This window comes from Halomonas sp. CSM-2, assembly GCF_002119345.1.
In the GTDB taxonomy this organism is placed as follows: Bacteria; Pseudomonadota; Gammaproteobacteria; order Pseudomonadales; family Halomonadaceae; genus Vreelandella; species Vreelandella janggokensis.
Window position 1 is genome coordinate 1 of sequence record NZ_NBYR01000012.1, and the last position, 57,671, is coordinate 57,671.

47 protein-coding genes, 1 rRNA gene and 1 other RNA gene (1 of these 49 running past the window's edge) are annotated in these 57,671 nt (G+C 56.0%); 25 read left to right on the forward strand and 24 right to left on the reverse strand.

The genetic code is table 11. From position 1 onward, the window contains the following. A 16S ribosomal RNA gene (locus B7L15_RS11550) occupies positions 1-1,485 on the reverse strand; the annotation flags it as partial. Between the two features lie 499 nt (positions 1,486-1,984). On the opposite strand from B7L15_RS11550, the gene B7L15_RS11555 reads away from it, so the two are divergent. Beyond that, a complete protein-coding gene (locus tag B7L15_RS11555; protein WP_085919126.1) occupies positions 1,985-3,061 on the forward strand; it encodes an aspartate carbamoyltransferase in 1,077 nt (358 codons plus the stop codon). A 7-nt stretch (positions 3,062-3,068) separates the two neighbouring features. Here B7L15_RS11555 and ruvX read toward each other — a convergent pair whose 3' ends face one another. From ruvX to B7L15_RS11590, 7 genes are all read right to left on the reverse strand, one after another. Further along, a complete protein-coding gene (gene ruvX / locus B7L15_RS11560) occupies positions 3,069-3,524 on the reverse strand; it encodes a Holliday junction resolvase RuvX (protein WP_085919127.1) in 456 nt (151 codons plus the stop codon). A gap of 12 nt (positions 3,525-3,536) precedes the next feature. Beyond that, entirely contained in the window at positions 3,537-4,094 is a 558-nt protein-coding gene (locus B7L15_RS11565; protein WP_085919128.1) for a YqgE/AlgH family protein, read from the reverse strand. A gap of 80 nt (positions 4,095-4,174) precedes the next feature. After that, complete coding sequence (gene gshB, locus B7L15_RS11570; RefSeq protein ID WP_085919129.1) at positions 4,175-5,134, reverse strand: glutathione synthase; 960 nt, start codon at positions 5,132-5,134, stop codon at positions 4,175-4,177. A gap of 76 nt (positions 5,135-5,210) precedes the next feature. Next, positions 5,211-5,903 carry a CvfB family protein gene (locus tag B7L15_RS11575; RefSeq protein WP_085919130.1) on the reverse strand — a complete coding sequence of 231 codons (693 nt, stop codon included), beginning with the start codon at positions 5,901-5,903 and terminating at the stop codon, positions 5,211-5,213. Between the two features lie 76 nt (positions 5,904-5,979). Further along, positions 5,980-6,735: a 16S rRNA (uracil(1498)-N(3))-methyltransferase gene (locus B7L15_RS11580; protein ID WP_085919229.1), complete on the reverse strand. Its 756-nt coding sequence runs from the start codon at positions 6,733-6,735 to the stop codon at positions 5,980-5,982. Between the two features lie 3 nt (positions 6,736-6,738). Beyond that, a complete protein-coding gene (secB, locus tag B7L15_RS11585; RefSeq protein ID WP_085919131.1) occupies positions 6,739-7,248 on the reverse strand; it encodes a protein-export chaperone SecB in 510 nt (169 codons plus the stop codon). Positions 7,249-7,320: 72 nt separating this feature from the next. Continuing rightward, entirely contained in the window at positions 7,321-7,743 is a 423-nt protein-coding gene (locus B7L15_RS11590) for a rhodanese-like domain-containing protein (protein ID WP_085919132.1), read from the reverse strand. Between the two features lie 254 nt (positions 7,744-7,997). On the opposite strand from B7L15_RS11590, the gene gpmI reads away from it, so the two are divergent. The 3 genes from gpmI (at position 7,998) to B7L15_RS11605 (ending at position 12,118) form a co-directional block, all read left to right on the forward strand. After that, positions 7,998-9,575 (forward strand): 2,3-bisphosphoglycerate-independent phosphoglycerate mutase, encoded by a 1,578-nt coding sequence (gene gpmI, locus B7L15_RS11595; protein WP_085919133.1) that lies wholly within the window; start codon positions 7,998-8,000, stop codon positions 9,573-9,575. Positions 9,576-9,583: 8 nt separating this feature from the next. Further along, complete coding sequence (locus B7L15_RS11600; protein WP_085919134.1) at positions 9,584-10,720, forward strand: murein hydrolase activator EnvC family protein; 1,137 nt, start codon at positions 9,584-9,586, stop codon at positions 10,718-10,720. Between the two features lie 78 nt (positions 10,721-10,798). Beyond that, positions 10,799-12,118 carry a S41 family peptidase gene (locus B7L15_RS11605; RefSeq protein ID WP_085919135.1) on the forward strand — a complete coding sequence of 440 codons (1,320 nt, stop codon included), beginning with the start codon at positions 10,799-10,801 and terminating at the stop codon, positions 12,116-12,118. Here B7L15_RS11605 and B7L15_RS11610 read toward each other — a convergent pair. From B7L15_RS11610 to B7L15_RS11625, 4 genes are all read right to left on the reverse strand, one after another. Continuing rightward, positions 12,115-13,365: a UbiH/UbiF/VisC/COQ6 family ubiquinone biosynthesis hydroxylase gene (locus B7L15_RS11610; RefSeq protein ID WP_085919136.1), complete on the reverse strand. Its 1,251-nt coding sequence runs from the start codon at positions 13,363-13,365 to the stop codon at positions 12,115-12,117. The genes B7L15_RS11605 and B7L15_RS11610 overlap by 4 nt on opposite strands. A gap of 32 nt (positions 13,366-13,397) precedes the next feature. After that, positions 13,398-14,615, reverse strand: coding sequence for a 2-octaprenyl-6-methoxyphenyl hydroxylase (ubiH, locus tag B7L15_RS11615; protein ID WP_085919137.1), 1,218 nt, complete (start codon positions 14,613-14,615; stop codon positions 13,398-13,400). Between the two features lie 72 nt (positions 14,616-14,687). Then, the gene (gene pepP, locus B7L15_RS11620; protein WP_085919138.1) at positions 14,688-16,028 is read right to left on the reverse strand and encodes a Xaa-Pro aminopeptidase; all 1,341 of its coding nucleotides are present in this window, start codon (positions 16,026-16,028) and stop codon (positions 14,688-14,690) included. Positions 16,029-16,046: 18 nt separating this feature from the next. Further along, a complete protein-coding gene (locus B7L15_RS11625) occupies positions 16,047-16,625 on the reverse strand; it encodes a UPF0149 family protein (RefSeq protein WP_085919139.1) in 579 nt (192 codons plus the stop codon). A gap of 146 nt (positions 16,626-16,771) precedes the next feature. On the opposite strand from B7L15_RS11625, the gene B7L15_RS11630 reads away from it, so the two are divergent. The 3 genes from B7L15_RS11630 to B7L15_RS11640 all read left to right on the forward strand — a co-directional run bounded on the left by B7L15_RS11630 (position 16,772) and on the right by B7L15_RS11640 (position 17,927). Beyond that, on the forward strand, positions 16,772-17,071 hold the full coding sequence (locus tag B7L15_RS11630) for a cell division protein ZapA (RefSeq protein WP_085919140.1): 300 nt from the start codon (positions 16,772-16,774) through the stop codon (positions 17,069-17,071). A 53-nt stretch (positions 17,072-17,124) separates the two neighbouring features. Further along, positions 17,125-17,307, forward strand: a non-coding RNA gene (gene ssrS, locus B7L15_RS11635) — 6S RNA. Between the two features lie 5 nt (positions 17,308-17,312). Then, on the forward strand, positions 17,313-17,927 hold the full coding sequence (locus B7L15_RS11640) for a 5-formyltetrahydrofolate cyclo-ligase (protein WP_085919230.1): 615 nt from the start codon (positions 17,313-17,315) through the stop codon (positions 17,925-17,927). A 431-nt stretch (positions 17,928-18,358) separates the two neighbouring features. Here the strand turns inward: B7L15_RS11640 and ilvA are convergent, their stop codons facing one another. After that, positions 18,359-19,873 carry a threonine ammonia-lyase, biosynthetic gene (gene ilvA / locus B7L15_RS11645; RefSeq protein ID WP_085919231.1) on the reverse strand — a complete coding sequence of 505 codons (1,515 nt, stop codon included), beginning with the start codon at positions 19,871-19,873 and terminating at the stop codon, positions 18,359-18,361. 162 nt (positions 19,874-20,035) lie between these two features. Here ilvA and rpiA point away from each other — a divergent pair, with 162 nt between their 5' ends. The 9 genes from rpiA (at position 20,036) to pelG (ending at position 34,482) form a co-directional block, all read left to right on the forward strand. Next, positions 20,036-20,710 (forward strand): ribose-5-phosphate isomerase RpiA, encoded by a 675-nt coding sequence (rpiA, locus tag B7L15_RS11650; RefSeq protein WP_085919141.1) that lies wholly within the window; start codon positions 20,036-20,038, stop codon positions 20,708-20,710. A gap of 298 nt (positions 20,711-21,008) precedes the next feature. After that, the gene (locus tag B7L15_RS11655; protein WP_085919142.1) at positions 21,009-21,986 is read left to right on the forward strand and encodes an NAD-dependent epimerase/dehydratase family protein; all 978 of its coding nucleotides are present in this window, start codon (positions 21,009-21,011) and stop codon (positions 21,984-21,986) included. A gap of 45 nt (positions 21,987-22,031) precedes the next feature. Continuing rightward, a complete protein-coding gene (locus B7L15_RS11660) occupies positions 22,032-24,842 on the forward strand; it encodes a bifunctional glycoside hydrolase 114/ polysaccharide deacetylase family protein (RefSeq protein WP_254902925.1) in 2,811 nt (936 codons plus the stop codon). Further along, positions 24,829-28,500: a tetratricopeptide repeat protein gene (locus B7L15_RS11665; protein WP_176243679.1), complete on the forward strand. Its 3,672-nt coding sequence runs from the start codon at positions 24,829-24,831 to the stop codon at positions 28,498-28,500. The genes B7L15_RS11660 and B7L15_RS11665 overlap by 14 nt, the downstream gene beginning before the upstream one ends. Before the next feature lie 81 nt (positions 28,501-28,581). Next, complete coding sequence (locus B7L15_RS11670) at positions 28,582-29,121, forward strand: hypothetical protein (RefSeq protein WP_085919145.1); 540 nt, start codon at positions 28,582-28,584, stop codon at positions 29,119-29,121. A gap of 7 nt (positions 29,122-29,128) precedes the next feature. Beyond that, positions 29,129-30,490 carry a PelD GGDEF domain-containing protein gene (locus tag B7L15_RS11675; protein ID WP_085919146.1) on the forward strand — a complete coding sequence of 454 codons (1,362 nt, stop codon included), beginning with the start codon at positions 29,129-29,131 and terminating at the stop codon, positions 30,488-30,490. After that, positions 30,477-31,490, forward strand: a complete 1,014-nt coding sequence (locus tag B7L15_RS11680; protein ID WP_139839370.1) for a HEAT repeat domain-containing protein — start codon at positions 30,477-30,479, stop codon at positions 31,488-31,490. The genes B7L15_RS11675 and B7L15_RS11680 overlap by 14 nt, the downstream gene beginning before the upstream one ends. After that, a complete protein-coding gene (gene pelF / locus B7L15_RS11685) occupies positions 31,487-33,070 on the forward strand; it encodes a GT4 family glycosyltransferase PelF (protein ID WP_085919148.1) in 1,584 nt (527 codons plus the stop codon). The genes B7L15_RS11680 and pelF overlap by 4 nt, the downstream gene beginning before the upstream one ends. A 26-nt stretch (positions 33,071-33,096) precedes the next feature. After that, positions 33,097-34,482: an exopolysaccharide Pel transporter PelG gene (gene pelG / locus B7L15_RS11690; protein ID WP_085919149.1), complete on the forward strand. Its 1,386-nt coding sequence runs from the start codon at positions 33,097-33,099 to the stop codon at positions 34,480-34,482. Here the strand turns inward: pelG and waaA are convergent. From waaA to B7L15_RS11705, 3 genes are read right to left on the reverse strand one after another with little or no spacing between them, the layout of a single operon-like run. Continuing rightward, on the reverse strand, positions 34,479-35,792 hold the full coding sequence (gene waaA / locus B7L15_RS11695) for a lipid IV(A) 3-deoxy-D-manno-octulosonic acid transferase (RefSeq protein WP_085919150.1): 1,314 nt from the start codon (positions 35,790-35,792) through the stop codon (positions 34,479-34,481). The genes pelG and waaA overlap by 4 nt on opposite strands. After that, positions 35,792-37,222 (reverse strand): bifunctional D-glycero-beta-D-manno-heptose-7-phosphate kinase/D-glycero-beta-D-manno-heptose 1-phosphate adenylyltransferase HldE, encoded by a 1,431-nt coding sequence (gene hldE, locus B7L15_RS11700; protein WP_085919151.1) that lies wholly within the window; start codon positions 37,220-37,222, stop codon positions 35,792-35,794. Before hldE ends, waaA begins: the two co-directional genes overlap by 1 nt. Continuing rightward, positions 37,212-38,309, reverse strand: a complete 1,098-nt coding sequence (locus B7L15_RS11705; RefSeq protein ID WP_085919152.1) for a glycosyltransferase family 9 protein — start codon at positions 38,307-38,309, stop codon at positions 37,212-37,214. The genes hldE and B7L15_RS11705 overlap by 11 nt, the downstream gene beginning before the upstream one ends. On the opposite strand from B7L15_RS11705, the gene B7L15_RS11710 reads away from it, so the two are divergent. Further along, positions 38,308-39,021, forward strand: coding sequence for a 3-deoxy-D-manno-octulosonic acid kinase (locus B7L15_RS11710; protein ID WP_085919153.1), 714 nt, complete (start codon positions 38,308-38,310; stop codon positions 39,019-39,021). The genes B7L15_RS11705 and B7L15_RS11710 overlap by 2 nt on opposite strands. Here the strand turns inward: B7L15_RS11710 and B7L15_RS19980 are convergent, their stop codons facing one another. Together B7L15_RS19980 and B7L15_RS19985 are read right to left on the reverse strand one after the other, a co-directional pair. Continuing rightward, positions 39,022-39,603 carry a cupin domain-containing protein gene (locus B7L15_RS19980; RefSeq protein WP_441316954.1) on the reverse strand — a complete coding sequence of 194 codons (582 nt, stop codon included), beginning with the start codon at positions 39,601-39,603 and terminating at the stop codon, positions 39,022-39,024. A gap of 12 nt (positions 39,604-39,615) precedes the next feature. Next, a complete protein-coding gene (locus B7L15_RS19985) occupies positions 39,616-40,428 on the reverse strand; it encodes a mannose-1-phosphate guanylyltransferase/mannose-6-phosphate isomerase (protein ID WP_369596862.1) in 813 nt (270 codons plus the stop codon). Between the two features lie 455 nt (positions 40,429-40,883). Here B7L15_RS19985 and B7L15_RS11720 point away from each other — a divergent pair, with 455 nt between their 5' ends. From B7L15_RS11720 to B7L15_RS11740, 5 genes are all read left to right on the forward strand, one after another. Next, positions 40,884-42,038 carry a glycosyltransferase gene (locus B7L15_RS11720; protein WP_176243680.1) on the forward strand — a complete coding sequence of 385 codons (1,155 nt, stop codon included), beginning with the start codon at positions 40,884-40,886 and terminating at the stop codon, positions 42,036-42,038. Further along, positions 41,972-42,817, forward strand: coding sequence for a glycosyltransferase family 2 protein (locus tag B7L15_RS11725; RefSeq protein WP_233337317.1), 846 nt, complete (start codon positions 41,972-41,974; stop codon positions 42,815-42,817). Before B7L15_RS11720 ends, B7L15_RS11725 begins: the two co-directional genes overlap by 67 nt. Positions 42,818-42,820: 3 nt before the next feature. Beyond that, the gene (locus B7L15_RS11730) at positions 42,821-43,858 is read left to right on the forward strand and encodes a glycosyltransferase family 4 protein (protein ID WP_085919156.1); all 1,038 of its coding nucleotides are present in this window, start codon (positions 42,821-42,823) and stop codon (positions 43,856-43,858) included. Positions 43,859-43,862: 4 nt separating this feature from the next. Continuing rightward, positions 43,863-44,837 (forward strand): glycosyl transferase family 90, encoded by a 975-nt coding sequence (locus B7L15_RS11735; RefSeq protein WP_085919157.1) that lies wholly within the window; start codon positions 43,863-43,865, stop codon positions 44,835-44,837. A gap of 162 nt (positions 44,838-44,999) precedes the next feature. Further along, complete coding sequence (locus B7L15_RS11740; RefSeq protein WP_254902926.1) at positions 45,000-46,571, forward strand: sulfatase-like hydrolase/transferase; 1,572 nt, start codon at positions 45,000-45,002, stop codon at positions 46,569-46,571. On the opposite strand, the gene waaF is transcribed toward B7L15_RS11740, so the two are convergent. Next, positions 46,561-47,604, reverse strand: coding sequence for a lipopolysaccharide heptosyltransferase II (gene waaF / locus B7L15_RS11745; protein WP_085919159.1), 1,044 nt, complete (start codon positions 47,602-47,604; stop codon positions 46,561-46,563). The two genes, B7L15_RS11740 and waaF, sit on opposite strands and share 11 nt — an antisense overlap. Next, on the reverse strand, positions 47,597-48,553 hold the full coding sequence (gene rfaD, locus B7L15_RS11750; RefSeq protein WP_085919160.1) for an ADP-glyceromanno-heptose 6-epimerase: 957 nt from the start codon (positions 48,551-48,553) through the stop codon (positions 47,597-47,599). The genes waaF and rfaD overlap by 8 nt, the downstream gene beginning before the upstream one ends. A gap of 110 nt (positions 48,554-48,663) precedes the next feature. Between rfaD and glyQ the strand changes: the two genes are divergently transcribed. The 3 genes from glyQ (at position 48,664) to gmhB (ending at position 52,428) form a co-directional block, all read left to right on the forward strand. Further along, the gene (glyQ, locus tag B7L15_RS11755) at positions 48,664-49,623 is read left to right on the forward strand and encodes a glycine--tRNA ligase subunit alpha (RefSeq protein WP_085919161.1); all 960 of its coding nucleotides are present in this window, start codon (positions 48,664-48,666) and stop codon (positions 49,621-49,623) included. Continuing rightward, a complete protein-coding gene (glyS, locus tag B7L15_RS11760) occupies positions 49,623-51,689 on the forward strand; it encodes a glycine--tRNA ligase subunit beta (RefSeq protein ID WP_085919162.1) in 2,067 nt (688 codons plus the stop codon). The genes glyQ and glyS overlap by 1 nt, the downstream gene beginning before the upstream one ends. Before the next feature lie 166 nt (positions 51,690-51,855). Beyond that, positions 51,856-52,428 (forward strand): D-glycero-beta-D-manno-heptose 1,7-bisphosphate 7-phosphatase, encoded by a 573-nt coding sequence (gene gmhB / locus B7L15_RS11765; RefSeq protein ID WP_085919163.1) that lies wholly within the window; start codon positions 51,856-51,858, stop codon positions 52,426-52,428. 72 nt (positions 52,429-52,500) lie between these two features. On the opposite strand, the gene gyrB is transcribed toward gmhB, so the two are convergent. The 4 genes from gyrB to dnaA form a co-directional block, all read right to left on the reverse strand. Further along, positions 52,501-54,921: a DNA topoisomerase (ATP-hydrolyzing) subunit B gene (gyrB, locus tag B7L15_RS11770; protein ID WP_085919164.1), complete on the reverse strand. Its 2,421-nt coding sequence runs from the start codon at positions 54,919-54,921 to the stop codon at positions 52,501-52,503. Between the two features lie 39 nt (positions 54,922-54,960). Continuing rightward, on the reverse strand, positions 54,961-56,064 hold the full coding sequence (gene recF / locus B7L15_RS11775) for a DNA replication/repair protein RecF (RefSeq protein WP_085919165.1): 1,104 nt from the start codon (positions 56,062-56,064) through the stop codon (positions 54,961-54,963). Positions 56,065-56,152: 88 nt separating this feature from the next. Then, positions 56,153-57,256 carry a DNA polymerase III subunit beta gene (dnaN, locus tag B7L15_RS11780; RefSeq protein WP_066315588.1) on the reverse strand — a complete coding sequence of 368 codons (1,104 nt, stop codon included), beginning with the start codon at positions 57,254-57,256 and terminating at the stop codon, positions 56,153-56,155. A gap of 55 nt (positions 57,257-57,311) precedes the next feature. Then, positions 57,312-57,671, reverse strand: partial view of a chromosomal replication initiator protein DnaA gene (dnaA, locus tag B7L15_RS11785; RefSeq protein WP_085919166.1) — the end only. The gene runs 1,113 nt beyond the window's last position; only the last 360 of its 1,473 coding nucleotides appear in the window; its start codon lies off the right edge, out of view; its stop codon occupies positions 57,312-57,314.

Here is a 57,671-nt window from a genome sequence, read left to right on the forward strand (position 1 = left end):
ACTTCACCCCAGTCATGAACCACACCGTGGTGATCGCCCTCCAACGTTAGGCTAACCACTTCTGGTGCAGTCCACTCCCATGGTGTGACGGGCGGTGTGTACAAGGCCCGGGAACGTATTCACCGTGCCATTCTGATGCACGATTACTAGCGATTCCGACTTCACGGAGTCGAGTTGCAGACTCCGATCCGGACTGAGACCGGCTTTAAGGGATTCGCTGACTCTCGCGAGCTCGCAGCCCTTTGTACCGGCCATTGTAGCACGTGTGTAGCCCTACCCGTAAGGGCCATGATGACTTGACGTCGTCCCCACCTTCCTCCGGTTTGTCACCGGCAGTCTCCCTAGAGTTCCCGACCGAATCGCTGGCAAATAGGGACAAGGGTTGCGCTCGTTACGGGACTTAACCCAACATTTCACAACACGAGCTGACGACAGCCATGCAGCACCTGTCTCTGCGCTCCCGAAGGCACCAAGTGATCTCTCACAAGTTCGCAGGATGTCAAGGGTAGGTAAGGTTCTTCGCGTTGCATCGAATTAAACCACATGCTCCACCGCTTGTGCGGGCCCCCGTCAATTCATTTGAGTTTTAACCTTGCGGCCGTACTCCCCAGGCGGTCGACTTATCGCGTTAACTTCGCCACAAAGTGCGCTAGGCACCCAACGGCTGGTCGACATCGTTTACGGCGTGGACTACCAGGGTATCTAATCCTGTTTGCTACCCACGCTTTCGCACCTCAGTGTCAGTGTCAGTCCAGAAGGCCGCCTTCGCCACTGGTATTCCTCCCGATCTCTACGCATTTCACCGCTACACCGGGAATTCTACCTTCCTCTCCTGCACTCTAGCCTAATAGTTCCGGATGCCGTTCCCAGGTTGAGCCCGGGGCTTTCACAACCGGCTTATCAAGCCACCTACGCGCGCTTTACGCCCAGTAATTCCGATTAACGCTTGCACCCTCCGTATTACCGCGGCTGCTGGCACGGAGTTAGCCGGTGCTTCTTCTGCGAGTGATGTCTTTCCTGCCGGGTATTAACCGACAGGCGTTCTTCCTCGCTGAAAGTGCTTTACAACCCGAGGGCCTTCTTCACACACGCGGCATGGCTGGATCAGGGTTGCCCCCATTGTCCAATATTCCCCACTGCTGCCTCCCGTAGGAGTTCGGGCCGTGTCTCAGTCCCGATGTGGCTGATCATCCTCTCAGACCAGCTACGGATCGTCGCCTTGGTGAGCCATTACCTCACCAACCAGCTAATCCGGCATAGGCTCATCCAATAGCGGGAGCCKAAGCCCCCTTTCTCCCGTAGGACGTATGCGGTATTAGCCTGGGTTTCCCCAGGTTATCCCCCACTACCGGGTAGATTCCTATGCGTTACTCACCCGTCCGCCGCTCGTCAGCRTCCAGCAAGCTGGACCTGTTACCGCTCGACTTGCATGTGTTAGGCCTGCCGCCAGCGTTCAATCTGAGCCATGATCAAACTCTTCAGTTTACAATCATTGTGATCCTTACTTGTCACTCGAAAGTAACAAAAGCGGATCAAACTTGGCTCAAGGTTTTCAAACGTTCTCTCAAGRTCCGAAGACCTTGGACGAGTCGCTTGCCTTGATARTTGGTGATTTATCACCCTCATCGGCAAGCGCCCACATGAATTACCTGATCACATTATTAAAGAGCGTTTCGCTTGCGGGCCTCAAAACCTGACGTGGCCGCTGCTAAGCGAGGAAGGCGTATTCTACGCACTTTCCAATGTTTGTCAACGGCTGTTTGGCAGAAGCGAAGGAAATGTTTAACTCAACTTTCCTTCCTGCTATTTGCCTAACCTACTGACAAACCGAGGTTTTTACACCTCATTCACCGCTGGCAACGCTGGGCGTCCCCGGCAGCGGATGCGTACTTTACGGCTTTGCTGACGAGGACGCAAGGGATTATACGAAAAAGTTTTATGGCTAGACACTATCCGCCGTGAAAGCGCTTCGGCGACAGGCCAATTGGCGGTTACACTAGCGGCATTTACTTTATTGCCGAGGTCCGTGATGAGCCAGCGTCAGCACCTGTTAACTGTCGATTCATTAAATCGCGAACGCGTTGACCATTTACTGCGCATTGCCGCACGTATGGAGCCGATTGCACAGCGCCGCCAGGTTACCCGTGTTTTAGAGGGGGCAGTTCTTGGCAACCTGTTTTTTGAGGCCAGTACGCGTACCCGCGTGAGCTTCAATGCCGCCTTTTGCCGGCTGGGCGGCAGCGTGTGCGACACCACCGGCTTTACCTTTTCGTCGATGGCCAAGGGAGAGTCGCTGTACGATACCAGCCGCGTGATGAGTGGGTATTGCGACGCCATTGTCATGCGCCACCCGGACCAGGGGTCTGTGGCAGAATTTGCTGCGGCGACAAATGTCCCTGTGATCAACGGCGGCGATGGTCCCGGTGAACACCCCAGCCAAGCGCTACTGGATATCTACACCATCGATAAAGAGTTTCAGCGCTTGGGTAAATCACTGAGCGGTGCCCACATTCTGCTCACCGGCGATTTAAAGTACGGCCGTACCGTGCACTCTCTGATCAAGCTCTTGTCACTCTACGGACCGCTACGCATTACCCTGGTATCGCCGCCGGGCCTTGAAATGCCTGCACAACTGGTAGACCTCGTCACATCTCGTGGCCACCGTATTGAACAGCGCAACTCGCTGGCCAGCGACTTCTCGGATTTGGATGTGGTGTACGCTACCCGGATTCAGAAGGAGCGCTTTACCGACGAGATGAACGAGAGTTTTCAGGGCCTTTCGAATGACTTTATGGTTAACCGCGATTTCCTGGACCAGCGCTGTAGCGACAACACCATCGTCATGCATCCGCTGCCCCGCGATAGCCGCCCTGGAGCAAATGACTTGAACGTGGATCTAAACGGCGATCCTCGGCTAGCCATCTTCCGCCAAACCGATAACGGCATTCCCATGCGCATGGCCATCTTCGCAACGCTACTTGAGGTTGACGAGCTGGTTGAAAAGGAAATGCGCCCCGTACGTTGGTTTGTCCCCGCCCAGACGGGCACGCTCGACCGTTAGCCTACCTTCAGCGGGATATGCGCCCACCGGGAAGTCCTTCCTGGTGGGCAAACCAGCCTTCCAGAATCAACACCGCGGCGATACCGTCGACACTCTCTTCACGGTAGTTGCCACGGTGTCCCGCCGCGCGGGCGATGTGCTTCGCTTCCTGGGTAGAGCCACGCTCGTCGACCATTTCACAAGGTTTACCGAAGCGCCCGTGAAGTCGATTACCGAACTTGCGCGCGCGAAGGCTCATGGCCGACTCGGTGCCATCCATATTGAGCGGCAAGCCGACAACAAACAGATCGGGTTGCCACTCCTTGACAAGGCGCGTCACCAGCTCCCAATCGGGAATACCGTCGCGTGCGGTGAGAGGAGCAAGCTCACGAGCACTGTTCAGCATCTCATTGCCGACAGCCACGCCAATGCGCCGTGTACCAAAATCAAACGCCAGCACAAGGCGCTGACCGCTTTCAGTCATTATTCTCAACCATCAGGCGTGGCCTGCATCACGGGTCATCAGGTTAAGATCCACCCCGAGAATGCCTGCCGCCGCGGCGAGGCGTTCGGCAGGTGGCGTATCAAATAGTACGGATGCCTGACCCTCCACCGTCAACCAGGCGTTTTCTTTTAACTCTTCTTCAAGCTGCCCCACTTCCCAGCCGGCACAACCCAGGCAGACCAGAAACTGTTCAGGGCCTTCACCGTTCGCCAATGCCTGCAAGATATCCATCGACGTCGTGAGCGAAATGTTGTCTTCAACCTGAAGGCTGGAATCCCATGCCTGACTATCCCCGGTATGGAGAATAAAGCCGCGATCTTTATGCATCGGCCCACCGTAATACACCGGCGAGTTGCGGTAGGGGCTATTATCTCCCCCTAATTCCAGTTGCTCGAAGAGCGCATCGAGGGTGATCTCCAAGGGGCGGTTGGCAATCACACCCATGCAACCATTGTGATCATGGTCGCACAGGTAGATCAGGCTCCCCGCAAAATTGGGATCGTCCTGGTGCGGCATCGCCATCAAGAAATGATGCTTTAAACTTTGCATGCGTCTCCTGCGGCCAACTGACAACATCAGCCAGCCTAAAAAATCAGTAAATAAGTCGCGACAGAGCAATAAAGAGCCGCTTATGCAGCAAGGCGACGTTCTATGGCGTCCAGCAGCAACCCTGCGATATCCGTGCCACGCTGATCGTCGATTTCGCGCACGCAGGTGGGGCTTGTCACGTTAATCTCGGTAATATAATCGCCGATCACATCCAGACCGACGAACATCAATCCTTTTTCGCGGATCATGGGCTGCACTTGCTCAACAAGCCACTGGTCTCGCCTGGTCAGCTCGCGACTCACGCCGCGCCCACCGGCAGCCAGGTTACCGCGTGTTTCCCCCGCTGAAGGAATGCGGGCCAGACCATAGGGTACCGGTTCGCCATCGACTAGCAGAATCCGTGTGTCGCCTTCCTTGATGGCGGGCAGATAACGCTGCGCCATGATCTGGCGCTGGCCGCGCAGGGTAAGCTGCTCGATCACGGCACCGATATTGCGCCCCTCGGGACCAATGTGAAAGATACCGGTACCGCCCATGCCATCCAATGGCTTGAAGATCACATCGCCATGCTCGGCGTGAAAGGCGCGCAACACGTCGGCCCGGCTGGCCACAAGCGTCGGCGCGCAGCACTGCGGAAACTGCTGGGCAAATAGCTTTTCATTACACTGCAACAGGGCATCTGTCGGATTGACAATCAACACGCCCTCTCGTTCAGCAAAGCCGAGCAGATGAACCGCGTTGGTAAAATCCGCATCCACCGGCGGGTCTTTGCGCATCAATACCGCGTCAAGCTCATTGATCGGCCGGGCTGAGGGTTCACCCAGTTCATACCAATGCGCGGGATCTCGATAAACCGTCAGCGGTCGCATGCGCGCGTATGCCTGCCCTGCATTCAAGAAAAGATCTTCCTGCTCCATGTAATGCAACGTATAGCCGCGGTCCTGGGCCGCCCATAGCATCGCCATGGTGGTATCTTTCTTGTAAGCGATGTCGCTGATGGGATCCATCACGACACCAAGGTGCAATGTTGACTGACTCATCGGGGCACAATCCATACATGAACATATAGGTGGGCAGTATGCCGCACTGCTTCTCAGGCTCCAACCGCGAGACGTATTACTCGCTGAGCGCACCGGGCACTAGGCGTATGGCGTTAGGCTCAAGCGTAATCAGCTGTTGCTTGTAAAGTCGCCCAATCGCCTGCTTGTAGGCGCTCTTGCTCACACCCAGCCGCGCCTTGATATCGTGAGCGGTACTTTTATCCCCCAATGCCAGGTAACCGCCGCTCTCGCGCAGCGCCTTGAGCACTTGGTCACCTACCACGTCCAAGCGGGCAGCGCCGGGCGGCAGCAGCGAAATATCCACCCGTCCGTCTTCACGACGCTGCTTGACATACCCTGTTAACGACTGGCCGCGACGCAGCGGCTGGCTGATATCGTCCTGGTAGATCAACCCCCAATAGCGGTGATTGACGACGACTTTCATGCCCAGATCGGTGCGGTCGGCGACCACTACGGCCACTTGGTCACCCGTATCCAGTGCCCAGGCATCATCGGTTAAAAACCGATCCAGGCGCATGGTGGCCACGGGCCGCCCCTGATCGTCGCTATACAGCATAACCAACACGCGTTTGCCGGGGTCGGGGCGAAAACGCTGCTCGCTGTAGGGCAGCAGCACATCCTTGGAGGGCCCCCAGCGCAAAAAGGCGCCAGTGTTGTTCACCGCGGTAACGGTTAAGTAGGCCACTTCACCCAGTTGAGCAGATGCATCGCTGGCGGGTCGGGAGGAAGAGTGAGGCTCACGGACCATGGGTGCCGTCCTTACAATAAATAGGCTTTCATTATGGGGGCTTGGTAACGCAAGGCAAAGTAGTAGAGAGGAAGGCTTACAAATCGCCTAGGTAATGCTGAAGAAGGGTTAACGCCACCACCGGCGCCGTCTCCGTACGCAAAACCCGTGGGCCGAGTGTTAGCGGTTTAAAGGCAGCATTTTGGGCGGCATCAATATCACTCTCGCTCAAACCGCCTTCCGGGCCGATAAGCAATGCAGCCGACGTGGGACGGTCTTGGCGATCGAAGGCATGGCCAGTCGCCAGATGCAGCATTAAACGCAGCGGCTCCTGGCGCGCCTCAAGCCATGCCTTGAGGGTGATGGGCGGGTTGACCGGCGGCACGAACGCACGCCCGCTCTGCTCACAGGCGCTGGCAGCCACCGCCTGCCAATGGGCCAGCTTTTTGGCTTCCCTGTCGCCTTTAAGGCGCACATCACCCCGCTCGGTATACAGCGGAGTGATGGCAGACACGCCAAGCTCGACGGCCTTCTGAATGGCATAATCCATCCGGTCGCCTTTGGAAATTGCCTGGCCTAGATGCACGGCCAGCGGCGATTCACCGTTACCCGGCCAAACAGCCTCAATACCCACCGTTGTCTGCTTGCGGCCTACGTCGACAAGGCGCACACCCGCCTCATGGCCATTGCCATCGAACAGCACCAGGGGCGAGCCTTCACCCAACCGCAACACCCGTGTCACATGTCGCGCAGGGCCTTCCGGGAGCACCACCTCATCGCCTGGGCGAAACACCCCGGGGACATAAAGGCGCGGCATTTTCCCGTGCCGGGCGTACCAGTCGGTCGCCAACATCATTTAGTGCGTATTCGCTTCAGCCTGGTCAGCTTGTTGTTTCTCGCGTTGCTTACGCTGCGCGTACATCGCTTCAAAATTCACCGGCGCCAGCATCAGCGGCGGGAAGCCACCACGGTTGACCAGATTATCCACGCATTCGCGGGCGTAGGGGAACAGCAGGTTCGGGCAGAAGGCACCCAAGGTTTGATCCAACTGGGCACCTTCGATACCGGAGATACGGAACAGGCCTGCCTGCTCAACTTCCGCCAAAAAGGAAGTCGTACCGGTTTCTTTGTCGTTAACCTGCGCCGTCACTTTAACGACCACTTCATACTGGTCATCGGCAATTTTTTTGCTACTGGTATTAAGGTCGAGGTTGACCTTGGGCTTGAACGCGTCCTGGAACACCGACGGCGAATTGGGCGCTTCAAACGAAATATCTTTTACGTAAATACGTTGCAGCGAAAATTTGAGCTGCGGTTTGTCGTCGGCTTGCGCGCCAGCCTGCGGGGTGTTGTTATCTTCCGCCATGTGAGAACTCCTCGTTGTTGATGCAATAGTCAGTGCAATCGTTCATGCAATAAGTAACGTGCGTATCGACGCTTACTTTTTAACCACCGGAAGGCCGTCAGCCTGCCACTGCGCCATGCCACCTTTTAATTTAAAGGCGCGTTCAAAGCCTGCTTTCGCAAGCTTCGCCTGGGCAGCACCTGAACTTTGTCCATGTTTACACGCCACAATGATCGGCTTGTCTTTCACTTTATTCAGCTCATTCATGCGGCTATCAAGGCTGCTCTGGGGAATATTCCGCGCACCGGCAATATGCCCCGTTTTAAAGTCTTTACTTTCACGGATATCCAGTACAACGGCGTCTTCACGGTTAATGAGCTGCGTGGCCTCAGTGGCCGTTAGCGCATGGGTTGAGGCGCTGCGTGTTTCGTACACAATCCACGCAATCAGCGCCAGCACAAACGCCCCTACCAATAGGGGGTGATTCATTACGAATTCGAACAGCTGATCGATCATCGCGACACAATCTCTTGGTCAATACAGAAAAAAGCGGCATTGCCACCATTAGAACGCGACAAGTATACACGTCTGACGCCAGCGCGCGCAGGCCGCGAATAAAAACGAGCACCAGCGCGGCCATGCGTGAAACGTCAACAGGCCCTATTCATGACGCTCAGCCACTGGCTGCGTTATGATGCCCCAAGCATGCATTAGTCGCGACCCCGATTGGCTTTATGCCGTCCGGTTCGCCACTCATCAGGAGAAATTTTATGGACACTGCAAGCACTCCCCGCCCCGTCGCGTTAATTATTTTAGACGGCTACGGCCACAACCCCGACAACGCGCACAATGCAGTAGCTGCCGCCAACACACCGGTAATGGATAAACTCTGGGCTGACCGACCACATGCCTTTGTCCACACGGATGGGCGCCACGTCGGGCTACCTGACGGGCAAATGGGGAACTCCGAAGTGGGCCACATGAACCTGGGTGCCGGCCGCATTGTTTACCAGGACTTTACCCGCATCACCAAGGCAATTGAAGACGGCGACCTGGACACCATTGACGTGCTGACCCGGCCCATCGACGAGGCAGTGACCAACGGACGTCCCGTTCACCTGCTGGGGCTGCTTTCGCCCGGTGGCGTTCACAGTCACGAGGACCACTTTATCGCCATGGCGGAGCTGGCGGCCCGCCGCGGCGCCCAGCGTATCTATGTTCACGCCTTCCTGGACGGCCGGGATATGCCGCCACAAAGCGCGTTGCGCTCCATAGAGCGTGCCAACGCCCGTCTGGCTGAGCTGGTAGGGGCTGACAACGGCTTTGTTGCCTCGATCATCGGTCGCTTTTACGCCATGGATCGCGACAACCGTTGGGAGCGTGTTGAGCAAGCCTACCGCCTGCTCACTGACGGCCACGCCGACTACTATGCCACCAGCGCTGAAACGGCGTTGCGCGATGCCTACGACCGTGGTGAAACCGATGAATTTGTGGCCGCCAGTAGCATTCCGCTGAGTGACGGCTCCCAAGACAAGGCCATCACATTACAGGATGGCGACGCGGCAATATTCCTTAACTTCCGCTCGGACCGCGCTCGCGAACTGACCCGCGCCTTCGTCGAGCCTGACTTCAATGGTTTCGAGCGGCGCGTCTGTCCCAAGCTCGCGGGCGATGGGCTGGTCATGATGACCCAGTACGCCGCCGATATTCCCGCACCAGCCGCCTTCCCGCCCTCGGACCTGAACGACACTCTGGGGGAAGTCGTGGCCAAACGCGGCTTGAAACAGCTGCGCATCGCCGAAACTGAAAAATACCCCCATGTCACCTTCTTCTTTTCGGGCGGCAATGAAGCCGAATATGAAGGCGAAGAGCGTATTCTCGTCCCCTCACCGCGCGACGTGAAAACTTACGACGAAAAGCCCGAAATGAGCGCCGTCGAGATTACCGACAAGTTGGTTGAGGCCATCGATAGCGGCCGCTTTGACCTGATGGTATGCAACTACGCCAACGGCGATATGGTGGGCCACACCGGTGACTTTGACGCCGCAGTAAAAGCCATAGAAACCGTCGATACCTGCGCGGGACGCGTGGTCGAAGCCATTGAGCGCGCGGGCGGGGCCTGCCTGATTACCGCCGATCATGGCAACGCCGAGCAGATGGTCCACCCCGAGACCGGCGCACCGCAAACCGCCCACACCACCTTTATGGTGCCACTGGTTTACATTGGAGAACGTCCAGGGGCGCTGGAGGATGGACGGCTATGTGATCTTGCCCCGACGCTTTTGCGCATGATGAATCAAGAGGTTCCTCAAGCGATGACCGGCCACCCATTGATCACCTTCGGTTAATCCGCTTGATGCGACGACTTGTCAGCATAGCGGCTGGGATAGCGCTGTTATACGCTACGCACAGCGCTGCCCAGCCCAGCGAAACCCAGGCACGCCAGCAACTGGATAACCTCGGCCAGGCGATCGAGGCGCTTTCCGAGCGCTTGAGCGAAACCGATGAAGCTCGCGAAGGGGCCAAACGCGAGCTGCGCGAGGTTGAAACCGAGCTCGCCGAGACCCATCAACGGCTCGATCAGCTACAAAGCGAGCGCCGCAAGCTCAATGAGGAAACCAATCAGCTTCGCAAGCATCGCGACCGCCTTGAGGCAGACCGCGAAGTTCAATCAGATGCCCTCGGCCAACAGCTGGCAGCGCTTTACCGGTTGGGACCGACTCCCCAACTCAAACTGCTGTTAAATCAGGGCGACCCCGCCGAACTTGACCGCATGCAGGCTTACTTGAATCGGCTTACCGAGGCGCGTCAGCAGCGCATGGCCGAGATAGCCCGGTTGGATAGTGCGCTGGCCGACACCCAACAAGCACTTGCCGAGCGCGAGGACCGACTGGACGCTCTGTCCGAAGAACTGGAAGCCGAAAGTGCACGGCTCGCCGAACGCACCCAGGAACGTCGCGGCGTCGTAAACAGCCTAGATGACCGCTATGGCAGTGAAGCCGAGCGTCTGGCCGCCCTGAATGATGACCGAGAGCAGGCCGAACAGCGACTGCGCGAGATTCAGGCCGAGCTGGCACGCCTTGACGAGCCTGCGCCGACGACCCATATTGCCCGTACTCAGGGGGATCTGCCCTGGCCGGTCCAGGGCGATATCACGGCGGCTTTTCAGCGCCGTGATGGTGTCCATTACAACGGCATCGTCATTCAGGCCACGGCAGGCACCTCGGTTAGCGCCGTGCACCCTGGTCGTGTGGTGTTTGCCGACTGGATGCGTGGATTTGGCAATTTATTGATTATCGACCATGGTGATCAAATCATGACGCTCTACGCCCACCTGCAGCAGTTCACCGCGCGCCCCGGTCAGCAGATCGAGCGCGGCGACGAGATTGGTCGGGTTGGCGATAGCGGTGGTCAGCCACGTAGTGCGCTTTACTTTGAAGTCCGCAGGCGTGGTGAACCAATTAACCCACAACGTTGGATTGCACGCCGCTGACGGGATAAGCTGGGTAATTCTTGTTGTCATTGGGGTAGCGGCGCGCGCTGCCCACCAATATCGTTTCGCGGAGTCTGCATGACGCTATCTGTTACCGAGGGATCGGCCCTTGCCAAACGCCTCTTGGCAACCCTGCTCCCTATCGCTTTACTTTCGGTCCCGTTACCGCTTCTGGCTCAGCCCAGTAGTGACAGCGACGGGACAGTTGATAACGTCAGCGACGACCTGCCGCTTGAAGAAATCCAGACGTTTGCCGAGGTATTTGAGCGCATCAAGCGCGCCTATGTCGAAGACGTCGAAGACCGCACTCTACTCCGCAACGCCATGCGCGGCATGCTGAGCGAGCTGGACCCTCACTCCGCCTATCTGGATAAAGAAGAATATCAAAGCCTGCGCGAATCCACCGAGGGCGAGTTCGGCGGAATCGGCATCGAAGTGGGTATGGAAAACGGCCAGCTTATGATCATAACGCCGATCGACGATACCCCGGCCTCAGAGGCGGGGCTGATGTCCCGGGATATCATCATCAGTATCGATGGCACCCCCACCGAGGGCATGTCCCTGCAAGAGGCCGTGACCTTGATGCGTGGCGACCCCGATACAACGCTGGACATTTCCGTGCTACGGGCAGGCGAAGAGTCCCCTCGCGAGTTCACCCTTACCCGCGAGATTATCCGTAGCGAAAGCGTCAAACACGAGTTGCTGGAAACCGGCTATGGCTATTTACGCATCAGCCAGTTCCAGTCACGCACGCCTGAGCAGGCCAGGGAAGCCCTGCAGCGCATGGCCCGTGAACAGCCGCTGGATGGCCTGGTGCTCGATTTACGTAATAACCCCGGCGGGGTTTTACAGGCCGCCGTTGGCGTGGCGGACCTGTTCCTGGATGAAGGGCTGATTGTCTACACCGAGGGTCGCATTCCCGACAACGAGCTATCATTCTCCGCCTCGGCTGATACGCCAGCAGAGGATGTGCCGCTTGTCGTGCTGATCAATGGCGGTAGCGCCTCCGCCGCGGAGATTGTCGCCGGTGCCCTTCAGGATCAGCGCCGCGGCGTGATCATGGGCACCGACAGTTTCGGTAAGGGATCGGTACAGCAGATCATGCCGCTGGGCAATGGTGAGGGGTTGAAGCTTACCACGGCGCTTTACTATACGCCGCAAGGCCGTTCCATTCAGGCCCAGGGCATCGAACCCGACGTTGATGTGGTTCGCGGGCGCCTGGAAGTCGCCGAAGGCAGGCGCGAAATCCGCGAATCCGACCTGGAAGGCCATTTACAGTCCCAACAGGCCCCGCGTGACCAGGAAGAGGTGTCACAGCGCCTGCGCGAAGACTACCAGTTGAGCGAAGCACTTAATCTGCTCAAAGCGCTGAACGTGGTCGACCGCCGCCGTCATTAACGGCACGAAGCCGGCAAGCGGCCGCGTTCGCCGGTGGCTTGCCGCATTACCATGCGCTTCAGCGGAGTAAGCCGGTGCAAGCCGCTCATGCCCAGGTTACGCACCAGCGTCAGTGCCGGATCATGGCTGCCGAACAGGGTTTTAAAGCCTTTCATTAGTGCCAGCATGGCGCGGTTGTCACCGCGCCGACGGCGGGCATAGCGGCTCAAGGTGCTTAGCTCACCCCACGGTGCCCCCCGCCGCCAGGCCGAGGTGACCTCGTCGGCTAAAACGGCGGCATCCATCAACCCCAGGTTAGCCCCCTGCCCCGCCAGGGGATGAAGGCTATGGGCCGCATCACCCACCAGTGCAAAATGCGGCTGCACGTAATGCACTGCATGGCGTTGGACCAACGCAAAACGGTGCGCTTTATCGCAGACGCTCACCGCGCCCATTCGCTCCCCCAGGGCGTGGCCCAGGGCTTCCCCCAACGCCTCTCGGGAAAGCTGGCACAGCGCTTCGGCATGCGCGGGGGTGGTCGACCACACAATCGAGCAGTAATGAGGGTCCCCCTCCACCGTTAGCGGCAAAAATGCCAACGGACACCCGTCGATAAACGCTTGCCGCGCGGTATCGCCATGGGGATAGCCGCAGCGCACCGTGGTGACCAGCGCCTCCTGGCCCATCGCCTCGCTGACCACGTCGATGCCCGCCATGTCGCGCAAGACCGAACGCGCACCGTCCGCCGCAACGACCAACGGCGCATGCAGCGATTGGCCATTCGCCAAGCGCAACTGACGCCCCGACGTTGAAGCCTCCAGGGCATCTACCGGCGTGCCGAAAAATATGCTGACCCGGCCCTGGTCTTGAAGCGTTGTGTGCAACGCCGATAACGTCACGTCATTCTCGACGATATGCCCCAACACGGACACGCCCGCTTCGTCGGCGGAAAAGCTTATCTCGCCGCTACCCTCGGCGTCCCATACCTGCATATAGCGATAAGGGGTCACCCGGGCATTAACCATTAATGGCCAGGCCCCGATATGGGTTAACAGTTGCTGCGAGACCGGTGTCAGAGCACTCACCCGGGGCGACGGCAAACCGCTCACCTCGTGCAAGGGGGGCTGTGCTTGCGCTTCTACCAGCGCCACCTGCATGCCGGCGTCGGCCAATAGCCAGCTCAACGTCGAGCCCACCATGCCGGCGCCGACAACGATGGCGTCGAAGCCGTTCTCCGCCGGTGCACCTGACTCATTGGATGTCTGCATAACACTCCTTCTGCTGGCAGCCCCGGGGGCACTCAACGCTCCAGTCCCATCGCCCGGCGCGCCAGACCTTTACGTAATGGCCCGATGATATTGAGCCCCACCAGGCCGGCGGCTCTGGCATGGGGTAAAAAGGGTAAGTTCATGCCAAACAGGCGAATCAGGCCATCACTAAAGCGAATCACATTGGCTCGGTCCTGAGCGCGCTGCCGCTCGAACGCCTGAAGCGTGGTCATGTCACCCAACGGCCGCTTCGCCAACTCGCCTTTCTCAAGTGCCTCGACCAGGTCCATTACCCCACGAAGGGCCAGATTAAAGCCTTGACCGGCCACCGGGTGCAGCGCATGGGCTGCATTGCCCAGCACCGCAAGCCCAGGCCGAACGGGCTCCTCGGCAGTGATTAAGGTCAATGGATAGCTGTGGCGCTGGCCCACTCGGGTAAAGCGCCCGACCCTGTCGCCAAAGGCCGTTTGCAGCTGCGCCAGGAAGTCTCCATCGGATAGATCCAGGCGCGCTTGTTCATGCCCGGTGGAATGCGTCCAGATCAACTCCATCGTCTGCCCTGGCAAGGGTAACAGAGCGATAGGCCCGGCCTGGGTAAACCGCTCATAGGCCACGCCCTGATGTGGCTGGCTAACGCCCACATGAGCAATCAGCGCCGTTTGCTGATAGGCCTCGCGACGGCTGCCAATGCCAAGCTGCTCCTTTAAACCCGACCGCCCGCCGTCCGCCAGCACTGTCAGGGCGCCGTGGAGCCGACTGCCATCAGACAGCATCAAGTCGTGCCCTTGGGGCGTCGGCGTGATGTTGTCGACCTTGGCCGGGCAGTGCCATTCAAGGGGTAATGCATTCAGCCGCTGATGCAGCACGCGCCCCATCCAGGCATTGGGAATCACGTGACCCAGCGCATCCACGCCCAGTTCATCGGCACTGAGCCGGGTTGCCCCGAGCCGCCCCCGTTCACTGATATGGATACGCTTGATGGGCGTTGCCTCGGTTTGCATGGCCTCCCATACGCCCAGCTGACGAAAGCGCTGGGCCGAGCCTTCCGCAATGGCACTGGCACGAGCGTCGAAACTGGGTTGCCAGGCCTCATCAAGTGATTTGGCCGGTAACGGCGCCGCTTCGATAATGGCGACTTTCCAGCCGTAACGCTCAATCAAGGGCGCCAGAGCACAGCCCAGACTTGCGCCGACTAATCCGCCCCCCACAATCACAATGTCATGGGTTACCGTTTGCCCAGACGCTTGCATTGACTCTCTCCCGCTGGTGACACAGGACCACGCTTATTGCGTAACGTAAATTACATAATGCACTGCAACGACTTAATCAGGCGCCATGAGAGCTTCAATATCGGCTACCCGTTTAGGGACCTGGTGGGTCAGTACCTCACGCCCCTGGGCGGTAACCACCACGTCATCCTCAATACGGATGCCGATACCGCGGTACGCGGCCGGAATGTCAGCTTCATCGGGAATATAAAGCCCCGGCTCAACGGTCAGCACCATACCGGGCTCAAGTGGACACGGGGTTTCTGCGTCCAGGCGATAGGTGCCCACATCATGCACATCCAGCCCCAGCCAGTGCGATGTCGAATGAAGATAAAACCGCCGGTAGCGCTGCTCGTCGATGCAGGTTTGCAGATCGCCTTCCAGCAGACCCAGTTCCATCAATCCAGTGGTCAAGTCAGACACAACGCCCTGATGGATTTCGGCGAGGGTGGTGCCAGGCTGAACAGCCGCAACAGCCCGCTCCTGGGCATCAAGCACCACCTGGTAAAGCACTCGCTGAGCATCGCTGAAGCGCCCGGAAACCGGGAAAGTGCGGGTAATATCGCCCGCGTAAAGGTCAAACTCGGCACCGGCATCGATCAACACCAGCTCGCCGTCTGCAAGGGGTGCACTGTTCTCAATGTAGTGCAACACGCAGGCATTGGCACCGCTCCCGACAATCGTGCTGTAGGCGGGTCCGCTGCCACCCTGCCAGACAAACTCATGCTCCAGCTCAGCCTGAAGCTGATATTCGCTTAACCCAGGGCGCGCTACCTGCATGGCGCGCACATGAGCACGGGCAGAGATTGACGCGGCGTGCCGCAACAAGGCGATTTCCGACTCGCTCTTAATCTGACGCATGGCATGTATCAGCGGGCTAATATCCATCCAGCCTTTCAGCATGGGATGACCGCGACGTTGACCCGCCTTGGCCTGGGACAGGGCGTCTTCGGCAATATCGAGGGCATCGCCCTGATCAAGCGGTAAATAGAGCCACTCACGACCCGCTAACAGCTCAAGCAACAATGTCTCGCGTTCGGCGTTCTCGAACGCCTGATCGACGCCATGCATTGTCACGACTCCCTGAGCGCCCAATCGCCGCCCTGTCCAGGCTTCCATGGTGGGGTCACGGTCCTGGCAGAACACCACGCTTTGCCCCGCTTCGCGCCCGGGTAACAGCACCAGCAGGGCATCCGGCTCGCCAATACCGGTCAGGTAGTAGAAATCGCTGCTTTGCCGGAACGCATACTCACTGTCATGAGAACGCGTTACCAACGATGCGCCGGGCACAATAACGGCGGCATTCGGCGGAAGTTGGGCCATGAGGGTCTCGCGCCGCTGTTGGTATTCCGCTGACGGGATAGCCGGAGGGCGAGGCAGTACATCAGGCAACATAGCGTTTTCCAAAACAGATTAATGAACAGGGGTATCAGTTTGCTCGACCTGCGGCTGACCGGGGTGTTGCTCGGTATACAGCAGCATGGCAGCCATACGCGCGTGCTCGGTCAGCGCAAAGAGGTCATTTTCATTTTCCGGGGAATCATCGATATCCGTCTCGATCTGGCCTAACCCGGCAAGGTCTTCTACCGCTTCACGCAGGGTTTGCGACCAATGCTTTCGCTGTGCGTCATCGGCCACTTCGTCGACCACTTCCATGAAGCCTAGCGTCCACTCCTTCAGGCCCTGGGCCTGCTCAGCCAGGCTGAACAGCTCATCCGGCAGCAGGGGGGCATAGTTCATATCACTGGCGCTTAGCGCCTCCAGGGTTTGCCGTCGCCAGCCCAACAGACGTTCAGCACTCGCCGAATCGCGTGGCTGATCCACCCCCAGGCTTAAGCAGACCTCTTCCAGCCAAGCCTGGGCATCCATATCACGCAGCGCGAGCAGTGCGCATAACCGGCCGTCCAGAAAGGCGGGCGACTGCATACTCCCGTGCAACAAAAAAACATCGGCGATATCCGAGAAATCCTGGCGTTCGTCTATTAGCGACATCGTCTTCACTCGTTGATGGGTTTAGGGTCGCTCGGGCTTGCGCGTTGACCCCGCGCAAGCGGCTCTCTTATAGTGAGCGACATCGTCCTTCCTATGCAGTGATGTTAACGCATTGGGCATCCTTTTGACCCGTGCCGGAGCCTGTCATGAGTAACACTAAACGGCCTACTACCGAAATCAGCCTGTTAGGGCGTGATTACGTGATTGCCTGCGACCCCGGTGAAGAAGCCAAACTAGAACGGGCCGCACGCTACCTGGACCGCGCCATGCAAGGGATTCAAGCCCAAAGCAGCCTGCTGGGAAGCGAACGTATTGCGATCATGGCGGCACTTAACATTACCCACGAGCTGCTTGAAGCCATGGACGAACATCGCGCCGGAGAAGCCAGCCTGAACCGGCTTAACGAGCGGCTTGAGCACGCTTTGTCACAAACCCGCACGCCGTAAAGACCGTTTAACGCATGCCTTTGGCATTGGGCCCCGCTCTGTTAGGATGATGACGTTCTCTGGGGTGTGCGCCAGTCGTTACAGTCCCTCGAGCCTATGCGTAATACCTAGGGGGCCAAATGCTAGCCAGGCCCGTGTGCATGTCCGTGCGTCGGAAAGCCTGACGGCTTGGCTGCGGCCACCCACCTGAACCAGTAGGTTCAGGGCCAGAACGACAGCGGCACTCTGGGGAACACTAATGATGAACAGCCTCCACAGCGCTGAAGAAAAACGCGCTTTGCGACGTGAACTGCGTCGGCGGCGTCAATCGCTCTCGCTGCGTGAACAACGCGAAGCAGCCCACCGTCTCTGTCAGCAGCTTAAGCGCCTTCCCGAAATTCACCGCGCAAGACGCATCAGTCTTTACTTACCTGTCATGGGTGAAATCGACCCGACCCCGCTACTTCCCTGGTTGCGTCGACGAAGAGTGTCGGTTTATCTACCCGTTTTACGGCCATTCAGTGCCAATACGCTCTGGTTTGTCGCCTACCATGCCAACACGCCGATGATCAAAAACCGCTTTGGCATCGCCGAGCCGGATACCCGTTTTGCGGCCAAACATCAGCGTCGTTTGCCCGCATGGGCGTTGGATACAGTGATCTTACCGTTGGTCGGCTTTGATGCCCGGGCCAATCGCATGGGCATGGGCGGCGGCTTTTACGATCGCAGCCTTGCCTTTATGCGCCGCCCTGGCCCCAAACCGACGCTGCTGGGTGTTGCCCACGCTTGCCAACAGGTAGATACCCTCCCTGTTGAGCCCTGGGACATACCATTAAACGCCGTGGTGAGTGACCAGCATATCGTTCGCCCAGGATAAGCTACCTAAAAAAATGGGCTGGCCCGTAAGGGCCAGCCCATTGAGCCGGTGACGCTTTCGTACCCCAGCGCTACGGCTTAACCTCCCGAAAGCGCCTGCGCGTAGCCGGTGGCTAATACCCCGAGCGCAAACACAATCATTAGTGTCAGTACCATATCGGGTTTCTTACGCCGCATAGTGCTTCTCCAGCCCCTTTAAAGTTGTCAACTTTAAGGCGTCATCCTGGTTACCTGTCGTTGATGAGCAGCCTAATACTGCCCTGATGACGCCCTTCATCAATATCGCCTGTGACTATAGGGCCAATAGGCTATCGTTGACAACGGCTTAACCCCCTATATGACATTAAAAAATAAACGCACACTGTTTCTTAACAAACTGACTTGTGAAGGGCTGCGCTGTAAGTAACCGCTCACATATTTGGCGACGCAAGATCAAGCCATGAACAGCCGGTAGGCGGGATTATCGCTTTCCCGCCAATAGCGGTAGCCAATCGCATCCAGATGCTCGGCGACGTGAGAGCGGTCACCGTTAGGTACCTGCATACCCACCAGAACACGGCCATAAGCGGCCCCGTGGTTACGATAATGAAACAGCGAAATATTCCAGTCATGGGGCAGTTGGGTGAGAAAGTTCATCAGGGCCCCTGGACGCTCAGGAAATTCAAAGCGATACAGCTCTTCTTCAAAGTATTCGCTGGGGCGGCCGCCACTCAAATGACGGATGTGTAACTTGGCAAGCTCGTTGTCGGTCAAGTCCTCGACCTGATACCCCCCGTCCCGAAGCTTGTCGATGACCAGTTGGCGATCTTCGCCGCCGGGTTTAACCTGCACGCCGACAAAAATATGCGCTTCGCTGTTATCTGCGTAGCGGTAGCTGAACTCCGTGACCATGCGTTTGCCAAGCGTGCGGCAGAACTTTTTAAAGCTGCCTGGCTTTTCGGCAATCGTTACCGCCAGGATCGCCTCCCGCTGCTCGCCAAGCTCGGTCCGCTCGGCAATATGCTGTAGACGGTCAAAGTTGGTGTTGGCGCCGGAATTGATGCACAGCAGGGTTTCGCCTTCCGCGCCGGTTTGCTGAATATATTTTTTCAACCCGGCCAGCGACAGCGCGCCCGAGGTTTCCGCGACGGCGCGGGTATCTTCAAAGATATCTTTGACAGCGGCGCACATTTCATCGGCGGTAACGGTAATCACATCGTCGATAATGTCTTTCACCAGCGAAAAGGGCACTTCGCCAATCTGCGCCACGGCAACACCTTCAGCAAAAACACCCACCTGGTCCAGCACTACCCGTTCACCGGCCTCCAATGCCGCTTTCAGGCAGGCGCTGTCTTCGGACTCAACACCGATCACCTTGATATCCGGGCGCAGATATTTAACGTAGGCAGCGATCCCGGCAATCAGTCCACCGCCGCCAACCGGTACAAAAATAGCATCAAGACGCCCCGCCTGCTGGCGCAGGATTTCCACCGCGACAGTGCCCTGGCCGGCGACAATATCAATATCATCGAAGGGGGGAATATAGGTATAGCCGTGCTCCTTGATCAGCTCCTGGGCATGCTCAGCGGCGGCAGCAAAGGCATCCCCCTTGAGGACTACCTTGGCGCCCCGGGCGCGGACCGCCTGTACTTTAATCTCTGGGGTAATCCGTGGCATCACGATCACCGCTTTGACGCCCATCAATTTGGCGGCCATGGCAAGCCCCTGGGCATGGTTGCCCGCCGACGCGGCGATCACGCCTTTGGCTTTCTGTTCTTCGCTGAGCTGGGCCATCTTGTTGTAGGCCCCACGGATCTTGAACGAGAAAACCGGCTGCAGGTCTTCGCGCTTGATTAAAATCTGGTTATTGAAACGACGCGACAAAAAAGGAGCAGGTGAAATGGGCGTTTCACAAGCGGCTTCGTAAACGTGGGCCTGGAGGATCTTTTTGACGGTAGCTTCAAGCATGCGGAAAATTCCAAGAAAGAACATAACCCTGACGGGTGCGGGGAAAGCTCCTATTGGTAGCAGATTACGCCGTTCGACGTCCAGCAGCGTTTTGATCGGCAGGCCGCGTTTAGGCCGTTATAATGGGCACCGAGTCCAATCTTCCCTGCGAAAAGGCATACCATGAACCAAGACGAACTCAAGGCCGCCGTCGCCGATAAAGCGATCAGTGAAATTGAACCCTGGCTGGAAAAAGACACCGTGCTGGGAATCGGCACCGGCTCGACGGCCAACCTGTTTATCGACCGCTTAAAGCCGCTACGTGATCAGTTCAAGGGAGCGGTGGCAAGCTCTGAGGCCAGTGCCAAACGCTTGGAAGCATTGGGCATCGAGGTGTTCGAGTTGAATAGCGTTGGAACACTGCCCTTTTACATCGACGGCGCTGACGAAGTGAATGCTCACTTACAAATGATCAAAGGCGGCGGAGCGGCACTCACCCGGGAAAAAATCGTGGCTGCCTGCGCCGAGCGTTTCATTTGCATCGCCGACCAATCCAAATATGTCAGCCAGCTTGGGCACTTTCCACTGCCGGTGGAAGTCATTCCCATGGCACGCTCCTACGTTGCCCGCCAACTCGTCGCCCTGGGGGCTGAACCGGTGTATCGGCAAGGCGTGGTTACCGACAATGGCAACCAGATTATCGACTGCTATGAATTCATGATCGACGACCCGGTCGCCATGGAAGCCACGCTCAACGCCATTGTGGGCGTGGTCACCAACGGTCTATTTGCCGACCGAGGAGCCGACATCCTGCTATTAGGCAACCCGGAGGGCGTTGAGCGGATCACGCTACGCTAATAATTTTGTAGCTTGCTCATCCTTAGCCAGGCCAGTTTTTACGCTGGCCTTTGTTTTATCGAACAATAACACCCCCTCCACCTCTCTTCTCACCCTACTCGTCCCCAGGCCCATACCCTTACCCATGCTCAAAGTATGACGAAAAGCATGCCGTGTTAGTGAGCAAATCCATTAGTCCGACTATTGCTTCTAATTGTAATTAGAATTAAACATAAGGATACAAACTGTTGCAAAAAAAAGCGCTGATTAACGTCTTGTGACGAAGACGTCATCAGCCAATAAAGGGGAAGGGAACATCATGTTGGATCACAACGATAAGCGTGTTCTTGTGACGGGTGGTGCAGGCTTTATAGGCTCCCATACGGTCGACCTACTTTTGGCAAGCGGTTACTCGGTGCGCGTGCTGGACAATTTTTCAAGTGGTCGCCAGGCCAACCTGCCTGAACACAAACATCTTGACGTTATGCAAGGTGATATCCGATCCCGCGAGGACGTCTCAGCCGCAATGCGGGGAATCACTCATTGCCTACACCTGGCCGCTCAGGTATCCGTTTCACGCTCAGTTGAAGATCCTTACGACTCTGCCACACATAATATCCTAGGGGCGCTTAACGTGATGCAATCGGCAGCCCAGGCAAAGGTCACGAAACTCGTTTACGCTTCTTCTGCCGCCGTTTACGGTGTGCCAACACAGCTGCCCCTGACCGAAGAGTCATGTCAGCAGCCGCTATCGCCTTATGGGCTGGAAAAATGGGTGGATGAACGCTATGCCGCCCTGCTGGCAAGCCTGCACAACTTACCCAGTTTAGGGCTGCGTTATTTCAATGTTTACGGCCCACGCCAAGATCCGCACTCGCCCTATGCGGGGGTTGTGGCGCGCTTTATCGACAGACTGCTTGCCCATCAAGCGCCTATCGTGTATGGCGATGGACACCAATCACGCGACTTTATCTATGTCGGCGATGTGGCCCGCGCCAACCTTACCGCGCTGTTCAGCGAACAGTGTGGTATTTGCAACGTGGCTACCGGTCAGCGGATTAATCTGCTTGAACTGATCGACCTTCTTAACCACTTCACCGGTTGTTCATTACCCGCCCAGCACCTACCCGCCAAGGCCGAAGATATTCAACATTCTTACGGGGACCCTCAGCGGCTGGCCGAATGGCTATCGTTGAGTCCGCAATGGACGCTAAGCGAAGGCCTGAGCGAACTCATTCAAGACTATCGCCACACCATCGCCAGGGAGTCAGCCTCCCCACTGAAGGTGAGCGCCTGATAAGCGCATTATGCGAATGGTCAATACCAATATAAAGGTGATGCTGTGGCGACTTCTCTCTTCCGTGGACTACTCTTAGCACTCAACATGCTAAGCAGTGCCCTGGTGTATGCGGCCACAACACCCGGCCAACCCAGCGTTGCGTTCTACTACGGCAATGACGCCCCCACCGAGCTTCTCTCGCAGTTCGACTGGATCGTGGTCGAGGCGGCCAATATTGACCATGACCAATCCCGTCAACTTAGACAGCACGGCGGGCAAGTCTTTGCCTACGTCAGTGTTGGTGAACTCGACGCATGGCGGGAAGCCAAGACACTTGTTGCCGAAGATGCGCTGGTCACCCGCAACGACGCCTGGAATAGCCAGGTCGCCGACCTGACCGCCCCCGAGTGGCAACGATGGTTGATTGAGGAACACATTCGACCATTGTGGAATGCGGGTTATCGTGGCCTGTTTCTCGACACTTTGGATAGTTATCGCCTATTTGCCCCTGAGGGAGACGCCGCTAAGCGCCAGCAAGACGCGCTGGTGGAGATCGTTACCCAGATCAAACGTCAGTTCCCCGATATGCAACTGGTGTTCAACCGGGGCTTTGAAATCCTTGACCGCGTTCACAGTGATGTTGCCGGGGTGGCCGCAGAGTCGCTCTATCGCGGCTGGAACCCCAGCACCAAGGTCTACGGGGCAGTGCCTGACGATGACCAGGCCTGGCTTTACGCACAGCTTGCCCGCGTTAGGGATGACTATCAGCTGCCCGCGATTGCGATCGACTATGTGCCCGCCAATAACCGCGCGTTAGCGCGAGACACCGCCAAGCGCATTCATGACGAAGGGTTTATTCCCTGGGTGAGTGTTCCACAACTCAATCAAATGGGTATCGGGCTGATCGAGGCCATGCCTCGGCGAGTGCTGATCCTGTTTGATAAAGCCAAGACGGAAGCTGGCGAGTTGGCCTACACCAACGCCCATCGTTACCTGGCAATGCCCCTTGAGTACCTTGGCTACGGCGCCGAGTATCGCGACGTCAATGAGCCGCTGCCCAGCGACACCCTGCACGGCCGCTATGCAGGCGTGGTCACATGGTTTAACGAGTCGTTAACGAATGCCCCACATTATGCCCCCTGGCTACAGCATCAAATGGAGAATGGCCTGCGTGCAGTCATCATCGGTGATCCAGGCATACCGCTCTCGGGCTCGTTGGGTACTTTAATGGGGCTGCGTGAAGTCAGCGGTCTTGTGGCTTCCTCGTTAACACCACTGGAACATGACAACCTGGTTGATTTCGAAGGGTTTCCACACCCGTCCCCCGCACCGCAGACCAGCTACCAGATACTCAACAGCGCCAACACATCACATCTGACGCTGAGCGATGACCAGCAGCGGCGCTTTTCACCGATCATCACCGGCCCTTGGGGTGGTCTTGCAAGCCACCCGTGGATTTTCGAGCAGGCCAGCGAAACGCAAATACGCTGGAATCTTGATCCCTTTGCCTTCTTAAAGCGCGCATTAGCACTCCCGGACATGCCGATCCCCGACGCCACCACCGAAAATGGCGCCCGCTACTGGATGACCCAGATTGACGGCGATGCTTTTGTTAGCCGCGCCGACATGCCGGGCACGCCCTTCACAGGCGAACTGATGCTGTCGGACATTTTAAGGCGCTATCAGGTGCCTACCACGGTGTCGATTATTGAAGGCGAGATAGGTCCTGAGGGCCTTTATCCCCAGCACCGCGCTACGTTAGAACCGCTAGCCCGGCGTATTTTCAGTCTCCCTTGGGTGGAAGTCGCAACGCACACCTTTAGCCACCCTTTCGAGTGGGAAAGCCTCAATGAAAACGACTTGGCGGGCCAGGGTGTAACTCTTGCCAATTTCAATTACAACCTTCCGATTCCCGGCTATCGCTTCTCGCTACGACGCGAAATCGAAGGCTCAACCGACTATATCAACCGTGAGCTGGCACCCGCCGATAAGCCGGTCAAGGTGGTGCTATGGACGGGTAACGCACTACCGCCGGAAAAAGCCTTGGCGATTGCCGACGAGTTGGGGCTACGCAATATTAACGGCGGCAACACCAGCGTTACCCAAAGCAACCCGACCATGACCAATGTGTCGCCCATGCTGCGCCCGCTGGGCCGCTACCTTCAGGTTTATGCCCCGCAGATTAATGAAAATATATATACCAACAACATGCTTGGCCCACTTTGGGGCTATCGGCGAGCGATTGAGACCTACCAGCTCACCGACCAGCCGCGCCGTTTAAAGCCTATCGATATTTACTATCACTTTTACTCTGCTGCGAGTCCCGGGGCACTGCGTGCGCTCCATCAGGTATATGAGTACGTACTCACACAAGAGACGTTGCCGCTTTTTACCAGCGCGTGGAGTGATGTCGCCACCCAGTGGTACCACACCGGTATCGCCAAGCAGTTAGACAGTGGCTGGCAGATCAAAGGGGCTAACCACATGCGTACCCTACGTTTACCCGCGGACATGGGCTGGCCTGATCTCGAGCGCTCTAGAGGCGTTGCGGGCGTGCGCGACATCAATTCGGGTCGCTATATCGCGCTCTCAGGTGACCGTAACGCCACCCTTTACGTGACGACTAGTCAACCGCAAGTACCTCACTTGCGCTATGCCAACGGGCGCATCACCGAGTGGCAGACAGGGTCGTCCGGGCAGCTAAGCTTAGGCCTTGCCGCCGAACAGGTACCATTAAAGGTAGCGCTAGCCAACACCCATAACTGTCAAGTCTCTGCCCCTGGGGCGCGTATTGAACAACGTGATAACGCCACTCTACTAGCCTTTGACCGCGCTGATGCTGAGCGTATCGAGGTGCGCTGTGCAACGCGTTAATCCCAAAGCCGGTACTGTGTTGCGTCAAAGGCGCCTGATCCGACCGTTGACCCTGCGCCTGGTGGCATTGGTCATCGCCTTGATGTTGGTATTGCTGTTTCCTGCCCACCATCTGCTGACCCTCGAAAGCAGCGACAGCATGCCGAGCCGTATTTCACTGCTGTACTCCCAGGCACTGTTAAACGCCAACCCGGATAACGTCGAGCTACGCGTCAATCTTGCAAGCAAACTGCTCCAGGTGGGCGACGCGCCGTTGGCTCGCACTATCCTGATGCCTCTGCATGACAATGAAGACAAGACGATTCAATGGCTGCGCCTGTCCATCGAGTGGCAATTGCTCGCGGCGATCAAAGTGGAGCAACCAGACCGTCAGCAAGCCGTGCAGCAGTTTCAAGCCATCCTGCAGGCTTTCCAGACCAACGCCCATCTGCCTGCGGCGTATTTAGAACGCATGGCGGACTACTGGCTGGCCACGGAGACCCCTTCACAGGCCGCTACACTTTATGAGCGTCTTGCTGAGCAGCAGGTCGACAGCCAATATCATTGGTTATCACTGGCCGGCTACTGGTGGCTTCGCGCCGGTCACCCGGAGCGCTCGGCCGCCGCCTGGCATCGCGCTTACCGAGTCGCGGAAATGCCCAGGGTGACACTGGGCTGGCTTTCCTGGCTGATTGCCTCAGCGCACGCCCAACAAGGCGATGATAGCGCCGAATCGCCGCGCCGATCTGCAGCTCTGGAAGCGCTACGCTCCGCCCAACAGAGCCAGCAGGACGATGGTGTCGAATACGCCCGCGAATACCTGGCCGCGTTTCCCAATGACCGCGAGCTGCTCGACCTGGGTATTCGCCTCGCACTGGCCCACGGCCAGCCTCAGCAGGCGCTTGGCTGGTCACAGCGACTCATCGACCAGCAACCGGACATCGCGAACCTAGAACGCCACGTCAACATCGCCCTGGGCCTTAACGAATTAGCCAGCGCGCTGGGGGCGCTCGACCAGCTACGCCGCCAAGACCCAGACAACACCGCTTACCTGGAGCAACTGACCCAAACTCAGCAGTGGTCCGGCGATGCCGCGGGCGCACTGCAAAACGCTGATCAACTCGCCCGTCAAACCGGCGAGGAAAGCCATAATCGCTGGGTCATTTCGCTGGCACTGAGTGTCCGCGACCGACCTTCTGTCATACGCGCCTTGAACCGCCTTGATGGCCAAGGCCAACTGACGCTGGAAGACCGTCGTTTATGGGCCGATTTGCTTGAACAATTGGGCGAGCCCGACGCCGCGATTGAGCAGATCCAAGCCTGGCAGGCATCCGGCATTCACGACCAAGCGCTAGGTATTCGCCTGGCCACCTGGCTTGGGCAAACCGGACGCCTGGATGAAGCGGCTGACAGTTGGGCGGCACTCAATGTCCGCTACGGGTCACAGCCTGAGTTCATCCAGGCCCAAAACCAGTTGATGAGCGAAAACTGGCAGTTGGATCGTGCCTTGCAACTATTAGGCTCGCCCACGGATGGCATCAGCATGGGCGCCAGCAATGACAAGCAACGCGCCGAGCTAGCCTGGCAGCTAGGCGATAGCCAGGCCAGCATGACGGCCTATCGCAGGTTATTTGAACAGGATAACCTGGACGCAGAAGGCGCCTCCCGGCTCATACAAACCGCTGCTGATAATGACAACCTCGACCTTGCCATGCGGGTGACCGAGTACCGCTGGGCCCAGGCATGTGACGGCGATGCCCTGATTCAAATGCTCTATCTGGCCCAGCGAGAACGCCAGACAGCATTGACCCAGTCGCTATTAGCGATGGCAGAACAAACCCCTGAAAGATTCGCTAATTCGTCGGATTATTGGGCTGCGTCGGCACAGCAAGCGCTGCTCCGGCGAGAACCTGACGAAGCGATCAACGCTTACCAACGCGCCCTGGAGCACTCACCCCAGGACCCTGGTCTTCGCGCAGGCATGCTATACGCGTTGATCGCCTCAGGGGATGATGAAGCAATACGCGAGCGCATCACAGAGTGGCAGGAGCAGGCCGTTCAGACGCCTTCCATGATGAGCGCCATGGCCGACGCGGAACGTTTTTCAGGCAACCTCGATCAAGCACTTGTCTGGTACGCCTTGGCAAGCGACGCAGGTGTATTGGATGCCTGGCAGCAGCTTTACTACGCCGATGCCCTCAGTCAGCGCGGTGAAGTAGCGCTGGCATTTAACATGCGCTTGGCCGCCTTCGACGAGCTGTCGCCAACCTTTACCTCACCGCTAGCGTCTCCTCTGAGCGAGGCGCAGCGCCGCGACCATACTCAGGCAATGGCAATAGTGGCCAACCGACATGGCCCTGAGAGCGTGCGCAGCTGGTACCACCAGCTCGTGACAGACGCCTTTGCCGATACGCCCCCCCAACCCAGCGACAGCGAGTGGCTGTTCGATGCACACATGGCCATGCGACAGCCCGTTCACGCCCGCTATTTGCTGCTCCGCGCCCAGTCACAGGGGTATGTCAGTCCCGCCTGGCAAACGTTGGCTGTGGCCTTAGAAAAAAACGATCGCGATACACTAGAAGGGTTATTGGATAGCGATGCGGGTCGCGCGCTTTCTGCCACCGATCGCTTAGCCATTATGCGCCAGCTTGACCGTCGACAAGACGCCTGGGCGCTCGCCGAACGGCTTACCGCGAAGGGCGTGGACCGACGGCGTGATGTCGTCGAGCTAGCCGCCGACATGCCTCACCGGCTGGCCACTTCGGCTAAATATCGGCGCTTGGGCGACTTGGATATCGACTCACAGGACGTGTCATATCAGCTAAGTGGAGAGCGTTTCTGGGGCCAGCTTGATCTGGTTCGTCGTCAGCTAGATAACCACGACGACGCTGTCGATAGCCAAGACCTCCGCGATGAACAAGCCGTCGAATTAACCGTGGGCCGGAACGGTACGCGCCTTGATACCGAGTTATCGCTGGGCCAGCTAAACACTGACCGTAATAACCGGCTTTACGGTGGCGTGTCTCAACGCTGGCAGGCCACCTCACGCCTGGCAGGCACGCTGTATGGCGAAATAAGCCATGTGTCCGATATTAGCGACTCGATGCGACTGCTAGCCGTCGAAGACCAGATTGGCATTCGCATGGAATGGACCCCTACCGCCCGGGACACTCTGACCCTGGACGCTCGTCACGTGAATCTGCGCAGCCGCGAAACACGGCAGACATTGGGCGATGGCTATCGGGTAGATGCCGAGCTACGCCATGCGCTGCTGAAAGGGGCTACCCGCCAGTTGGATCTCAGTTTGTTGGCCAATCATGCCGACTATTCCATCGGCCAGTTGCCTGACGATATCCGCCAGCGACTACCAGCCAATTTTCAAGCTGATGACTTGCTCACCGAACAATCGAGTTTTGTAGGGGTCGGCGTCGCGCTGCGACGCGGGGAACCCGCCAGCACTTCCCCTTTGCTGGCCTCACCGAGTTTCGAGGTAGCGTTGGAAGCGGGCTACCAGCTACCCGAAAAAGATATCGGCCTTAACGCCCGTTTTGCCTTGGGTAGCCGACTTTTCGGTAATGACGCACTCAGCCTGAGCCTGGAGGCTGACCAGGGAACGGGGAATGATGGCGACACTAACCTGGGCGTTTCACTCACTTATCAATACTTCCTGGGGCACTGAACATGCCACGGGCGACCCAACGGCAACGCCGTTACCCCACCACTGCTTGAGGCGCCGAGCTAGCGCCCTGGAGATACAGCGATGCGTATTCATCATTTGAGGCCGTTGGCACAGCTGGCACTTCTTGTTGGCGTGATATTACTCAGTGGCTGCGCGGTCACGGATGTTCACCGCTCAGAACCGCTAAGCCGCCAGGCGCAATGGGCATTACTGCCAATTGCCAACCATTCGGAAACACCGCTGGCAGGGCAGAAGGCGGAAGCCAGCCTTACGACGCTTTTGCATCAGCAAGGCATCAGTTCCCTGACCCAGGCGCCTCGCCCGCCCCAGCAAAATTTATTGGCGCTGCCCAGTGAGCAGGACTATCAAGCGGCTCTCAGTTGGGCGCAGCAGCAAGGGGCGCGCTATGGGGTGACGGGGTCGGTGGATGAGTGGCATTACAAAACCGGTCTGGATGGCGAACCCGCTATTGGCATCAGTTTGCGCGTAGTGGATGTCAACACAGGGGATATTTTATGGAGCGCCAGCGGCGCACGGTCTGGCTGGGGCTTCAGCACCACCAGCGGCGTGGCACAGAAACTGATGGCGGATCTCGTCGACACCTTGCCCGTACAGCAGTGAGGCCACAATGATCCTATCGACCGATGAACGTCAGCCTGCACTGCCCTCCCGCGGGTTAAGGCTTCTAGAAACCGCCGTCATCACTCTCGGGTTTCCGGTTATCGGCTGGCTCATCAACCCAGATGACCCCTTGCTACTGGGCAGTGGCTTAACCTGGCTATTGGCTATCGCCCCCCTGCTGGTGGGCATGCGCTATGGCTTTGCTCTGGGTTTCAGTAGTGGCTTGGTCAGCGTCGTATTGATGGGGCTTGAGGGATGGTGGTACCACGGTGACCTGCTAAACGACTCGTCACAACGCCTGCCAGTGGCCATCGCGCTGATATTGGTAGGCATGGTGGCAGGTGAAATGGCCGATAACTGGCGGCGGCGTTTACATCAGATGACGGTTGTCCACCGTGCGCAGTCGACGCGGTTAGAGGAGTTTATCCGCCACTATCAGCTATTGCGCGTTTCCCATGATCAACTGGCCGAGCGCTTGGCGGCCAACCCGTTCACGCTGCGTGATGCCCTGAAAGCCCTTGAAGCCAAGTACCAAGCACTTGCGCCTGGCGTCGATGTGCTCAGGCAACACGGCAACGAACTGCTGAATTTCCTGGCCCTGCATGCCAGGGTCCAAAAGGCAGCGTTGATACCCGTCGATCGCCAACAGCGATTACAGCCACAGTCTGTCACATGGTATGGCGGCGATATTGCGCTTACGTGGAGCGACCCGATGCTCTTGGCCTGCCTTGAACAACGCCGCATGATCTGCCTTAAAAGCGCAATGGATCAAGGAATTAACATTGATAACGCGCCACTGCTTGCCGTCGTGCCTCTCATTGATGTCGAGCAACGCATCTACGCTGTTGTAGCTATTACCGCTATGCCTTTCATCGATTTTCATCGTGGCCACTTACACCTGCTGGCCGTGCTGGGGGCTCAGTTGGGTGATCTGTTGCAACAGACCCAACACACACTGCAGGGAGAAAGCACTGACCATCGCGCCATCGTCGCCCAGTGGGTTCGACACGCCAGCGATCATCAACTGACCTCGCTGCTCATCACCATTGATTTCTCAACCCGGCTCAGCGACATCCAGATAACCTCCGCCAAGGATAGCATCGTCAGTGCGCAACGCGGCCTCGACCGTAGCTGGGTCACTCCAAAAGACGACGGTTCGCAGCGACTCTATGTACTGCTGCCGTTAACAAAACAAACGGCCTTTGCGATGTATGCCGAGCGGTTAAAAGAAACCATGGCCGCGCAGCCGGGTATCGGCGAGGCCTGCCAATACATTGATGTCAGCTACCAGGTCATTGACGGTCGGCGTTCGGCCAGGAAGCTGCTCTCGACCAAGATTCGCCCCGAGGCAAGCCATGCTCACGCCTAGTCCTGCAAGACGTTTATCAATCGGCATGCTCTGGCTGGCCGCGGGCTTTGGTGCTGAAGCCTGGGGTGCTCACATGTGGTTCGCGACGGCAAGTGTGCCTTCTTTACCCATCATGTTGCTACATGGCGCTGGCGCGCTACTGATGGCGGAAGGTATTCGACAACTATTGCCTTCAGGCTACCAGCAGCCCTTGATGGGTAATCTTCTACTGCTGTTTTTATTACTCTTCCTGTTGCCGGGTATCGGCTTACTGGGTTTATTGATGGCCGTGGTTCCCGCACTTTATGGGGCTACCCCAAAACGTGACGTGTCTTGGCAGGCACTGAATTTACCGCCTCTCCCTTACCAGCCGCTCTCCCCGCCCAGCCCTGAGACCACTGCCATGCGGGAAGGCTTAGCCAGTATATTGAGCTATTCCGATAGCCCAGTGCTGCGCCAGGAAGCCATTCTGGCCTGCCGCCATCTACCACGGCGCCAGGCGATCAATCTGCTTCGTCTAGGCCTGGCTGACCCGACCGATGACGTAAGGCTGCTGGCCTATTCCATGCTCAGTGGCATTGAGCGCGATGTCGACGAACGTATCCAACGACTCGTTCAGCACCGCGAGCGCGATGGTGACCCGCATGGGCATTTCGCCGAAGCATTGGCGACCCTCCACTGGGAATATGATTACCTTACCCTCGCCCAAGGCAGCACGACGCGATTCTACTTATCCCAAGCTCTTGACTACATCAATCAGGCCATCGGCCAAGCCAATCACGCTCATCGACAGCTCTTACGCGGCCGTATATACCTGGCCTTGAAGGATCAGCAAAGCGCCGAACAGGCCTTTCGCCAATGTGAAATGCTCGACATGCACGACGATGACCTCGCGCCTTATCGCGCCGAACAGGCCTTTCAAACCCGCAACTACCATATGCTACGCGATCATTTGTCACGACTGAGCCCTACGGCCCAGCAGCACCCTGTGTTGCACCCTCTAATGGAGTACTGGCGATGAACTGGCCGACACTGAGTCAACATGACGACCCGGCGGATGTTACTTTGCTGCTGGAAGGTACCTATCCCATGGTACGGGGAGGGGTAAGTGCCTGGGTAGACCAGTTGATTCGTGGTCTGCCACACCTTCGTTTCGCGCTGGTTTTCCTGGGCGGGAGCCGCGACCATTACCACGGCATTTTGTTTGAACGTCCCGCCAATGTGGTGCATCTAGAATGCCATTACTTAATGGAAGACTTGTCCCCGCGTCGCACCATCAAAGCTAGCAGAGGTCGAGCCAGCACCTTTGTCAAGGTCCGTGAACTTCACGACACGTTGCGTCAACCAATGGCGAGTGACCAACAGCGGGCACTATGCGACGTTGCCCGGATGATTGGCCAGCGGGGTGGCTTAAGTCAGGAGGATTTTCTTCACAGCCAGGAAGCATGGCAATACATTGTCGATCACTACCTCGAGCATGTGACAGAGCCCTCATTTATCGATTACTTTTGGTCAGTGCGCAATATTCACGCGCCGCTCTTCATGTTGGCGCGCATTGCCAACGCCTTACCAAAAAGCCACTGTCTACACGCCATCTCTACCGGCTATGCAGGATTCTTAGGCGCGCTGGCACACCATATCCATCAGCGGCCATTGGTGATCACCGAGCACGGTATCTATACCAAAGAGCGTCAAATAGACCTGCTCGAAGCCAAGTGGATTAAAACATCCCGGGATGCGCTGTCCCACGGGTTTCAGATCGATACCGGCTATATTCGCCAGATGTGGATCCGTTTCTTCCAGGGGCTTGGCCGAATGACCTACGCCAGTGCCGCGCAAATCACCACGCTCCATGAAGGCAACCGCTTGCGTCAACTGCAGGATGGGGCGACTGAGGCACGTACCCGGCTGATCCCCAATGGCATTAACATTGAGCGCTTTGCCCCGTTGCGCGATGCCACCGCGTGCAACCAAGCGCCCATTGTCGCTTTGCTGGGTCGCGTCACGCCGATCAAGGATATCAAGACGTTTATCCGCGCTATGCGCCAGTTGATCAGTCAATTGCCTGACGCCGAAGGCTGGATTGTCGGGCCGGACAGCGAGGATCCGACTTATGCCCAAGAATGCCGCGACCTGGTGGCACAGCTGGGCGTGGAAAAGAACGTGCGGTTTCTGGGTTTCCAACGCACCGAAGACATACTTGCCCAAGTGCGCCTGGTAGTGTTGACCTCAATTAGCGAAGCACAGCCATTGGTGGTGCTCGAAGCCATGGCTGCGGGCGTACCCGTGGTGTGCAGCGATGTCGGTGCCTGCCGCGAACTGGTCATGGGCCATCAGGATATTCACCAAGCGGCAGGAGAAATCGTACCGATCGCCAACCCCATGGCGACGGCCAGTGCCATGCATTATCTGCTTGCTAATCCGGCGGTATGGCACAGTGCACGCGCCACAGGTATTGCCCGCGTTGAGGCCCAGTACACCGATATTTTAATGATGGAGCGTTACCAGCAGCTGTATAAAGATGTCATGCAACCCTCTTTAGCCGCCAGCGATTCATCGGCACCCGCGGGCAGCCCACTATCAACATTAACTGCACGTTAACCCCTTGGCGCTGGGAGATCATATAGATGGCCGGCATTGGTTTTGAACTGCGGCGGTTGCTACGCCAGGATAGCTATTTCAGCCTGCTGCGTGCCTATGGCTACGCGGGATTGATCAGTTCCGGCCCCTGGGTGCTGTCCATTCTGGCGGTCATGGCACTGGGCATCTTGTCAGCAGCAGCTAGCCCCGCCAACACCCCCCATGTGACAGCGTTTCTGGTGTCTGTCACCTGGCTTGTCGCCGGGTCGCTACTGCTGACATCACTGGTACAGTTGCTGTTTACCCGCTTTGTTGCCGACCGGCTGTTTGAAAAGCGCGATGCCACGATCCTGCCCAACGTGATGGGGCTGCTGACGTTGGTCATGCTGGTAGCCGCCTCCGTTGGTAGCGCCCTGCTGTGGTGGACTTTCGGACAGACACCCTGGCTCTATCAACTGGAAATGCTGGTCAGCTTTGTGGTGCTTTGCATGATCTGGTGCGTCACCGTGTTTGTCGCAGGAATAAAAGCCTACCGTCAGGTACTACTGGCGTTTGCCGTTGGCTATGGGGCCACGTTTGTTGGCGGCATGCTGCTCAACGATTATGGGCTTGAGGGCCTGCTGGGTGGCTTTGTGATTGGCCAGAGCCTGCTGCTTTTCATGCTACTGGCCATGGTAATTCGACATTACCCAAGTGATCGACTGTGGGCCTTCGAGTTGCACCGTGCCGGGCAGTGCCAGCGTTCGTTGATCGCCATTGGGCTGTTCTATCAGGCCGGTATTTGGGCAGACAAGCTGGTGTTCTGGTTCAACCCGGCCACATCCGAGCCCATTATTGGCCCGCTGCGCGCCTCGCCGATTTACGACCTGCCTATCTTTTTGGCCTATCTTTCCATTGTGCCGGGAATGGCGGTATTCATCATGCGCATGGAAACCGACTTTGCCGAGCGATGCCATGCCTATTACGACGCCATAAGAGGTGGAGACACACTGGGACATATTGAGACACTGCGCGGTGAAATGGTCGCCAGCGTTCGCCACGGTATCTACGATATTTTTAAAGTACAGGGCATCACGGTGGCCGGACTGCTACTCAGCGGCCCACTATTATTTACCTGGCTGGGGTTTTCCCACTGGTACTTGCCGCTTTTCAATATCGATATTGTGGCCGTGGGAATCCAAGTACTGCTGATGGCCATCCTGAACGTGCTATTTTATCTTGACCGTCTCAAACCGGCACTTTGGCTTTGCCTGCTATTTTTGTTAAGCAACCTTGTATTCACGCTACTCAGTCAACTTCTCGGCCCAGTGTTCTACGGTTATGGATACGCACTATCGCTTCTTTTTACATCTTTAGTTGGCTTGGCCGTACTGGACCATGAGTTTGAACATTTGACTTACCAAACGTTTATGCTGCAACCCAGCAAGGGTTAATCTGGAGAGACCGCTAGCGACTGGGGTACGAGCTTACCAAGCCCGTGCAGGGTTCGCTTGAGGGCGCCCTGCTGGGCATTGATTACCGCCAGGCCAGCCTGGCCTTTTTGTTGCGCATCACAGGGATGGTCAAAATAACTCATCAGCATCTCGGCGAGGGCATCGGGGCTATCCACTAGAACGAGGGCGCCGGCGGCTAACAGTGGCTCGGCCACGTCAGTAAAGTTTTCGATTGAGGGCCCGCTCAACACAGGCCTGCCCAGGGCAGCGGGCTCCAGCACGTTTTGGCCGCCCAGGGGGACCAAACTGCCTCCCACGTAAGCCACACTGCCCGCCGCATAGAGCAGCGCCAATTCCCCCAGCGTATCCGCCAGGTAGACCTGGGTCTGCTCCGTTACGACTTGCTGTTCGCTGCGACGGCTGAGCAACCAGCCCTCATCGCGGCACAGGTAGGCAACCTCATCAAACCGCTGGGGATGGCGGGGCACCAGAACTAAAAGCGCGTTTGGATGGCGCTTACGCAACTGAGCATGCGCCTCGAGTAATAGTGTTTCTTCACCATCACGGGTGGAGCCCGCTACCCATACCGGGCGTCCACCCCACTGACGATGTAAGTACTCACCCTCCTCGAGAACCTCATCCTGAGGGGGGATTTCAAATTTCAGCGACCCCACCACGCTGGTTACCTCAGCGCGGCAACCCAGCGCGTTAAAGCGCTCGGCATCTTCCGGTGACTTGGCAGCCAGCCAGCTAACGTTAGCCAGGGCGTCAGTCATCAAGGGTCGCCAGCGCCGATAACGCTGGTAGGCGCCAGACGATAGCCGACCATTGACCACGGCCACAGGCACTGTCTGACAACGGCAGGCGTGTAGCAGGTTGGGCCAGAGTTCGGTTTCAAACAGCAGCGCCATCGCGGGTTTTACCCGATCGACAAAACGCCTGGCCGCGCCTGGATAGTCGAGCGGCAGGAAGCGGTGAACAAGCCGCTTCTGTTCGCTTTCAGGTTGTTCATGGATGAGCGCCTGGGCCTGCTGAGCGCCCGTGGCGGTCATGGTAGTGATCAGCAGGCTGTGCCGGGGATAGCGCTCCAGCAAGCCCTCTATCAGCGGGCGGGCAGCACGCACCTCGCCCACCGAGGCGCAGTGCAACCAGAGGCGCGGCGCTGAAGGCAGTGGATCAAGACACATACCAAGGCGCTGCAAACGGGAGTAAGTAGGTACTTGCTCTCGCCAGATACGCCACATGATCAATGGCGAAAGGGCATACAGTGCCGCTGAGTAAGCAAGCCGAGGCCAGTTGGGTGCCGCCATTAGCGCTCGCGATCCAGGATCGAGCTGATCATCGCTGTGGTTGAGACACCATCTTCAAAGCCCAGTACTTTCACCTCACCGCCATTGGCAATCACCGCTTTTCCACCGACAATATCCTCTGGCCGATAGTCGCCGCCTTTGACAAGAATATCCGGCAGTACGGCTTCGATGAGCGCTTGTGGGGTGTCATGGCTGAAGGGGACGACCCAATCCACCGCCCCCAACCCTGCCAGTACCTGCATACGGCGATGGAGTGGATTGATAGGCCGCGTCGGGCCTTTTAGGCGGCCGATGGAGACATCGTCATTGACTGCCACAATCAACCGATCCCCCAACCGTTTTGCCTGTTCAAGATAGGCCACGTGGCCCGCGTGCAAAATATCGAAGCAGCCGTTGGTCATGACCACTCGCTCGCCCCGGGTCTGGGCAGCTTGTACGGCCTCTACCAGTTGGGTTGGCTCAATCACCCCGAATTCAGCAAGCTTATCGCCGTGCAGGGCGGTATAAAGCTCGGCGATCGACAACGTAGCAGTACCCGGCTTGGCCACTACCAACCCTGCCCCCAGATTGGCCAGCATCATGGCCTCGGGCAACTCATGGTTTGCCGCCATTGCCAACCCCATCAGGCCAATCACGGTATCGCCGGCGCCCGTCACATCAAAGACTTCCTGAGCACGGGTCGGTAAATGCAACGGTTCATGCCCCTCGTAAATCAACGTCATGCCTTTTTCGCTGCGCGTGATCAATAGCGCGTCCAACGCCAGCTCAAGGCGCAATGCTTCACCACGCTTTGAGAGCTCTGCATCACTGCTACAATGGCCGACTATTGTCTCGAACTCCGTCAAATTCGGCGTTATCAGGCTGGCGCCGCGGTACTTACTGAAATCGCTACCCTTGGGATCGACCAGCACCGGCTTACCTTGGGCTCGCGCCAGGGCGATCAGCTTCTCCACCTGGTTCAAGGTGCCCTTACCGTAGTCGGACAGAATCATCACGTCGCAATCAGGCAGCGCCTGCTCCACCTGGGCCAGCAAATCCGTGGTATCGACACCGTCCAGGCGCTCCTCGAAGTCCAGGCGCAGCAACTGTTGGTTGCGACTCATGACCCGAAGCTTGGTAATCGTGGGTATCTCTCCGCTATACTGAAAGTGAGTACTTACATTCGAAGCCGACAATTGATGCGAAAGCAACTCGGCATTTTCATCTGCGCCCACCAATCCTGCCAGGCCAACCCGTGCCCCTAACGCCGCAATATTCAACGCGACGTTCGCCGCTCCGCCGGGACGATCATCCGCATCCTCGACGCGCACCACCGGCACAGGCGCTTCCGGCGATATGCGCGATGTGCCACCGTGCCAATAGCGGTCTAGCATCACATCACCCACCACAAGAACGCGGGCATGCTCCAGGGCGTTTAAATCAACTTTCATCGGTGGTTCCTGTTGTTGGGCGCGCAGCCGTATGTGTCAGCAGTGCCTCGAACTTGGCAATCACGTCATCGGTTTTGATGAGTCCCATGGCGTCGGCATGGCGAACGCGCTGTCCCCAGCTTACCTCTTCCACCAATTTTTGCTGGTAGGTATACAGCGCCTCCGGGTAGGCATTAACGGCGAAATCTCGCCATAGATAGGGCGCCGCGCGCTGCGGGTTGGTCGTCGCGTAAAGTCCTAGTGTCGGGGTCCCCATGGCGTTAGACATATGCGCAGGACCGGTATCCGGCGAAACCACCGCACGCGCGCCATCAACCAACGCTAAAAGACCTTTTAACGAGGTCTGACCAATGGCATTGATCACGCTGCCTGGCTGGCAGAGCATTTCAATTTGCTCCCCGATCTCCCGCTCGAGGGAGCTGCCTCCTCCAGTCAACACGCTTTTCAGTCCGTGCTGTACCCACGCATATTCAATGACGCTTGCATACCCTTCCACCGACCAGTTACGGAAATTACGCAGCCGCACGTTACTGCATGGATTAATCACCAGATAAGGGGCTTCACCGCTGATCAAACGCGCTTCATCATAAGCGGCAGGAGGTACCGCCAAATTCCATTCCAGGGGCCCCTCTTCGACACCCATCAAACGCGCGAAGTCCATGAAAGATTCCAGTACATGAGGATTGGTCCTGGGCGCAATATGCAGTTGGGTAAATCGGTGCTGGGCATCTTTGGCCCGCGCCTTGTCGTAGCCCACACGCACATTGGCCTTCAGACCAAGCGATAAAATACTCGCCCGAATGGCTTGCTGCATATGCAAAAGCACATCGAAACGCGTATCCGCCAGCTCGCGCCATAGGGCGCGCATCCCCTTGAGCCCCGTCGCTTTGTCGTACACAACAAACTCGACCCCGGACAAGCCGGCCAGTAAACTGTATTCACCCTTGCCGATGATCCAGGTAATGCGCGCTTGTGGCCATTGGCGCTGCAACGCTCGCACGGTGGGCACAAGGTTGCAGACGTCTCCTAACGCCGAGAGGCGCAGAATCGCAATATGGTTAGGTTGAGCAGGCAGAGAGGGCTTCATGCGCTTAGCGGCACTCCGGCAAGGAAATAATCTGATTTTACATGATGCAGACAGTTTATGTGACGCTGCCACGTCACACCAACCCGATCCCGCCCTGTTCAGCGCTGAGTACTGGCGATCCCGCGATTTAGTGGTCGGCGAAGCCCCTGGTCGGGGCAGCAGCCTTTTTTTACAGGCCTCCCCTGAAGAGCAATGGGTTTTACGCCCTTACCGGCGAGGCGGTCTAGTCGCCAAACTAAGCCAAAAACGCTATTTCTGGCTAGGTGCTGAGCGCACCCGCGGCTTTCAGGAAATGCGCCTCACGGCCAATTTATTCGAGCAGGGTTTACCTGTTCCACGCCCTATCGCCACCTGCGTGGTTCGCCATGGACTCAGCTACGAAGCCGCCTTGATCACGCAACGCATCACCGGCGCAAAAGCGCTCGCCGAGTTGATCGTCAGCCACCTGGCAGATGAAGCGCTCTTGCAACGCGTAGGTGCCATGATTCGACGCTTTCACCGTGCCAAGCTTGATCATGTCGATCTGAACGCCCGCAATATTCTGGTCGATGCCAGCGGCACGCCATGGCTGATTGACCTGGACCGCTGTCGGTTGCGCCAACCGGGGAAGTGGCAGAGCGCCAATCTGGAGAGGCTTGAGAGGTCCATTCACAAGTTTGATTCCAGTCTATCGATCTCCTCTATTCTGCAAGGATATCGCGCTACGAGTTGATCAAACGCGGCCGTATTGATCCTCGAAGCGAATAATATCGTCTTCACCCAAGTAGCTGCCGGACTGAACCTCGATCAATTCGAGAGGCAGCGTGCCGGGGTTTTTCAGCGCGTGAATCTGGCCGATGGGGATATAGGTCGACTCGTTTTCACACACAAGGTAGGTCGCCTCTCCGTTAGTCACTTCCGCCGTGCCGGATACCACTATCCAGTGCTCTGCCCGGTGATGATGCATCTGTACCGAGAGCTTGGCACCCGGATTCACCGTAATACGCTTGACCTGATAACGCTGGCCCCTATCAACCGATTCGTAGCGCCCCCAGGGACGATAGACAACGCGATGATTGTTGAACTCGTCGCGACCTTCAGCCTTGAGTCGCTCGACGATTTTTTTAACGTCTTGCGTCTTATGCCGATCAGCGACTAATACCGCATCCTTGGTTTCGATAATGACCAGGTCTTCCAAGCCTATCGCAGCCACCAGGCGACTCTCGGAACGCAGCATGGTATTGCGAGTATCTTCCTGGATAACATCACCATGATAGCTGTTACCCGCCTCACACTTATCGCTTAACTCCCATATGGAAGCCCAGGCTCACAGATCGCTCCAGCGCGCCGCCAAGGGCACGACGGCGGCATGCTGTGTTTTCTCCATCACGGCATAATCGACCGAGATGTCCTCGCATCGGGCGAAAGCCTCGTTGTCGATGCGCGTAAAATCCAGGTCATTCTCTAGCTGAGCCATTGCCTGATGGCAAGCATGCAGCATATCGGGGTGGAAGCGCTCCAGCTCTTGCAGGTAGCAGCTCGCTCGAAACAGGAACATGCCGCTATTCCATAGATATTCACCACTTTCCAGGTAAGCAGTCGCCGTCGCCGCATCAGGCTTTTCGACAAAACGCCTGACACCAAAGCCCTGCCCCAGTGATGTCCCCTGCTGAATATAACCGTAACCAGTTTCTGGGAAGGTGGGTACCACACCGAAGGTGACCAAATAATCAAGCTCTGCGAGAGCCTGCGCCTTCTTGATACTGTCATGGAACGGCACAATATCCTGAACCTGATGGTCAGCCGCCAACACAAGCAGTAAAGGGTCATCGCCGTCTTGTGTCGCGGCAATGGCCGCCAATGCAATCGCGGGCGCCGTATTGCGCCCGACCGGTTCCAGCAATATAAGACGATTATCCGACCCTATCTGGCGTAACTGTTCTGCTACCAGAAAACGGTGTTCCTCATTGCATATGACGATGGATGATTGTGTTTCAAGCCCGTCCAGACGCCCTAGCGTCTTTTGCAGCATGGTAGGCCCACCATCCAGTGACAGGAATTGTTTGGGATGCAATTGACGCGATAATGGCCATAGTCTCGACCCAACACCACCCGCCAGGACAACAGGCAATAATGACATATCAGAATATTCCTAGGGTTATGAGGGCGCCACAGTATTGATTGCCGGGGCTCGAAAAGGTTCGGGTATCAGGCTGTAGCATAAACAATGCATATCAGGGATTTGTCTTTCTTTTTAAAGAACAAACACTCTTCCCACTCTCAACTTGCCATCCCCAAGTGTTAGTTACCAGCCCTCCTGATACTCGACTATGCACATAGACGTCCAATCCAACCTTCTGAGGGCTTGTTTCGTGTAAGCTGGTTCTATGGCACGCTAACAGATACTTCCTGCAACTTCCCGATATCAGCCTGATGACTTGCTAACGCCCTGGCACCTGTTCTCAAGGATATCTTTCACATCTGTACTGCAATTTCTGAGACACCTGCTGTCGTGATCCACAATTCGCGATGCGCCCAGCGGCTCCAATACAACCCTATTATGCAACCTCCGCTACACCAAAAGGATTCACCTTCATGAAGGTATTGATTGTCGTTCGTACGTTAAAAATTGGTGGGATGGAACGCGTAGCGGTGAACCTTGCAGACAGCTTTGCAGAACAGGGGCATGAGAGCCACTTGATGTATTTCAAGTCGCGCCCACCCCAGTTGGAACCGAGCAATGACCACGTCAATGTTCATCGTTTCGAGCTTGCACGTGCCATGTGGACATCAGGTATAGGCGGCGTCATCGAGATCGCCGCACGCCTGTTCAATAGCGTTTTACGCAAAAGCTATTTTTTATTATCAGGATGGTGGGGCGGAAAACTGTTTAAGCGCGAAATACGCCGCCTAGAGCGCCAATACGGCTCTTTTGACCGAATTATCTTTCGTGGTATTGGCACCTTCGAAACGGTTTGGTCTTTCCAGGACACGCGCGCCTGTTACGTTCTGGAAAATATCGTCAAGCCAACCTTAGGCCACAATGCCTGGTTGGAGCGACTGAAAGCACGCTGCCTATTTCATAATAAACATCTAATTACCGTTTCTCACGGGGTCGAAAAACAAATAGCGACGACAATGCAGGCGCTAAAGGTAGAGCCTTTATCATTGAAAACCATCACAAATCCCTGCCCTGTAGCCGCCATCCAGCAGGCCATGAAAGATGACTTCCCGGAGCGACCCAATTTCCCTTATTTACTCAACGTGGCCCGCTTAGTACCGCAAAAGAACCATGACCTCCTGCTGAGGGCGTATGCCAAAATGAAAACGCCCCTCCCGCTTGTGATTGTCGGCGAGGGGCCATTACGCAAAGAACTGGAGGCGCTTGCCATTGAGCTTGGAATTGCTGAGAACGTTATTTTTGCGGGCCGCCAATTAAATCCTTACCCATGGATGCACCATGCTCGTTTGTTTATCCTGAGCTCGGCACATGAAGGTCTTGGCATCGTACTGCTCGAAGCGCTGGCCTGCCAAACCCCTGTTGTTTCGGTCGATTGTCCAGGCGGGGTACGTGATATCATGACCGGTGATTTGGAAGCTTACCTGTGTGAAATGACACCGGAGGCGTTAGCAGCCCGTGTTGATGGCATTCTTGACGCTGGCGGCTACGCTATTGATGAAGGTTGGCTGGAACGTTTTTCACCAGCACACATTACTTCTGCCTTTTTGCAAGAGATGCCTGTTTCATGATATCGGCTAATATTATTGCCTTTAACGAAGAAGCCAATATTGCGGACTGTATTGCTTCCGCTCGCCAGGTTTGTGATGACGTTGTCGTCGTAGATTCAGGCAGCCAGGATCGAACCGTGGCGATTGCGACCGAGTTGGGTGCCAGAGTGGTACATCAGGCATACTTGGGCGACGGCATTCAGAAAAATGTTGCACTTGAACATGTCAAGTATGACTGGGTTCTGAGTCTGGACGCTGATGAACGTCTTACCCCAGAGATGGTAGAAGCGATTCGTCAGCTTGAGCTCGCGGCAACCGAGCACGACGCCTTTGCCTTTCGGCGACGCAACATGATTGGATCACGCTGGATCCAGGTCTGCGGCTGGTATCCAGATTACTGTATTCGACTCTACAACCATCGCCATGCACGCTTTGCTGACGTCAAGCAGCACGCAAAAGTCATCGCCGCCAATCCAAAGCGACTTGATGCGGATATGATACACCACTCTTTTGATAACCTTGGGCAACTGTTTGCCAAGCCAGGGCGTAATTTCAGTGGTCGCGCGGCCAAAATCATGTTCCAGAAAGGGAAGCGGGCTAACGCTTTCTCACCGTTTGCACATGGGCTAAATGCTTTTGTGCGTAAATATGTATTACAGCGCGGCTTTATGGGCGGGGTTGATGGCATGACCGTTGCAGTCAGCGCGGGGCTCAATAGCTATTTGAAGTATGCCAAGCTACTCGAGTATCAACGTGATCCCAAAGTGCTTGAAGCGGAAGATTTTAATAAGGTTTGGTGATCAATGCACATTACTCATGTCAATTTGGCGCGCGGATTTCGTGGCGGCGAGCGCCAAACTGAGTTATTAATCAAGACATTGGCAGAGCAGTCACACAACGACCTTTCACAAACACTGGTTTGCCGTCGCGACTCTCCCATGCGTCAACACCTGCATGGCGTAACGAAACTCACGTTTCAGACAGCCGATCATCAGTTGGCCGGACACTTTCATCTCGGCGACACTCAGTTGGTACATGCTCACGATGCAAAAGGCGTTCATTGGGCCTATTTGCACTATCGTTTAAAAGGCACACCCTATTTAATTACTCGTCGTGTTGATGCACCCGTTAGGCAAAAGTGGTTTAACCAGCAAAGTTACTCGCATGCATCCGCCCGAGTTGCCCTTTCCCAAGTTATAAAGCACCTTCTGGAAGACAGCCAGTGGGGCAATGTAACGTTGATACCGAGTGCCTATTCACGTTTAACGCCTAAACTTGAGGCCGCCAACAGTTTTCGTGAGGATTTTAGGGATAAATTCTTGGTAGGCCACGCAGGCGCCGTGGTCGATAGCCATAAGGGTCAGCGAGTGCTACTGAAGGCTGCGCAGATGCTTGAACATCAAGCGCCGGATATACACTTTATTTTTTTAGGTGATGGTAAAGATGCAGAGGCACTAAAAGCAGAGTCGTCGTCGCTTGGCAATGTCTCCTGGCTCGGATTTAAAAGCGATATTGCCGATTATCTGGCTGGCCTGGATATATTTGCATTTCCGTCACGTAATGAGGGATTGGGTTCCGTTATTCTGGATGTCATGCAGCTAGGCATCCCCGTCATTGCCACTGATGTAGGCGGCATACCCGATATCGTCAAACATGAGCATACGGGATTACTTATTCCCTCCAGCGATGCTGAATCGCTGGCTAAAGGGATTATTCGTTTACGTGAAGATCCAGCTCTTCGTCAACAGTTAGCTCAAGAGGCCACTGAGCATTTGGATCAATACAGCCCTCAGTCAATGGCAGCATCTTACTGGCATCTCTATCAATCAATAGTGAATTAACATTATGCTTGCAACGTCTGCAAAAGCACATAAAAACTTTCACAAGCTTAGCTTTTATGCCCGACATACCTTTCACCGCCTGATTCCAGGGGCTTTTCTTCAGCGTCAACGAAAAAACTTGCTTCGCAAGCTTAAGAGCTTTTCAGAGGACGAGCGGCAAATAATACTTAATCGTATTAATTACTGCAATCAACTGGATGATAACGTTGAACTTCCCGAGCAGGCCATAACGCTATCTAGTTTCAAGCGTGAGAAAAGTGGCACTTATTACTTGGATTTACTCAGCGTATTGCGCTATTTTCCACCTGAGCTACGCTTCTGTCATCGCTTTGGTGATGTAACCACTGTGCCCGACGTGCCCACCTTGGTTAAAAGCCGCCCCATCAGTGACCACAATCAAAACTCTGTTTTACTTAAGTTAAACCGCGTTCGTCATTACTACACAGTAAAAGATCCTTACCGCTATGATGACAAGCTTGACCTCGTGGTATGGCGTGGTTCTTGCCATCAAGAGCATCGGCGTCAATTCATCCGAGACTTTTACGATCATCCGCTATGTAATGTGGGTGACATTCACAAAAATGCGCTTGGCCAGCCTTGGCATAAACATTTCATGTCGGTCCCGGCGCAATTGAAGTATAAATTTGTGATGAGTATCGAAGGCAAGGATGTTGCAACCAATCTCAAATGGATAATGGCCTCTAACTCACTGTGCTTCATGAGACGACCACGCTTTGAAACATGGTTCATGGAAGGCACATTGCTGCCTGGATATCACTATGTGCTACTCAAGGATGATTACTCTGACCTTGAAGATAAAATCATCTACTACCGGGAACACCCCTGCGAAGCAAAAGAGATTATTCGCAATGCCAACCGTTACGTAGATCAATTTATGGATACCGAAAAAGAACGTTTGGTCGGCCTATTGGTTATGCAAAAATATTTCGAGCGTACCCATCAATTTTTCTCTCATTAACGCTATTATTAACATCCACCGATCTCGCTTCAATTTGATTCTCACTATTTAAATCAGGTAAATGTCATCATTCATTATCGCTTTTTCTCTAAACTGGATAACGTTAGGTTAGCCATCATTGCCATCACCCTGATCGGTCTCTCCCTTGGCTATGCGATCACCGTGCTAACCCGCCTACCCTGGTGGACGCTGTTCCTGTTTGCTCTCGCCTGGTTAAGCGTCGGTATAAAGTTACGCTGGGGGCGGCCTCTCAATGCACGTTACCGCAAAGTATGGCCGTGGTCGCTTGCGCCGTTAAGTCTATGGGGTGTTTATATCTACCTGGCAGACAGCTTCGGTAATGTCGACTTGGGGGCTGTTTTTTTCCATCTCCAGGCAGGCATGGCTGAGCATGGCGGTGCAGGCAAGATGATTACCGCCCTTGTTTATACACTGAGCATGCTTGCTGTATTGGCTTCTGTCACCTGGCTGTCCCGCCATGATCAACGTTGGCGATTGATAGAACGCTTTCTGGCGATTGGGCTTCTCGCCAGTAATCCTTTGCTTTTCGGGCTGGGCCAGCGCAGCGCGGCAGTGGTGGCCGACAACGCTGATTGGCTGGATCAGCGCTATGTAGCCCCACCTACATCTAATCAGAAAGAAGCCCCTAACTTGCTTGTACTTTATTTGGAAAGCATCGAGCGCACTTATGATGCCACCCAGTTTGGCGATGCTTACGATGACCTTAACCGCCTCGGTGAACGGGGCGTTGTCTTTGAGGGTATTCAGCAAATGGAGAATACCGGCTGGACCATGGCCGGTATGATCGCCAGTCAATGCGGTGTTCCCCTGATGCCAGCGGGGCTTCTCCATGACAGTCAGTTCGAACCATTGAAGAGTGTTGTTCCAGGTATTGACTGCCTGGGCGATATTCTAGCCGCCCAAGGATACCGACTCAGCTACCTGGGTGGGGCCAGCACGGAGTTTGCTGGCAAAGGCTTATTCTACCGCGGCCATCAGTTTCAACGCGTTCAAGGCAAGGAAGAGCTCGTACAGCGACTCGATGACCCGGACTACGTCAACAGTTGGGGAATCTACGATGACAGCCTTTATGACATGACAGTTGAAGAAATTCGTCGGCTTGACGAAGCAGATAACGGCCCCTGGGGGGTAGTGACGCTGAGTATTTCAGGCCATGCCCCCAACGGATTTCCTGCCCAGCGCTGTCGCGAACGTCAGGGCCCTTTTGATGAGCAAGACATTCTTTACTCAGTTGAGTGCTCTGCCTGGCTGGCACGCGATCTGATTAATCGCCTGAACAATGAAGGGTTATTGGATGACACCGTCGTGGCGATCATGAGTGATCACCTCACCATGCGCGTATCAGTATGGGACGAGCTGACCACGATGGATCGTGAAAACACCTTCATGCTACTGGGTGACCATTTGCCTCCCCAGCGAATTCAGCGAAATGCCACCATGCTGGATGCCTTCCCCACGATTCTTGAGGCTCTCGACTTCACATTGGATGGACACCGAGCGGGGCTGGGCGTCTCGCTGCTGAGCGATCAGAAAACCCTGGTGGAGCGTCATGGCCTGGATACTTTGAACGAGCACTTACGAGAGGAAACCGCCCTGCAACACCGTCTGTGGGAGGGGCTGGCACCCCAGCGTCAGGAACCCAGCCCCTCTCCACAGGAGCAGGTGATTGAAACGCCGGCAGACCGAACCGATGAAGTCGACATTATGCGTTAACGATCACTTTTTCACGCTGCCGGTCGGCCAAAATTGCCTGATAGACGGATTCTACGTGTAACTTATTCAAGCAGTTAGTATGGCCCAATGGGCAGGTACGCTCAAAACATGGGGAGCAGGAAAGTTCAAGATAATGAATCACCGCATTATCGGTAAGCGGTGGTGTGTAAGCAGGCGAAGAAGAACCATAAAGCGCATGTATCCGCACACCGACTGCGGCCGCTACGTGCATAAGACCCGAATCATTGGTCACGACCTGGCGGCAGTCGGCAAGCAGGTCCACCGCATCTGCCAGGGCCGTCTTACCACATAGATTGTGGGCCTGGGGGAGCCCTTTCACAATCGTGTCAGCGCCTTCATGGTCTTTGGGACCACCAAAAACACGTATTTCATAGCCATCGGCAATAAGCTTTTGGGCTAATTGTCGAAAGTAGTCGAGTGGCCACTGTTTCGCCGGTCCATATTCAGCCCCCGGCATCATGCCTATCGCCGGACGGGATGAAAGCATATTGGCCAGTCGTAAATTGACCAGATTGTCCCGGTCAATGGTCAGGCGCGGCTTGGGGATCGCAAAATCCCCTGTCGCCGCCTCATCAAGCGGCAAGCCTAACGAGACAAATCGCTTCACGGTTTGATCCAATACTTGCTTATCCAGCTTGCGGCGCTCTTTCAAGAGGCCATAGCGATGCTCTCCGAGAAATCCGATACGCTCAGGAATACGTGCCATAAAGGGCACCAATGCGGCTTTCCAGGACCGGGGCAGCACAATCGCCCGATCAAAACGTCCTTTCAGACGATTGGCAAGTTCGCGCCGACTGACAAGACCAAACTCGCCGTGGCCTACCGCCAGGGGCAGCACCTCATCCACCTCGGGCATTCGTTCCAGAATAGGCTGTGACCATGCGGGTGCGACCACCCCGATGGTGGCATTGGGATAACGTGCTTTAAGGGTCATGAACAGGCTCTGGGCCATCACCATATCGCCCACCCAGGAAGGCCCGATAACCAGTAGCCGCATGGCGGAATTAGCCATTGAGCCACTCCAGATACGCTTTGACCCCCTGGGCAACCGTTTTGAATTCAACATCGCAACCGGCTTCCCGCAGATTGCTTATGTCAGCACGGGTATAGCTTTGGTAACGCCCTTTCAGTTCTTCCGGGAAATCGATGTAATCGATTTGCCCCTTGGCGTAGAAATCGATGACCGCTTCACCAATCGCCTTAAACGGTTCCGCGCGGCCGGTACCCAGATTGAAAATACCTGAGGCACCTGGGTTATCCAGAAACCACAGGTTTACGTCGACAACATCGCCTACATACACAAAGTCACGGCTCTGCATACCGGCCTCATAGCCATCATAGGCACCAAACAGTTTCAGGGTTTCACTATTACGGATTTGCAGGTGGTGATGATACGCCACGCTGGCCATCTTGCCTTTATGCTGCTCTCTGGGGCCATACACATTGAAATACCGAAACCCCACAACCTGGGTTGTCAGCTCATCCCAGCGAGTACGCACGTGTTGATCGAACAGCAGCTTGGAGTAGCCATACACGTTGAGCGGTTTTTCACACTCAGGCACCTCCTTGAATACCTCGCTACCGCCATAGGTGGCAGCTGATGAGGCATACAAGAAGGGGATTCCCCGCAGCTCGCAGTAATTTAGCAGTACTTTGGAGTACTCGAAGTTATTTTCCATCATATAGTGGCCGTCCCATTCCGTCGTATCTGAACAGGCGCCCTCATGGAAAATAGCATCGATCTTGGGTAGATCGACGCTCTCCCCCCGCAATGCCGCTTTTACCCTGGCGAGAAAATCGTCTTTATCAAGATAATCCGCCAGGGTGCAGTCAGCCAAATTGACGAATTTGGTGCCATCGCGCAAATCATCAACCACCATTACATCGTTCCGGCCGCGGGCGTTCAGCGCTTTGACCAAGTTGGCCCCGATAAAACCGGCACCGCCTGTTATGACAATCATTTCATTCTCCTTACCAAAAACGGCTCTGTTGGCTCTCGTGCCTATAACCTATCTGCTTGGGATTGTATACTTGACGGCTTATGAATTCATGGCCAACGGTGCTTTCCGCGATGAGTGTCTCGACAAACCAATCGACGCCTGATGTGTCGACCTTTCAAGGCTTGATCCTTGCGCTGCAACAGTATTGGGCAGAACAGGGTTGTGTCATTCTCCAGCCGCTCGATATGGAGGTTGGTGCAGGCACTTTTCACCCCGCTACCTTCCTGCGTGCCATTGGGCCGGAGACCTGGAACGCTGCCTATGTCCAGCCGTCTCGCCGCCCTACAGACGGCCGCTACGGCGAAAATCCCAACCGCCTGCAGCATTACTATCAATTTCAGGTGGTCATGAAGCCGTCACCCAGCAATCTCCAGGACCTGTACCTTGGCTCATTGAAACGCCTAGGACTGGACCCGCTGATCCATGACGTGCGCTTCGTCGAGGACAACTGGGAATCCCCTACCCTCGGCGCCTGGGGGCTTGGCTGGGAAGTCTGGCTGAACGGCATGGAAGTCACCCAGTTTACCTATTTCCAGCAGGCCGGCGGTATCGAATGTTACCCGGTCACCGGCGAGTTGACCTACGGGCTTGAGCGCATCGCCATGTACCTGCAAAACGTCGACAGCGTCTATGACCTGGTTTGGGCCATTGCCCCCGACGGCAGCGAAGTCAGCTACGGCGACGTTTACCTGCAGAATGAACGCGAACAATCCGCCTATAACTTCGAACACGCTGACGTTGACCAGTTATTTGCTAACTTTGACCATCAGGAACAAGAGTGCAGCAAATTGCTGGCAGCCAGACTTCCACTGCCCGCTTATGAACAGGTGCTGAAGGCGTCGCATACGTTCAACTTGTTAGACGCGCGTCACGCCATTTCGGTCACCGAGCGCCAACGCTTTATTCTACGCGTTCGGACCATGGCACGGGACGTCGCCACTGCCTATTTTGAGTCGCGCAAAGCTGAAGGTTTCCCCATGGCCCCGGAATCACTGCGCAACGAACTACTCGCCGATCAGGGAGACGCATAATGGCTGTTGATACGCTTCTACTGGAACTGGGCGCTGAAGAGCTTCCGCCGACGGCCCTGGATGCGCTTTCAGATGCCTTCGCGGCCGGGATCGAAAAAGGCCTGCAGGAAGCTGACATTCCCTTTCAGGGCGTTACGGCTTATGCGACACCCCGCCGTCTGGCGGTGCAGGTGAAAAACCTAGCCGACAAACAACCTGACCGTGAAGTCGAGCGCCGTGGTCCAGCCCTGGCAGCCGCCTTCAAAGAGGGAGCGCCCACCAAGGCGGCAGAAGGCTTTGCGCGCTCCTGCGGTGTCAGCGTGGATGAATTGATCCACCTGGAAACCGACAAGGGCACCTGGCTTGGCTTTCGCGAACATCAGCCGGGTGAAAGTGTACAGGCGCTACTGCCCGATATTCTGCGCAAAGCGATCAGCGCGCTGCCCGTGCCCAAAAACATGCGCTGGGGTACCTCGCGAATAGAGTTCTCCCGCCCGGTTCATTGGCTTGTGGCCCTTTACGGCAGCGATGTCATTGCCGCCGAGGCACTGGGTTTGCAAGCCAGTCGTACCACTTATGGTCATCGCTTCCACGCCCCGGATGCCATTCAGCTCGAGCATGCCGATGCTTACCTTGGCGCACTGGAAAACGCCTTTGTGCTGGCCGACCGTCAACAGCGCCGGGAGCGTATCCGCGAGCAGGTGCTGGCAGAGGCGGAAGTACAGGAAGCCAACGCGGTAATCGACGAAGACCTTTTGGTCGAAGTCAGCGGTCTGGTTGAGTGGCCCGTGGCACTGACCGGCAGCTTTGACGAACGCTTCCTGGAAGTGCCCGCCGAATGTCTGGTTTCCTCAATGAAGGCCAACCAGAAGTACTTTCATTTACTGGATGATCAGGGCAAGCTCAAGCCACTTTTCATTACCATCTCGAACATCGACAGCGCTGATCCTCAGCAGGTGATTTCAGGTAATGAAAAGGTCATTCGCCCGCGCCTGGCCGACGCGGCGTTTTTCTACGACACCGACCGTAAGCGTACCCTTGCTTCGCGTATTCCCCAGTTGGAAAGCGTGGTCTTCCAGCAGCAACTCGGGACCCTGGCCGACAAGGCACGCCGCAGCAGTGCTATCGCAAGCCACATTGCCGAAAGGATTGGCGGTGACGTCACCCATGCCCAACGCGCCGTTGCACTTGCCAAGTGTGATCTGGTGACCGAGATGGTACTGGAATTCCCTGAGCTTCAGGGCATCATGGGGCGTTACTACGCCGAGCAGGATGGCGAACCCGCTGACGTTGCCCAGGCACTTGAAGAACAGTACCTGCCCCGCTTTGCGACCGATGCCATTCCCCATAGTGCGACAGGCAAGGCGCTTGCTCTGGCTGACCGTCTGGACACCCTGGTCGGCATTTTCGGTATTGGTCAGCGGCCGACTGGCGCCAAAGACCCCTTTGCATTGCGTCGCGCCTCTATCGGTGTGCTGAACATCCTGGTCAAAGGCGAGCTCAATCTCGACCTTCGTGAGCTGCTTAACGTGGCCGCTGAACAGTACCGGGATCTCCCCAAGGCGAAAGGACTAATCGATGATGTCCTGACCTACATGCTCGATCGTTTCCGCGCCTGGGGCCAGGAAGAAGGCATCAGCGCCGAAATGTACCTGGCTGTTCGCGCCCGCCCGGTGACCAAGCCGCTCGATTTCGCTCGCCGCCTGCGTGCCGTCAAAGCTTTCGCCCAGCGTGATGAGGCGGCTGCCCTGGCAGCAGCCAATAAGCGTGTTTCTAATATTCTCAGCAAGCAGGAACATGACGGCAGCACTCAGGTCGATCAAAGCCTGCTGCAAGAGCCGGCGGAACAAGCATTGTTCAATGCAGTAACCCGCAGCCAGCAGCAGGTGACTCCGCTGTTTGCCGCCGGTGATTACCAGCAGGCGCTTGATGCGTTGGCAACGTTGCGCGAGCCGGTGGATAATTTCTTTGATCAGGTGATGGTGATGGCCGATGATGTATCCATTCGCCGTAATCGCCTTGCATTGCTTGCCAGTCTTCAGGCGCTATTCCTTGAAGTGGCAGACATCGCCCAATTGCCTCAATAACGCCAAACCAGTATCTGATACGGTTTGAAACACGGAAAGCCCGGCACCCAGGTTGCCGGGCTTTTTTATACCCACAGCACTGTTTCACGTGAAACATTCGCGCTTTTATTGATCCGCTTTTAATCTAAGGCTAAAGCGAAAGCACCACCATCACCCAAGGATACCTATGCCGAGTGCTCACCAGTTGGTCATTCTCGATCGCGACGGCGTTATCAACAATGACTCTGACGCCTACATCAAATCTTTGAGCGAATGGGTCCCCTTACCCGGCGCTATCGAGGCCATCGCCAAGCTATCCCGCGCGGGCTTCACGGTTGCGATTGCCACTAACCAATCGGGCATTGCCCGGGGTTTTTACGATGAATCGACGCTGCAAGCCATGCACGACCATCTTCAAAGTCGGGTAAATGCCAAAGGTGGCCAAATTGCCCATATCGCCTACTGCCCACATGGACCAGACGATCACTGCGATTGCCGCAAACCGTTACCCGGCCTGCTTGCTGAAATACAGGAAAAACTGGAATTGGAGAGCCTTGAGGGCAGCTGGATGGTCGGTGATAGCCTGAGAGATCTTCAAGCAGGTGAAGCGGTTGGCTGTCGACCGGTACTGGTCAAAACGGGCAAAGGGGAAAAAACGCTCTCCAGGAATATAGGTCTGGAGAAGGCACTGGTCTATCGCGATCTGGCAGAGTTTGCTGATTGGCTGTGTGACCAACAACAGACAATTCCTCAGCCATAAAAAAACGCTGCTCCTGAGCGGGCAGCGTTTTTCATCAGGCAAAGCACCGACTGTTTCACGTGAAACAGCGTGCTAGATATCGATATTCGCCGTCAGCGCATTGGATTCAATAAAGTCACGCCGCGGCTCAACTTCATCACCCATCAAGGTGTTGAACATCATGTCAGCCGCCACCGCGTCTTCAATGGTGACCCGCAGCATACGACGACTATCAGGATCCATCGTGGTATCCCAGAGTTGTTCCGGGTTCATCTCACCAAGGCCTTTGTAACGCTGCACAGAAAGGCCACGCTGACCTTCCTGCATCAGCCAGGCCAGCACTTCAGAGAAGTGGGCAACCGGCTTCTGGCGCTCGCCTCGAGCGATATAGGCACCTTCTTCAAGAAGACCGTTAATCGTGCCACCCAGCGCCGCAATGGCGCGGTAATCTGCACTTTCAAAGAAATCCAGACCCCACACATACTCGGTCGTCACACCATGAGCAATGAGCGATACGGCGGGCAGGTGAAGATCACGCTCCGTGTCTTCGTTGAGATAGAACTGATAACGCGGGCCGCCTTCATAGGCCACCATGTCATCCATGGCTTTTTGCAGCTCGGCAATCCAGTTTTCCATGGTAACGCGATCTTTAAGGCTTGCTTCACCCTCAAGAGGGGTGGCGTGAACAGCCTGCTTGAGCACTTCGATGGGGTATACCCGTGCAAGGCGGTCAATACGCTTCATCACATTGCGGTACTGGTTAACCAACGATTCAAGCTGCGACCCGGCGATACCCGGCGCATCGGCATTGACATGGAGCCCAGCACCGTCAAGGGCCGTGGTCGTCAGGTAATCAACCATCGCCTGCTCGTCTTTGAGGTAAAGCTCTTGCTTGCCACGCTTGATCTTGTAAAGCGGTGGCTGCGCGATAAACACATGACCGCGCTCGATCAGCTCGGGCATCTGACGGAAAAAGAACGTAAGCAGCAGCGTTCGAATATGCGAGCCATCAACATCAGCGTCTGTCATGATGATGATGGAGTGATATCGTAATTTGTCGGGATTAAACTCTTCGCGACCAATACCGCAGCCCAGCGCGGTTATTAGCGTGCCAACTTCCGCTGACGATAGCATCTTGTCGAAACGCGCCTTTTCGACGTTCAGTATCTTGCCTTTAAGCGGCAAAATCGCTTGCGTGCGACGGTCACGGCCCTGCTTGGCACTGCCACCCGCCGAATCACCCTCCACCAGATACAGCTCCGACTGGCTGGGGTCTTTTTCCTGGCAGTCGGCGAGCTTGCCAGGCAGCCCGGCAATATCCAGCGCCCCTTTACGGCGTGTCATATCCCGCGCCTTACGAGCCGCTTCACGAGCCCGTGCTGCATCAAGCATCTTATTGACGATTGCTTTGGCTTCGTTGGGCTTCTCGATCAAGTAGTCAGAAAATAGACGGCCCATTTCCTGTTCTACCGCGGTCTTAACTTCCGAGGAGACCAGCTTGTCCTTGGTTTGTGAGGAGAACTTCGGGTCAGGCACTTTTACTGAAATAATCGCGGTCAAGCCTTCTCGCGCATCATCACCCGAGGTATTGACCTTGGCCTTCTTGAGCAGACCTTCAGCCTCGATGTAATGGTTCAGCGTCCGCGTTAACGACGCGCGAAAGCCAGCCAGGTGCGCACCGCCATCGCGCTGGGGAATATTGTTGGTGTAGCAGAAAATACTCTCTGTAAAGGTATCGTTCCACTGCATGGCCACTTCCACTTCAATACCGTCCTCACGAACCGCGTTGAAGTGAAACACCGGGTTGAGCACTGATTTATTCTGGTTGAGGTGGTCAACAAACGCTTTCAAACCACCTTCATAATGGAAAAGCTCTTCCTTGCCACTGCGCTCATCCATCAAGCGGATGGCAACGCCAGAATTCAGGAAGGACAACTCCCTTAGCCGTTTCGCCAGAATATCATAGTGGAATTCGATACTGGTGAACGTCTCCGGTGAAGGCCGGAAATGCACTCGCGTACCACTCTTTTCTGTCGTGCCCACAACGGCGAGGGGAGCTTGGGGAACACCGTGGTGATAAACCTGTTCAAAAACGTCTCCCTGGCGCCAGATCGTCAGCCGCAGCTCTTCGGACAAGGCGTTGACCACGGAAACGCCCACACCATGGAGCCCCCCGGAAACCTTATACGAATTATCGTCAAACTTACCGCCTGCGTGCAGGACGGTCATGATGACTTCAGCGGCCGATACGCCTTCACCTTCGTGAATCTCGGTAGGCACACCGCGTCCATTATCGCTGACCGTGACGGATTCATCAGGGTGAATAACCACACGAATTTCGCTGCAGTGGCCAGCCAGGGCTTCATCGATGGAGTTATCCACCAACTCGAAGACCATGTGGTGCAGCCCGGTGCCGTCGTCTGTATCGCCGATGTACATGCCTGGACGCTTGCGTACCGCATCCAGCCCCTTGAGCACCTTGATGCTTGATGAATCGTAAGCCTGCTCGCTCATTGACCACTCCGTCGTGAAGTCTGTCTCTATCCGTGTCGTCTACCCTTCAGGCATTAACTGACTCAATCCATTATCCGCATGTTTCACGTGAAACATCCTTACATGGGTTTGAGCCTGCCATGTTTGCCTTAAAGCATCAGGTTCGACGCTGGTAATAAATACTTGGCACTGCATATCTTCCAGTAATTGACAAAACCTTAACCGATGCAACTTGTCTAGCTCGGCGGGCAAGTCGTCAATCAAATAGATGCAATGCCGCTGTGACGCTCTTTCCAGAAGCCGACCCTGCGCTAGCTTGAGCGCACTCACCACCAGTTTTTGTTGGCCTCGGGAAAGAACTTCTATCGCAGGTTGCTTATTAAGCTTGATGCGCAAGTCTGCTCGCTGAGGGCCTTGCTGCGTAAAGCCCATTTGCTGATCGGTTGAACGGCTAGCCTGCAGTACATCAACCAACGACCTTCTTTTATCCCAGCCTCTCGCATAGTGAAGCGTTAAACCGGGTAGTGGGAGTAGCCATTCGAGGGTTTCTTCAAATACAGGGAGAAACTCAGCGAACCAGTCCCGTCTTAGCGTATCTATTTGCTCACCCCAGTTAGCAAACTCTTGCTCCCAGATGGCAAACTCCTGAGGCTCTATTCTACCATGCCTCAACAAGGCATTCCGATGTTTCAACGCTCGACGCGTTCGCTTCCATATTTCGAGAAAACCATGTTTCACGTGAAACACACCCCAGTCCAGGAATTCACGACGACCTGAGGGGGAACCTTCCAAAAGGCGAAAAGCATCAGGATTGATGAGTTGAAGCGGCATGGCTTCCACCAGATCCGCTAGGCGGGCGTTCTTATCACCCTTGATACGCAGTTCCAGCTCGCTGGTGGCGCGCAAGCGACGGACCCCTAGTGCAACATCAGGCTCTCCGGACAAACGGCCATACAGCGTTACGTGGGGCGCATCTGTTTGAATCGCATGCTTGAGCTGACGTGTCCTGAATGACCTGCCCATGCCCAGGATATGAATGCCTTCCAGCAAGCTTGTTTTACCGCTTCCGTTAACGCCATTAATCACGTTGATACCGGGCGACGGTGCCATATCCACAGGCTGCAAGTTGCGAAGACCATCGAAATTAAGCTGAAGAAGACCCATTCACCCGTCACTTATTTTGTGCGCCCTGAAACGTAGCGACGGCGCCCATATGCGCCGTCACTCGGTAAATTATCGCCAACTGAGGACTTTATAGACGCATCGGCATGACAACGTAGAGTGCGTCACCCCCACCCGGCTCTTCCAGAAGCGCACTGCTATTGGGGTCTGCAAGGGTGATTTGTACGCGGTCTTCATCCAGTACGCCCATCACATCGACCAGATAGCCGACGTTAAAACCAACTTCCATGGCCGAGCCCGTATATTCAACGGCAATGTTCTCTTCCGCTTCTTCCTGTTCAGGGTTATTGGCCATTACCTTGAGGTTATTTTCCTCGAGATAAAGGCGTACACCACGGTACTTCTCATTGGACAGGATAGCGGTGCGGGAAAGCACTTGGCGGAGTTCGGCGCGCTCAGCAATTAAAACCTTGTCACCGTTGCGCGGTACCACACGCTCATAGTCGGGGAATTTTCCATCAATCAGCTTGGACGTGAACGTAAAATCACCGGTGTGCGCCCTCACATGCGTGGATCCTAATGTCAGGCTCACCGGCTCATCGCTATCGTCAAGCAAACGGGACAATTCGAGAATCCCTTTACGGGGAACAATGAGCTTCTGTGACTGATCAACGGTCACGTCCACCGGCCGCGAACACATCGCCAGGCGATGCCCATCAGTCGCCACGGTGCGCAGGAGGTTGCTCTGAATCTCGAGCAGCATACCGTTCAGATAATAGCGAACATCCTGCTGGGCCATGGCGAAGGATGTCGCTTCGATCAGGTGTTTCAGCGTACCACGCGGAACACTCAATTCCTGGCTGCCTTCGGCATCTTCAATAGATGGAAACTCAGCGGCGGGAAGCGTCGACAGTGTGAAGCGAGACCGACCACTCCTCAGGACAGCGCGACCCTCTTCAACCGCTAGCTGTATATCTGACTGATCAGGGAGCGACTTACAAATATCCATCAACTTGCGGGCCGGCACGGTTGCCGAGCCTTCCTGATCCACCTGACTGGCGACAGTGCGGCCAACCAATTCGACTTCCAGATCAGTGCCCGTCAGGGCCACCTGGTCACCGTCTACCTGGATCAGCACATTCGATAAAACAGGCAATGTCTGACGGCGCTCTACCACCCCTGCTACCAAGGTAAGCGGACGTAGCAGCGCCTCTCGGGAAATCGAAAATTTCATCAATACTCCGTTGTCTATCCTGAAAGACCTGCTGAAACAGGTCCGTCCTGGTTGATTAACTGGTCAGTAGGCGTAACAGGTTCTTATAGTCTTCGCGAATATCGGCGTTTTCTTCCTGCAACACTTTCACCTTGCGGCAGGCATGTAACACCGTCGTGTGATCACGACCGCCAAACGCATCGCCAATCTCAGGCAGACTGTGATTGGTCAATTCCTTGGCAAGCGCCATGGCAACTTGACGGGGCCTTGCAACCGACCGGGAACGCCGTTTGGATAATAAATCGGCAACCTTGATTTTGTAATATTCCGCTACCGTTCGCTGGATATTGTCGACGCCCACCTGCTTGTCTTGTAGCGCCAACAAGTCTTTAAGCGACTCACGTATAAAGTCCTGGGTAATGGTCTTGCCCATGAA

What these genes read in the sequence shown, in the direction of transcription:
- ruvX (WP_085919127.1), bottom strand. Translation starts at nt 3,524, where the DNA reads ATGACTGAAAGCGGTCAGCGCCTTGTGCTGGCGTTTGATTTTGGTACA.
- B7L15_RS11565 (WP_085919128.1), bottom strand. Translation starts at nt 4,094, where the DNA reads ATGCAAAGTTTAAAGCATCATTTCTTGATGGCGATGCCGCACCAGGAC.
- gshB (WP_085919129.1), bottom strand. Translation starts at nt 5,134, where the DNA reads ATGAGTCAGTCAACATTGCACCTTGGTGTCGTGATGGATCCCATCAGC.
- B7L15_RS11575 (WP_085919130.1), bottom strand. Translation starts at nt 5,903, where the DNA reads ATGGTCCGTGAGCCTCACTCTTCCTCCCGACCCGCCAGCGATGCATCT.
- B7L15_RS11580 (WP_085919229.1), bottom strand. Translation starts at nt 6,735, where the DNA reads ATGTTGGCGACCGACTGGTACGCCCGGCACGGGAAAATGCCGCGCCTT.
- secB (WP_085919131.1), bottom strand. Translation starts at nt 7,248, where the DNA reads ATGGCGGAAGATAACAACACCCCGCAGGCTGGCGCGCAAGCCGACGAC.
- B7L15_RS11590 (WP_085919132.1), bottom strand. Translation starts at nt 7,743, where the DNA reads ATGATCGATCAGCTGTTCGAATTCGTAATGAATCACCCCCTATTGGTA.
- gpmI (WP_085919133.1), top strand. Translation starts at nt 7,998, where the DNA reads ATGGACACTGCAAGCACTCCCCGCCCCGTCGCGTTAATTATTTTAGAC.
- B7L15_RS11600 (WP_085919134.1), top strand. Translation starts at nt 9,584, where the DNA reads ATGCGACGACTTGTCAGCATAGCGGCTGGGATAGCGCTGTTATACGCT.
- B7L15_RS11605 (WP_085919135.1), top strand. Translation starts at nt 10,799, where the DNA reads ATGACGCTATCTGTTACCGAGGGATCGGCCCTTGCCAAACGCCTCTTG.
- B7L15_RS11610 (WP_085919136.1), bottom strand. Translation starts at nt 13,365, where the DNA reads ATGCAGACATCCAATGAGTCAGGTGCACCGGCGGAGAACGGCTTCGAC.
- ubiH (WP_085919137.1), bottom strand. Translation starts at nt 14,615, where the DNA reads ATGCAAGCGTCTGGGCAAACGGTAACCCATGACATTGTGATTGTGGGG.
- pepP (WP_085919138.1), bottom strand. Translation starts at nt 16,028, where the DNA reads ATGTTGCCTGATGTACTGCCTCGCCCTCCGGCTATCCCGTCAGCGGAA.
- B7L15_RS11625 (WP_085919139.1), bottom strand. Translation starts at nt 16,625, where the DNA reads ATGTCGCTAATAGACGAACGCCAGGATTTCTCGGATATCGCCGATGTT.
- B7L15_RS11630 (WP_085919140.1), top strand. Translation starts at nt 16,772, where the DNA reads ATGAGTAACACTAAACGGCCTACTACCGAAATCAGCCTGTTAGGGCGT.
- B7L15_RS11640 (WP_085919230.1), top strand. Translation starts at nt 17,313, where the DNA reads ATGAACAGCCTCCACAGCGCTGAAGAAAAACGCGCTTTGCGACGTGAA.
- ilvA (WP_085919231.1), bottom strand. Translation starts at nt 19,873, where the DNA reads ATGCTTGAAGCTACCGTCAAAAAGATCCTCCAGGCCCACGTTTACGAA.
- rpiA (WP_085919141.1), top strand. Translation starts at nt 20,036, where the DNA reads ATGAACCAAGACGAACTCAAGGCCGCCGTCGCCGATAAAGCGATCAGT.
- B7L15_RS11655 (WP_085919142.1), top strand. Translation starts at nt 21,009, where the DNA reads ATGTTGGATCACAACGATAAGCGTGTTCTTGTGACGGGTGGTGCAGGC.
- B7L15_RS11670 (WP_085919145.1), top strand. Translation starts at nt 28,582, where the DNA reads ATGCGTATTCATCATTTGAGGCCGTTGGCACAGCTGGCACTTCTTGTT.
- B7L15_RS11675 (WP_085919146.1), top strand. Translation starts at nt 29,129, where the DNA reads ATGATCCTATCGACCGATGAACGTCAGCCTGCACTGCCCTCCCGCGGG.
- B7L15_RS11680 (WP_139839370.1), top strand. Translation starts at nt 30,477, where the DNA reads ATGCTCACGCCTAGTCCTGCAAGACGTTTATCAATCGGCATGCTCTGG.
- pelF (WP_085919148.1), top strand. Translation starts at nt 31,487, where the DNA reads ATGAACTGGCCGACACTGAGTCAACATGACGACCCGGCGGATGTTACT.
- pelG (WP_085919149.1), top strand. Translation starts at nt 33,097, where the DNA reads ATGGCCGGCATTGGTTTTGAACTGCGGCGGTTGCTACGCCAGGATAGC.
- waaA (WP_085919150.1), bottom strand. Translation starts at nt 35,792, where the DNA reads ATGGCGGCACCCAACTGGCCTCGGCTTGCTTACTCAGCGGCACTGTAT.
- hldE (WP_085919151.1), bottom strand. Translation starts at nt 37,222, where the DNA reads ATGAAAGTTGATTTAAACGCCCTGGAGCATGCCCGCGTTCTTGTGGTG.
- B7L15_RS11710 (WP_085919153.1), top strand. Translation starts at nt 38,308, where the DNA reads ATGCGCTTAGCGGCACTCCGGCAAGGAAATAATCTGATTTTACATGAT.
- B7L15_RS11705 (WP_085919152.1), bottom strand. Translation starts at nt 38,309, where the DNA reads ATGAAGCCCTCTCTGCCTGCTCAACCTAACCATATTGCGATTCTGCGC.
- B7L15_RS19985 (WP_369596862.1), bottom strand. Translation starts at nt 40,428, where the DNA reads ATGTCATTATTGCCTGTTGTCCTGGCGGGTGGTGTTGGGTCGAGACTA.
- B7L15_RS11720 (WP_176243680.1), top strand. Translation starts at nt 40,884, where the DNA reads ATGAAGGTATTGATTGTCGTTCGTACGTTAAAAATTGGTGGGATGGAA.
- B7L15_RS11730 (WP_085919156.1), top strand. Translation starts at nt 42,821, where the DNA reads ATGCACATTACTCATGTCAATTTGGCGCGCGGATTTCGTGGCGGCGAG.
- B7L15_RS11735 (WP_085919157.1), top strand. Translation starts at nt 43,863, where the DNA reads ATGCTTGCAACGTCTGCAAAAGCACATAAAAACTTTCACAAGCTTAGC.
- waaF (WP_085919159.1), bottom strand. Translation starts at nt 47,604, where the DNA reads ATGGCTAATTCCGCCATGCGGCTACTGGTTATCGGGCCTTCCTGGGTG.
- rfaD (WP_085919160.1), bottom strand. Translation starts at nt 48,553, where the DNA reads ATGATTGTCATAACAGGCGGTGCCGGTTTTATCGGGGCCAACTTGGTC.
- glyQ (WP_085919161.1), top strand. Translation starts at nt 48,664, where the DNA reads ATGAGTGTCTCGACAAACCAATCGACGCCTGATGTGTCGACCTTTCAA.
- glyS (WP_085919162.1), top strand. Translation starts at nt 49,623, where the DNA reads ATGGCTGTTGATACGCTTCTACTGGAACTGGGCGCTGAAGAGCTTCCG.
- gmhB (WP_085919163.1), top strand. Translation starts at nt 51,856, where the DNA reads ATGCCGAGTGCTCACCAGTTGGTCATTCTCGATCGCGACGGCGTTATC.
- gyrB (WP_085919164.1), bottom strand. Translation starts at nt 54,921, where the DNA reads ATGAGCGAGCAGGCTTACGATTCATCAAGCATCAAGGTGCTCAAGGGG.
- recF (WP_085919165.1), bottom strand. Translation starts at nt 56,064, where the DNA reads ATGGGTCTTCTTCAGCTTAATTTCGATGGTCTTCGCAACTTGCAGCCT.
- dnaN (WP_066315588.1), bottom strand. Translation starts at nt 57,256, where the DNA reads ATGAAATTTTCGATTTCCCGAGAGGCGCTGCTACGTCCGCTTACCTTG.